The following is a 50,065-nucleotide window of genomic DNA, read 5'->3' as shown; positions in this document are numbered from 1 at the left end:
CTACCCGCCCAACTGCCCCTCATCTGCCGGCGGAAGTGAAGCGGGCTCTCGAGGGGTGAGCGACACCACAGGGGTCGCGACGCTGTAGTTGCCCCCGTCAAATCGGACAGCTCAGGGTTGGGAGTTAGCACTACGGAACTCACGGGGTGACATCATCTTCAGTCCGCGATGAGGGTGGCAGCGGCTGTAGTCGTCGCACCAGACGGGCAACTAGGAGAGGACGTGGGAAGCGGAGGGCAAGTCGTTGACGTACACGTAGTCGCGCTTGAACGTCTTCACGAAAGCCTCGGCCATGCCGTTGCTCTCCGGGGAGTAGGCGGGCGTGGTGCATACCACCAAGCCCAGATTCCGGCCGAAATCGCGCGTGTCCTTGCTCGTGTAGACGGGCCCGTTGTCGGACAGCCACTCCACCGGGTGGGGCACCCTCGAGGTGCCCGGGCCGAAGCGGGCCTCCACCGTTTCGGCCATCAAATCCTGAATGGTGAGGCCGGTGGGGTGCTCCGCGGACGCCCGGTACGCGATGAGCTCCCGGTCGCAGCAGTCGAGGCTGAAGGCCACCTGGACGCGCTCGCCGCTCCAGCAGCGGATTTCGAAGCCGTCGCTGCACCAGCGCAGGTTGGACTTCAACGTGATGATGGTGCCCTCATGGGTACGGGTAGGCTTCCCTGCGTGCCGCTGGAGGAGGAGTTGGGCGTCGCGCATGAGCCGGTACGCCCGCTTGTGGTTGACGGGCGATTTCCCCGCTGCCCGGCGCTGTCGGTTGAGGACAGCGCACGCCCTGCGGTAGCCGTACGTGGCGCGCTCCTGGGCGACGGCCTTGAGTCCCTCCAGCACCTCGGCGTCGGCATGAGCGTCTGGGCGGCGGGGCTCCCGAGCCCTCAGGCGACGATTCAGGGTGGAGCGGGACACGCCGAGGGCCCGGGCCACCGCGCTCACAGGATGCCTCTCAGCTTCGACAAGGCCGCGGGCGACAATAGTTTTTTTCGCGGGCCAACTCCACCGCGTCCCGGAGGACTTCCGCCTCCTGCGTCTTCTTGCCCAAGAGCCGCTGGAGCTCTCGCACCTGGGCCTTGAGCGCCTGCACCTCAGACTCGGGCACCACGGCCTCCCCCGCCCGCAGACCGGACTCGCCGCCCGCCTCCTTCAGGTGCCTCCAGCGGAACAGTTGGCTGGGGCTGATGCCGTACTTCCGCGCCACCAGGGACACGCTACTGCCCGGCGCCTCGCACTCAGTCACCAGGCGCAGCTTCTCCCCCGCCGAATACCGCCGACGGCGCTTGCCCTTCTCCGCCCCCTCAGGGGCTCCCTCTTGGCTCTTCTTCTCCATTGTCAGACTCGCTTATTAGCCGAACGAGCCTGTCCGACTCTTCAGGGGGCTACACCACCGGCGCTGCCGCTCTACCTGTTGCTGCTCGCCTGCGCGGTGGCATGCATCCGCCACCGGACCTGGCGGCTCGCCGCCGTGGCGCTCCCCGTCGTCTTGCATACGGCGGCGCTCGCCGCGCTCATCCCGTCACCCGACGTGCGCTATCAGTACCCCGTGTTCCTCGTGGCCCTGATGTTCGTTCCCGCATGGCTCGCGGGGATGCGACTGAATGCGGCGCCGGCGGCCGAAGCGCCGCGGCGCGCACCTTCCGCTTCGCAGGACGCGTCGACGCTCAGGTCAGCCGGCTGACCGTGCTCCGAATCGCGCGGTGAACGACAGGCATCCGCTTGAAGAGCGTGTTCGCGCGGTCCACGAGCACGTAACGAAGCGGAGGCACCTCCCCGGGACTCGCGCCCCCCGTCTCCCCGCCGGTGGGAGCGGACTTGCCCGCGACGGCCTGCTTGAGCAAGGGGTGCACGAGGGGCAGGCGCTTCAAGGCCGCGTTCATCAAATCGACCACGTCGTAGCGCAGCGGGCGCGCGGCCTCGGCCAGCGCTTGGGCGGACTCCATGGACGCGGACGCCGCGGAGGCTTGCCGACGCTCCTGCGTGTCGAGCGCGCCATATGGGTCGACCATGGCGTCGCGGGAGTGCGCGAGCAGGGCGAAGAGCCGCGTCGACGGGTGCAGCGGCGCGGGCACGCCTTCGAAGAGCCGCACCAGCCAGCGGAAGTGCTGGCGCTGCTGGGACGCGGACGGGGTGATGGCATGCCCCCGCCGCGAGAAGAAGTGGACCTGGTTCGTCACCAGGAAGCGGTGTCCCCCCTGCGCGAGCCGCAGGAAGAAATCCCAGTCCGCATAGCCAGACAGGGCTTCATTGTAGGCGTGCTGCTCCAGGACGGTTCGGCGCAGCAGCGCCGTCGGCGCGGAGACCTGGTTCGCGACCAGCGCGTACGTCGGACAATCCCCCAGGTACGTCATGAACCCCTTGAACTGGCGGTTGGCCAACTCTTCGCTGGAATGGAAGCGGCCCCCGGTGGGGACCACCCCAGAGAACTCCTGTCGCGCTTCCAGCGCGGAGACAGCGTGTTGGATGAAGTCCGGGGAAAGGCTGTCGTCCGACTCCAGGAACACGACGTAGGCCCCGCGTGCGGCTCGGACACCCAGGTTACGAGCCCCCGCGAACCCGCGGCGGATCGGAGAGCGGACGACACGAAGCCCCTCCCCTTCAGTCGCGGACCGCTCCAGACGCTGCAGGACCTGCATGTCGAAGGCGCTCGTGGACCCATCATCCACGATGACGACTTCCACTTCCGGGTACGTGCTGGCGGCGATGCCTTGCAGCGCGATGGGCAGGAAGATGCCCTGGTCCTGATTGATGATGACCACGCTGACCAGCGGCGACTGAGGGCTTCGCGTGGGCGGCGCCTCCCGCGCGTGGCGCTCCCAATAGGGACGGTCCACCGTCCAGCGGACGGGGGCCAGCTCCGGTCCTTCCAACGCCTTGCGCATGGCCACCACCAGCGCGTCCACGCTGCCGTCATACTTGTGGCAGTGGACCCCGTCGACGAAGGGGCTGTCGTCACCGAAGGCCAGGCAGGCCGAGTTGAGCACCAGCCGGGTGCCCGCGACGGAAGCCTCGTAGGCCGTGAGGTTCAGCGACTCGTAGCTGGAGGTGATGACCACCACCCCCGCGCGCATGTGGGCTTCGCGGTCAGGACCTGGCTTGATGAAGACGAAGCGGTCCGTCAGGTCCGACGGGATGAGCGCCTTGACCTCTGCGAGGAATTCCGGGTCGAAGGCATGGCACGCCAGGATGGCCTTGCCCTGATACTCCGGCCACGTGCGCATCAACAGCACGGCGCCCCGGACGAAGACATCCGGCTGCTTGAAGGGCTGGATCTTGGTGACAAACACCAGGTTGCGCTGGGCCGCGGGAACGTCGAACGGCCGGGACGGCTCCGCCGGAGACTCCATGACCACCGGGGGAAACTCCACCCGCACCTTGCGCATCCACGCGTCATCGAAGCCGTAGAAGCGCCGGTTGAACTCGGCGATGCAGGGCAGATGTCCCACCACGAGGTCCGCATCGAGCAAGGACTTCCGCTCGATTTCGTACCGCCCCAGGTTCTCGACCTCGAGCGTGTTGGGCTCGTGGTGCATGAGGGTGCCGTAGCTCGAGTGCAGCCGCACCGAGAGGGTGGTCTGCGCGAAAGCCAGCCCCAGGTGCTTCTCCTGCAGCGCGGCGAAGGCCCAGCCGCGGAAATCCGCGAACTCGATGACGTCGAAGCGCAAGCCCTCCGCTTCGCGCGCCTTCAGGTAGCGCATCACCTCCAACGACTCACCGTGCCAACGCGAATCCCGAAAGGCTTCCGTGGGCGGATAGAAGCCATGCGCATCCGCGGTGGTCTGTTGTGGCTCGCGGAAGTCGCACAGATGCGCCTTCACCCGTCCCCCGAAGAAGAGCTCCACCTGGGCCGTCTGCACGGAAACAGTGGGCGGGAACAGGACATGGAACTCCACGTTCGCGCCGTGGCGCTGCGAGTCCATGATGAGGTTGTGCGCGACGCGGCCAATGCCCCCTGGGGTGAAGGGGTAGAGCTCATCGGTAACGAGGCAGACGCGGGTCATGCTCATGGCTGTGCGAACTCAAGATAGTGGTTGATCGCTTGGGCGCAGAGCGTCTGGGTGTAGTCCTCCAGCATCTGCGCGTACTCCTCCGGCGAACGCTCCCGGAGGCCGACGACCCGCTCCAACGCCGAGCGAATCTGTCCGAGCGAGCCGGTGCCCGCGACCTGAACCAACCGCTGATAGGGGTGTTCATCCAGAGCCCCCAGGGTCAACGGTCCTGTCAGGCACGCCACACCGTGAGTCAGTCCCTCCAGGGCGGTCATCGGCTGGCACTCGGCGAGCGTCACGTTGAGGACGACGTCCGTCTCCCGGATGAGGTTGAACAGCTCCGAACGGTTCAACGGCCCGACGTTGATGACGGAAGCCTTGAGGGGCAGCTCCGGGCGGGCCGAGAAAGGACTGGTGACGAAGACGCGCTCCATCCCCGGCAGTGACGCGGCGACGAAGACGTTGGAATAGAAGTTCTTCCACCAGTTGTTGGGCGTCGGAACGAAGGCGGCCCGCGTCGGCGGAGCGCGGTGACGCTGGTCCGCCGGTGCCACCCGAGGAGGAAGGTTGAGCAGGACCTTCTGGAAGAGCAGCGGCGACATCAAGTGCATCTCTGGCTTGACGCAAGCCACGGCATCAAGAAGCCCCTGCTCCCGGAGCGCCAGCAAGCGGCTGAAGGTCTCCAATTCGAAGTCGAAGTGGAACTGGGCCGTGGAGCCGTGCCACACGCAGCACAGCTTGAGCGTGCTGCCGAACACGCGGCGAAGCATGTGCATGACTTCCAGGGCATTGGGCGAAAACCCCTGGAAGATGATGGACCGTGCGCCCAGCCGCTCACACGTTTCGGCGATGCGCTGGTGATCCGCCGCGGTCAGCGCGCGATTCGCCGTGATGCCAATCTTGTGTCCCGGCGCGTAGCCAGACGCAGCACGGATGCCGTACCACTCCTGGTGGAAGAGATGCACCACCCGGGAGAGCCGCGGGTCGACGTGAGCCCACGTCGTATCCAGCGGCGCATCGACAACGACGGCCTCCGCCACGTTGTCATGCCCATAACGCGGCGCAAGCGTGTCGACCGGCGCCCGAGCAGTCACGACCGGCTCTGCGCGAAGGCGGACCAGCTCATCCGAAATCGACAACAAGCGCTGCCGCCGCTCCGACCGCTTCAGTTCGACCGCCAGGCGCTCCGTCAGCTCGGAAACCTGCATCCCCGCCGAGCCGTTCCCCGCCCGGAGCACCTCGCCCGCGTGCTCCGTCCACGCCCGCAGTCGGGGCAGGGACTCGACGTTCAGCGACTCCAGCGTCACCTCCCGGCGCTCGTCCCGGGGCTGCTCCACGGACTGGAGCTGGAAGAAGCGACGGCCTTGGGACGCGTTGCGCTTGAAGACGTAGACGTCATGCGTGGCCAGGAGGCCACCGCCATGATGTATGTCCCAGCCAGCGGGCGTCAGCTCCGCGTACGGGTGCAGCCAGCATCCCTGGTGCCAGGCGTTCTCCCAGATGCCGAAGGGAACGAGCTGGTTTTCGACCAGGCACAGCAATCCGCCGGGACGCACGAGCTTGCCCAACGACTCCATCAGGCCAGGCAGGCGCTCCGGCGGGTTGTGGATGAGGACGGACACGGTGAACACCACGTCGAACGTCCTGTCCCCCACCGCCGCCAGGGCATCTGGCCCACAGAAGAGCCGCTCTTCCATGGGCAGCAGCCCCACCGGCGGCGCTTGCCGCAGGGGCTCCATCATCGCCTCGGAGAAGTCGTAGCCGTGGTAGCGAACGCCTTCGAGGGGCGCCAGGTAGGAGGCATGCCGCCCGAAGCCGCAGCCAAACTCCAGGACGTCCAGCGGCCGCCCCAGGGCGCGTTGCTCGGTCTGCATCAGCTTCGTGAGCAGCGCCTCCTGTTGGCCATAGCCGGGGTTGCCCGCGTCCTGACGCGTGCGGATCATCTCCCGATAGGTGTAGCCGCTCGTGGCCTTCCAATACTGGCTGCTTGCAGCTTCTTCCGGCTGCGACTGCCGCGGGGCGCTCGGCTCCGGCGACGCGATGTGAAGATGGGTGTCATCCCGCATGGTGGAGATTCCTTCTGCCGCGGCCCCCCTGGGCCAATGTTCGACCGCCAGCGCGCCTGTGCTCAGCTGGCGTGTTCCAAGGATGAAGCCCGGTCATCCAGCGTCGCCGCTGGGTGCACACCTGTGTTCAGCAAGCCCTTCATGACCCGGTCTACCTCGGCCTCCCACGACGTCCGGCGGACCCGCTCCGCGGCATTCGCACCGAGCCGGGCCCGGAGCGCGCCGTTGGAGACGGCGTCGCGAAGCCGGGCCAGTACGCCACTCGGGGTCGGCTCGGCAAGCAGGCAGTTCTCACCGTGCGCCAGCAACCACCGATTGGTGGGATTGTCGTTCGTGACGACCGTGACACCGCAAGCCATCATCTCCAGCGGCAGATACGACGGATGCCGGGTGAACATGAAACACAACCCGACATCGCACTCGCGGTAGAGCGCCCCCGTCCGTTCCGCCGGCAACATTCCGAGGTTGGTGATGAGCCCCCTGACGCCGTAGGCCTCGGGGTCCCACTCCGCGCCCGCCGCGAGCACCTCGACGGCGGGGCCCAGCTCCCGCTTGAGCTGCGCCAACGCGGCCAGCCCCAGCTCGAAGCCGTTGCGCTCATTGCCCGGGCGTCCGTAGAAGAACACACGCACAGGGCCCTGGCGCGGTGGCCGACGCGGATGAAACAAGGTCCCATCCACTGCGGGCTCGAACCAGGCGCCCTCCATCCCATGCAGGCCCGCGACGTGTTCGTAGAGCCCGGGGGTGTTGAAGATGCCGTAGAAGCCCAGGCCATACGTCTGCTCGGCCAGCGCGGAGGGGGTGCCCGCCGCATGGAACAGCGGTTCGTAGTCCTGAACGAAGTAGCCGCGAACGCCAGCCCGCGGGTGGTGCAGGACGCGGTATGCGGAGGTCCACGCGGTGGCCAGCGCCAGATCGCATGCGGGCAGGAGCGCCACGTCCTCTGGCCGGCGCAGCACACGCACCGCCCCGACCGCGCCCGGGCAGATGGCCGCCACGCGGGCCTCGATGTCACCGGGCCTCACGCTCGGCTGATCATAGATGACGAAGTCGCTGCGCACGCCGTGGCGGCGCTGCATCAGGTCCGCGAAGCGGAAGATGGTGTGGATGCCCGCGTAGACATGGCCGAAGGCGGGAACGAACCAGGTCGCCGTCTCCACCCGCCCCTTCGCGCGCAGCGCCGCCAGCGCCGCCGGCGCCGACTCGCGCGAGGTCTGGGCCTGTTCGGGCGTGAAGTCCCACGCCTCCAGGTGTTCGATGAGGTGCCGCTGCGCCCGCGCACGCTGCTCGCCCCGGACATCCCGCGCGCTCGGAACGTCGCGCCCCAGCGTCCGGACCGCCAGTTGCTCGCCATCCTCCGGATGTCGGCGGAGGCCGCAGTCCGTGGCCATCAGCGTGAGGTGCGGGTTGTAATAGGGGTCGCCCTTCGGCCCCAGCCACGGCCGGTAGGCAGCATAGGACAGCCAGTAGTCCGCTTCGGGAATGGCGTCCGCACGCCGGCTGGCTGACTCATGATGGATGAGCCGCGTCTGCGCCGTGCACACCACGCGGAGGCCCTTGGCATTCAGCCTCAGGCCCAGCTCCACGTCACTGCCACACACCTGGAAACGCTCGTCGAAGCCGCCCAGCGACTGGAAGACCTCGCGGCGGAGGATGACGCATGCGCTGGTGACGGACAGCCAGTTCCGCGTCCACTCGGTGTGCCCGAACGGAGTGGAGATGGGCCCCTCCGGCAGCCGCCAGAAAGGATGCCCCGCGAAGCCCGTCATCCCCACCACGACGCCCGCATGCTGCACGGTGCCCTCGGGGAAGAGCAGCTTGCACCCCACCGCGCCCACCTCGGGCCGCTGGGCCTGGGAGACCAGCTCATCCAGCCAGGAGGGGTCCACCACCTCCATGTCGTTGTTGAGGAAGAGCAGCAGCTCCCCGGAGGCCTGCTTCGCGGCCCAGTTGTTGATGGCCGGGTAGTTGAAGGGGTGGTCCCACGTCAGCTTCACCAGCCGCGGGTCCACCCATTGCTCCAGCAGCGCGAATGTCTCCGGCCGGGTGCTGTTGTTGGAGACGAGCAACACCTCGAAATGGGGGTAGCGGGTCTGCGCCAGGAGGCTGTCCACCAGCGTGCGCAGCAGGTCCGGGCGATCCTTGAACGGGACGATGATGGAGACCTTCGGCGTGCCCCGCACGGGATAGCGGACCCGGTACTGCATGGGCGCCGGGCTCGTCACCTCCGCGGACTCCCCTCGGCGAGCCAGGTGCTCCGACAGCGCCCGCACGCCCGCCTTCGTCGCCGTGTCCAGCCCGGCGCCCCGGCTGACCGAAGCCGCCGACCCCTCACGTGCGTGGTACAGCGGCTCCGTGACGTGGCCAATGGACGAGGTGGCCTCGCTCAGCCGCAGCATCAGGTCATGGCCCTGAGCGCCATCGAAGCCCTCTCGCAGACCGCCCACCTGCGCCAGCGTCTCCCGACGGACCACCAGGAAGTGACGGACGTAGTCCACGGAGCGCAGCAGGTCGGGCGACCAGTCCGGCTTGAAGAACGGCTCGGAGCGGTGGCCCTGCGCGTCCAAACCGTCCTCGTCGGTGTAGAGGAGCGCGAGCTCGGGCTGCGCCAGGAACGCCAGCGCCACCTCGGCCAGGGCATGCGGAGAGAGCGTGTCCTCAGCGCCCAGGAACCCCACGAAGTCCCCACGGCACGCCGCGAGCCCCTCGTTGGTGGCCCGGGCCGTGTCCCCTTCGGACAACGCGGTGAGGACCCGGATGCGAGCCTCCCGCTCCGCCGCTTCCCGGAGGATGCGCGTCAGGTGCGGCGCGGTGCTGGCATCATCCACCAGGATCCATTCCCAGTCGGCGTACACCTGAGAGGTGACCGAGGCGAGGCACTCACGAAGGAAGGCTTCCGAGGCGTCGTGGACCGGCGTGACCAGCGAGATGAGCGGTCGCCGCGACAGCCGCGCGACGGCTTCCTGTGACGCGGTGACACGCGCCGGCTCCCGCGCCGCGCACCAGGCAGGGTAGTCCGCCAGCGACGGCGGCTGTGGCGGCGCCGTCCGCGTGCCCAGGAGGTTGGCGAGCGCGAGCACCGACTCGGCATTGAAACGGGACTGGCGCCGCAGCACCTCGCCCCACAGCGGCTGGGTGACGCGGAGGGCGCCGGGCAGGGTCCGGCCCGCCAGCGGTTCGCGCAGCGCTTCGACGTCCGCGACATGGCGGCGGGCCTCGGCTTCTGCTGGAGCCTGGGCACCCGCCGCCGCGCGGATGGCCTCCACCATGGCCAGATTCCACCGGGCCTGCCCCTGAAGCACGGCCTCCAGCACGGGCCCCAACGTGTAGAGGTAGCCCCGCTTGGCGAAGCCCACCAGCGCTCCCGCCACGCGGCCGCGATGCGACCCCACCACCCATCGGGTGGGCACCGCCAGCGGCTCCAGCTGAGCGACGGCCCAGGAGGACACGTCATCTCGCAGGCCCAATGCCCGATGCACCGTCAGGTACTCCAGCACCCGCACGAGCGCGCGGTTGAAGTTCCCCTGGGGCCGCAGCATCTCGATGTGGAAGGGCTCCAACCCGTTGACGAAGGCCCGCTTGGCGGACGTCACCAGCGTGCCCCCACGCGCCCGATGCGACGCAGGGATGGAGAACGCAGCCGGGTCCGCCAGCCTCGCGGCTTCCTGGAGCGAGGACAGGCCCTGGCCGCCGTCGGGGAGCGCGCGATGGAGGTGCTCCGTCGCCAGGCGCAGCGCACCTTCCAGGGCGCTGCGCTCATCGCACTGTTCGGGCGCGCACGGTTGACGCTCCTCCAGCACCTTCCGGAGGACAGCCACCATCTGCGCGAAATCTCCCGGCCCCGGCGCCGCCACGTGCCCCTGCGTCACATCAGCCCACTTCTGCCACATGACTCACCCTTCCCCCTGGGTACCGGCACGCTCCTGAACCTTCATCCCACCTCCACACGTGGAGACGTGCCCGGCTCGAATGAGACGCCCGCCTGGGAGTTGGCCCCCGGCTCCACCAACCACCGGTGAGGAGGACGAAACACCCCCTCCTCCTCGGTCGCCGACACCACCCGGAACGCACAGCGCCCGGACGACTCACCCTTCGAGGCCCGGGCCGACACCACCAGGGAGTAGTCGCCCCCCAGCGCCCCCAGGCGCTCGACCACGAAACGAAGCACGCCCGGGTTCGGCATCCGAGAGAGCACCACCGCCTCTCGGCGGGTGCTCGTCTCATACAGGGTGCGCCCGTCCGCGGCCTGCAGTCGCACGTGGAAGTCCACGTCCTCACATGGCCCCTCCACGGAGAACTCCGCACGGACCTCCAGGCCCTCCTCCGGCGACAGGACCTCCAGGGACTCGCCCCGAGCATCCAGCAGTTGCACCCGCTGGATGCGGACGGGCCCTTCGGCGGGCAGCGCTTCGGAGGGGACTTGCGGCAGCGCACCGCCCCCTTCCGTGAGCGCCGGAGGCGTGAAGGCGGCGGACTGCGCCTCCGCCAGGGAGATGGCCTCACGGTACTCGGCGGTGACTTCCGAGGGCTTGCCTACGCGGCGGACGTAGCCACCATCAATCCACGCAGCCAGGTCGCACCAGCGCTCCACGGTGCCCAGCTCGTGCGTCACCAGGACGATGGTCTTCCCCTGACGCTTGAAGTCCATCATCTTGGCGAGGCTCTTCTTGCTGAAGTGCTCGTCCCCGACGGCGAGGATTTCGTCGATGATGAGGATGTCCGGGTCCACGTGCGTGGCCACCGCGAACGCCAGGCGCATGTACATACCGCTGGAGTAGGTGCGCACCGGCTCGTCGATGAACTCGCCCAGCTCACTGAAGGCGATGATTTCATCCATCCGGGCCCGGACCTCGGCGCGCGTCATGCCCAGGATGATGCCGTTGATGAGGATGTTCTCCCGTCCGGAGAAGTCCGGATGGAAACCAGCGCCCAGGTCCAGCAAGGCGGAGATGCGACCGTTGATCTGCAGGTCGCCGGAGGTGGGCGTGTAGATGCCGGTGATGAGCTTGAGCAGCGTGCTCTTCCCCGAGCCATTCCGCCCGATGATGCCCACCGTCTTCCCCTTGGGAATGGTGAGGTTGATGCCGCGCAGCGCGGTGATGAGGCTCGCATCGCGCGACTGGCGCTTGCCGCGCAGCCAGCGAAGCAGCTCGGATTTGAAGGTCGTGTACTCGCCCCGGATGGTCCGCTTCCGGAAGCTCTTCACGACGTCCTTCAGGATGATGGCGTCCATGGATTCAGGCATGCCGACGCTCAGATGGACTCCGCGAACTCTTCGCGGCGGGATTCGAAGATGGACGAGGCAGCCCACAGCAGCACCACGGAGACAGCCGCCAGCGCCATCAAGGGCTCTGCGTCCGGCAGTCGGTGCTCGTAGAAGATGGCCTGGTACGACGTCATCAAGCTGACCATGGGGTTGAGCGCCAGCATCAACGAGCGGGCGCCCTCATCCTGGATGGTGGAGAGCGGATACAGCACCGGCGTGGCGAAGAACCACAGCGTCAGCAGGTTGCTGACGATGTGCTGCAGGTCCCGGAACGTCACGTTGATGGCCGCCAGGATGTAGGTCAGCGCCAGCGTGAAGGTGAGTTGGATGAGCACCACCACCGGGAACAACACCACGTGCCAGGTCGGCCACTGCCCATAGGCCATGCCCAGCACCAGCATCAGCGGGAGCGACAAAACGAAGTTGCAGAGGTTCGTCACCACCACCGACGTGGGCAGCACCTGGGCCGGGAAGCGGACCTTGGTCAGCAAGTCCCGTCGGTCGCTGATCGCGCTGGCCCCGCCGCCGACCGACGTGGAGAACCAGATCCACGGCAGCAGGCCCACGAACATGAAGAACGGGAAGTTGGGGATGTTCTGCCGCATCACCACGGTGAACAGCAGCACGTACACCAGCATGTGGAGCGTCGGATTCAGGAACGTCCACAGGAAGCCGAGGAACGAGCCGCGGTAACGCGCCTTCAGTTCCCGCTGGACGAGGCTGATGAGCAAGCCTCGGTACTGATACAGTTCACGGACGAGCCGAATCATGAGGGGGCCTTCTATAGCAGGGCCTCTTGCTGTTGCGAGGACGCCTGGCGCCCCGGCCCCACTCTGCTGACGCCCTCGGACGGCTGCCCATCTGAAGAGCAAGCCATCAACCGAGCGAATGTCCGGCCCTGGCTCCAGCACCTGGGCGACCAGGACACCGGAAAAACAAAAGGCCCCCTGGCTTCCCAGAGGGCCTCAATTTGGAGCGGGAAAAGGGATTTGAACCCTCGACCCTCGCCTTGGCAAGGCGATGCTCTACCGCTGAGCTATTCCCGCGTCAGACCCTGCAAACTAAAAGGCCCTCTGGGTTTCCAGAGGGCCCGATTTTGGAGCGGGAAAAGGGATTTGAACCCTCGACCCTCGCCTTGGCAAGGCGATGCTCTACCGCTGAGCTATTCCCGCATCAGGTTCCGCGCTTCCGTCACCGCCGTGTGACCGCCGGCCGGAAGTGAGGTGGGGTATACAGAGCCCTTCCGGACCCGTCAAACACTTTTCGCGGGGTCAGGCTCCCCCCCACGCTTCGCCAACATGGCCAGGAACGCCCGGAAGTAGACCACCGCGCTCCACACCGAGAAGGCACCGGACAGGTAGACGAGCACCTGGCCCACCAGGTTGTAGTCCACCGGCACGGAGAAGGTGCCGAACTCCAGTGGATGCACGTAGTGGACGCAGAGCGAGATGATACCCACCAGTTGGAGGGACGTCTTCCACTTCCCCTCCTGGCCCGCGGCGATGACCATGCCCTCGCTGGCGGCGATGGTGCGCAGTCCGCTGACGATGAGCTCCCGCGCCAACAGGACGATGACGACCCACGCGGCGATGCGCCCCAGCCGCACCATCATCACCAGGGCCGCCATGGCGATGAGCTTGTCGGCCAGCGGGTCCATGAACTTGCCGACCACGGTGATGAGGTTCCACTTCCGCGCGAGGTAGCCATCCACCACGTCGGTGATGGCGGCCACCGCGAAGACGAGCCCCGCCAGCAGCGAGTTGAGGGGGTCCGCGTCGTAGGTCAGCCACACAAAGAGCGGAATGATGAGGATGCGCCCCAACGTGAGCATGTTGGGCAGGTTCCAGAACTCCTGCACCAACACGCTGGGCTTGCGCGCCGCGCGCTTCCGGGCGCGCTCCTCTCGCTTCCGCTGTTTCCGCGCCGCTCGGTCCGTGGCCATGGCAGGGGCCCTTCTAGCGGACACCGAGGGCAATGAGGGCAAAACCTTCACCGCCCAGCTCCACCGCCGCCCGCAGCGGCTCCCCAGAAGGGGACTTGAGCACGGGCACCACGCGCGGCGTGAGGTTCCCCTGCCAGCCCACCAGGTGCGTCAGCGGCACCGTCACCGGCTGCTCCTGGCGCACCGCCACCGCGCGCAGCGGCCCCGGGAGGCTCAAGAGCACCTGGCCCTTCCCTCGCAAATGCACCAGGTCCAGATCCGGCGCGATGTCCGACGGAACCCGCCCGTTCTCGAACATGACCGGCTCCTCGAAGGCGAACACGCACTCGTCGCGGAAGTACGCGGAGTCCTCGCCCAGGTCCACCGCCAGGAAAGTACGGGTCGCGGCCGGCTCCAGATAGAGCACGCCCTGCCCCCGGGCGCGCACCATCCGCGCCGCCCCTTCCCCGAACGACTTGTCCGTGGCCCGGCCCCGGAACCGCTTCATCTCCGGCTGGAAGGAGAGCTGCCCCGCCAGCGCCACCAGGCCATCCAGGCGCGTCAGGAGCTCCCCCTCCACCGCCACGGTGTAGCAGCCCGGCCCCGCACCGAAGGGCCGCGACGCCTCCGCGCCGGGAAGGACGACCGAGCCGGCGAGTTCGGCCAGCGACGACCGCCCTCCGTCTCGAACGGGTGAGGACTCCGGCGCCGGAGACGTGGGCGCCAGCGACGTCGCGGGCACCTTGCGCAGATGCAGCCGCGTCAGGGGCACGGGCGCCAGCGGCACGCTCCCGGCCACCGTCTCGGAGGTTCCATCGAAGGCCGGCTCGGCAGGCGCCTGCCGCGCCACGTCGCTGTCCGCCGCGGCTTCTGGCGCCTCGGACGCCGAGGCGCCGGTCAGGGCACTGGGGCCCTCGTCTTCGGCGAAGCGAATCTCCTCTTCGTCCTCCGGTTCGGCGACGACGGTCGGCGGCGGCTCGGCGACACGGGGCTCCACTGGAGCGCTTCGGGGCGACGGCGTGGCGGCGGCCGGCTTCGCGTAGCTCTCCCCCGCGATGGCGCGAGACATCTTCTCCGCCATGACGTCACTGCCGGCGAGCAGGAAGTGCTCGCGGGCGCGGCCGTACTCGCCCATCTGCGCCAGGGTGAGGCCCAGGTAGTTCTGGGCCTTCTGGTGCTCGGGGGCCAGGTCGGTGGCCGTCTCGAACTCGCGCGCCGCGCGCTGGAGCGCGGACGTCTTCAGGTACACCAGGCCCAGGTTGACCCGCAGTGTCGGGTCCACCGGGTTGTCGCGCACCAGCATCTCGTACAGCTCGGCCGCCCTGTCGTACAGGCCGAGCTTGAAGTAGCAGAGGCCCAGCAGGTTCTGCGCCTTCTCCATGCGGGGCTGGAGCTGGTGGGCACGCTCCAGGAACGGCTGAGCCTCATGGACCCTGCCTGCGGCCAACAGCTCGCCACCGCGGGAGAGCTGCTGGAGGAACTCATCATCAGCGGGGCTCGTCTCCCCCCGCCCCTTCGCGCGCGTCGTCATTCTGGGATGTGGGCTCGCTGGGGCCGCTCGAGACGGCCGCCTCGCGCTCCTTGTAGTGGTAGTAGAGCTTGAGCACCTTGCGCACGTACCCCTGCGTCTCTTCGTAGGGGGGCACCTTGCCACCGTAGCGCTTCACCGCTTCGGGGCCGGCGTTGTACGCGGCAACCATCTTCACCATGTCGCCGTCGAACATGTTGGCGAGCACGCGCAGGTACCGCACGCCCCCCTCGATGTTGTCACGCTCGTTGAAGATGTCCTTCACGTACATGTCCGTCGCCGTGGCCGGCATGAGCTGCATCAACCCGCTGGCGCCCTTGTGGCTGAGCGCGTTGGGGTTGAAGTTGCTCTCGGTGTGCATGATGGCGCGCACGAGCGCCGGCGGGATGCGGTAGCGCAGCGCCGCGGCGGTGATGTGCGGATCCAACTCCGGCGGGGTCCGCTTGCGGCCCACCACCGGCGTGTTCTTCGCGGGGGCCTTGGTGAACGTGCCCTTCAGCACCTTGGCCCGCTTGCTGCCCGTGGGCTGCACGTTCGTATAGATGATGGTGCCGTCCTTCTCGACGTACCGGTAGATGGCATCCGCCCCCGCCGACAAGGGCAGGGCCAGCACGGCGACGGAAAGGAACGCGGAATAGGCACGCATATCGGCCCACGAACCTTAGACATCCGCGGGAAAGTCCTCAAGAAAACGCCTTGTTTCCAGCACTTACAGTCGCTAAGGCTGCTCACCATGCCCCATCGGTTCGATTTCCTCGTCCTGGGAGGCGGCGTGGCGGGTCTTTCGTTCGCCCTCCAGGCGGCCCGCCATGGCACGGTGGCCATCCTCACCAAGCGCGACCGTTTCGAAAGCAACACGGCCTATGCCCAGGGAGGCATCGCCAGCGTGCTCGCGCCGCCTGACACCTTCGAGGCCCACATCGAGGACACGCTGGTGGCGGGGGCGGGGCTGTGCCACCGCGACGCGGTGGAAGTCACGGTGAAGGAAGGCCCCGACCGCGTGCAGGAGCTGGCGGACCTGGGCGCGGAGTTCAACCGCCGCATCACCGGCGAATTCGACCTCACCCGCGAGGGTGGCCACTCCGCGCGCCGCATCATCCATTCGGGCGACATCACCGGCCGCGAGGTGCAGCGCGCGCTGCTCGCCGCGTGTGACGAAGCCCCCAACATCACCTTCTTCCCACATACGGCCGCCATCGACCTCATCCAGGACCGGCGCGTCCCCTCCCCTGGGGTCAGCCGGTGTCTGGGGGTCTACGCCCTGCTGGAGGACGGCGTCATCGAGCGCTTCCTGGCCAAGGTGACGGTGCTGGCCACCGGCGGCGCTGGCAAGGTGTACCTGTACACCTCCAACCCGGACGTGGCGACGGGTGACGGCGTGGCCATGGCGTACCGGGCGGGCGCGAAGGTGGCGAACATGGAGTTCTACCAGTTCCACCCCACGTGCCTGTACCACCCGGAGGCCAAGAGCTTCCTCATCAGCGAGGCGCTGCGCGGCGAGGGCGGCAAGCTGAAGCTCAAGAGCGGCGCGTCCTTCATGGAGCGCTACCACCCCATGGGCGCGCTCGCGCCGCGCGACGTGGTGGCGCGTGCCATCGACGCGGAGATGAAGCGCACGGGCGACGACTGCGTCTACCTGGACATGACGCACCTGGGACGCGCCTTCCTCGCCGAGCGCTTCCCCAACATCTACGCCACCTGCAAGGCGTTCAACATCGACATGGCGGTGCAGCCCATCCCTGTCGTCCCGGCGGCCCACTACATGTGCGGCGGCGTGGTGACGGACCTGGAGGGACGCACCAACGTGCCCAGCCTGTACGCCATTGGAGAAGTCACCTGCACGGGCCTGCACGGCGCCAACCGGCTCGCGTCCAACTCGCTGCTGGAAGGGCTCGTCTTCGGCCACCGCGCCGTGCAGGTGGCCGCCGAAGAAGTGCGCTCCCAGCCCACTCCCTCCGAGGACCCACCGCCCTGGGATTCGGGCAGCGCGGTGGAGTCGGACGAGAGCGTCGTCGTCACCCACAACTGGGACGAGATTCGCAGGCTCATGTGGAACTACGTCGGCATTGTCCGCACGGACAAGCGGCTGATGCGCGCGCGGCGCCGGCTGGAGCTGCTGCGCGAGGAGATTCGCGACTACTACTGGCGCTTCAAGGTGACTCGCGACGTCATCGAGTTGCGGAACATCGCCGACGTCGCCTACCTCATCGTCGACTGTGCCAGCCGCCGCAAGGAGAGCCGCGGCCTCCACTACACGCTGGACTACCCGCACCCGGACGACCACCGCTGGCTGCGAGACACCGTCGTGTCCAGGGAGCCGTGAGCCCGAATGTCTTCCCGTCCAAGACGCATTCTCGATGCCCCCTCCTCCACCTCGGGCGGTGAAGGCACCGGCGCGCAGCCCCCTGGCCCACCGGCGGCAGGTCCACCGCAGCCGCGCCCCTGGGTGTGCTACGCGCTCATCGCCTGCGCGGTGTCGCTCTTCCTGGCGGAGCAGGTCCTTCCCATCTCCCAGGTGGTCCGGAGCGAGCACGGGCGGATGCAGATTCCGCCCCTGGGCCTGTACGGCCCCTTCGTGCAGGCGGGCGAGTACTGGCGGCTGCTGGGCGCGGTGCTGGAACACGGCAGTCCCCTCCACCTCCTCTTCAACATGTCGGTGGTGGTGACGCTCGGCTTCACGCTGGAGCGAGGCATCGGCAGCCTGCGCTTCTTCGGCCTGTCCCTGGTGACGGCGCTGGGTGCGTCCACCTTCTCACTCATCTTCGACTTCGACGTGCCCACGGTGGGCGCGTCCGGGATGATTCTCGGCTGGGCGGGGGCGATGCTCCCCGTCGCCACACGCGAGGGCCGCCGGGACCTGTTCATCTGGCTGGCGCAGGTGGCTGTCCTCAGCCTGCTCCCCTTCGTGAGCTGGGCGGGGCATCTGGGCGGCTTCCTCTTCGGCCTGCCTTGCGGCCTGGCCCTGCGCATGGGCCGGCAGGTCTATGCGCGCGCCCTGCCCATCCTTCTTTTTCTCTCCGTGGTGGTGGCGCTCTACGCAGCCCACCCCGAGCGGCGTGGAGGCTTTTGACATGGAAGTGCGAAGTGTCTGTGTGTTCTGCGGCTCCCGGCCCGGCGCGCGTCCGGAGTACATGGACGCCGCCACACGCATGGGCGCCGAGTTGGCGCGGCGAGGACTGACGCTCGTCTACGGCGGCGCCAGCGTGGGGCTCATGGGCGCGGTGGCGGACGGCGCGCTGGCCGCGGGTGGCAACGTCGTAGGCGTACTGCCCGGCTTCCTTGGCGCCAAGGAGCTGGCCCACCGGGGCCTCACGGAGCTGCACTCCGTCGGCTCCATGCACGAGCGCAAGGCGCTGATGGCGGAGCGCGCGGATGCCTTCGTCGCCCTGCCCGGTGGCTTTGGAACGCTCGACGAGCTCTTCGAAATCGTGACCTGGGCCCAGCTCGGCCTGCACCGCAAGCCCATGGGCCTGCTGGACACACGCGGCTTCTTCCAACCATTGCTGGCCATGGCGCGGCACCACGCGGAGGAAGGCTTCGTTCCCATGGAGCAGGCCGCGCCCTTCGCCGTGAGCGCGTCGCCCACGGCCCTGGTGGACCGGCTGCTGGCGGGCCCGACGATGCCACCCGCCGAGAAGTGGCTGAGGCGCACCAGCCAGACGTGAGCCGCGCTACTGCGCGCGCACCTGCATGTCCGCCTTGCCCAACGACGAGGCCATGCGGAACGTCACCGTCTCCGTGCCGGGCGGAATGACGGGGCTCCCGTCGGACATCTGCGTGGGGAATTGAATCTCCCACCCCACCCAGAAAATCGACGTGTACGGGTAGTACGCCCGCGTCTGCATGTTCACCCGGCCCAGCCGGCGGATGCGCGAGGGCGTCACCTCGCCGGCGGGCGTCACCAGCGCCAGGCGCCAGATGGAGTGCTTGGAGTCGAAGTCCGCGTAGACGAAGTCGTTGAAGTGCACGCCCAGGAAGAACTCGTGGGCCTGCGCGGCCTTCGCCTGCTCCTCGGCGAGCATCTGCTCCACCTTCACCGTGGGCAGTTGCTGGAAGGCGGCCTGACGATGCACGCGCGCCTCGCGGAAGGACAGCGTCTGCAGCGTCACGCCCGCGAACACGCGCGTGTCGAAGCCGTCGTAGATTTCCTTCTGTCCCGTATAGCGGGCGAGAATCTTCCGGTAGGAATGCTCCGCGTGTTCATCCGGCAGCGACGGCGGTGGATCACTGATGGCGGTGGGCGGCGTGGTGACGCAGCCCGCGAGCAGCCCCAGCAGCGCCGCGGTGATGAACGGACGCCTCACGGAATGAAGTCCTTGCGGGTGAAGAGCGTGTGGAGCCGGTGCCCCGAGGACTCCACGGCTTCACGCCCCCCCTCCAACCGGTCCACCAGCGCGAAGGCGCCGAGCACCTTCAGGCCCTCCAGTTGGGCTCGCTCGATGGCCTTCAGCGTGGAGGCTCCCGTCGTGACGACGTCCTCCACGATGGCCACCGCCGCGCCCTGCCCCAGCCCGCTCAGGCCTTCAATCCACTGCCCCGTGCCGTGCCCCTTGGGCTCCTTGCGCACGATGAAGGCCGCCAGCGGCGTGCCGGACAGGTAGCCAGTGAGGCTCACCGCGGATGCCAGCGGGTCTGCCCCCAGCGTCAGCCCGCCCACGCCCACGGCCTCGGGGGCCTCGCGCCGGATGGCCTCCAGGAACAGCCGGCCAATGAGGAAGTGGCCCTCGGCCAGCAGCGCCGTGCGCTTGCAGTCGATGTAGAAGTCCGACTCCTTGCCGGACGAGAGCACCACGCGGCGCTGCTCGAAGGAGCGCTCGGTGAGCAGCTCCAGCAGCCGGGCACGGTCACGCACGAGCGGTTCCGCCATGGCTTACAGTCCCTCCAGATAGGTGACCAGCTCGGACGAGTAGCGGAGCTGCATCAGGAGCTCCGCCTTGCGCGACTCATCCAGCGCGGCGAACACGTCCGCCAGCAGTGAGAGGTCCTGATTGATGGCCCCGAGCCGCTGCGCCACTTCCTGCGCCAGCTCATCGGCGTCAATCTCCTCTTCGACGCCCTCCGGCGCCAGCGTGTCCTCGGTGGCGAGCGCCTTCTCCAGCATGTCGCGCACGGCCGCGCTCAAGCGCCCCTGCGCCTCGAGCTCGTCGCGCTTCGCCTCCAGGACTTCCGGGCCCACTGGCGTGGCGTGAATCGCCTCCGCCAGCGACATCACCAGCGCGTCCTCGTCCGAGAGCCGCAGGTGGATCCGCGCCTGCACGGCGTCTCGCTTGAGGAAGCGCAGCGCCGCGACCCGCCGGAAGCCGCAGACCAGCTGGTAGCGGTCCTCCCCCGCCGGGCGGACGTCCACCGGGAACAACTGCCCCAGCCGCGCGATGTCCGTGGCCAGCCCCGACACGTCGTCTTCCGGGCGAAGCTTGAACGCGCTTTCGTCCTGCAGCTTCTCCAGCGGCAGGAGCACCGTCGTCACCCGGCCCGAAAGCCGCTGCTCGGGTTCGGGGAGGACGTCCTCCCGCGACTCATCATCAGAGTCGCTGGCTTTGTCCCCGTCGGTCTCCCCCGTCCAGAACGCGCCTTGGGGGCGCTCGTCCAGCGCGGACGTGACACGGGCCTCGCCGTCGGAGGGGGCCTGCTCGGCGCGCGCCTCCGCGCTGGCGACGGACCCGCCTCCTGATTCGCTTCCGTTCTGCCCGTGGGACTCACTCACGGCCTGGTGCTCGCCCTGCGCATGAGACGCATCCTTGGCAGGTGGCTCCGCCTGACCGTCGGACGTGGTGCCCTCGGCCTGCAGTCCACCTTCCTGCGAACCTGCCTGGTCCTTCGAACCTTCGCTCCCGGAGGCGTCCGCGGAGCCCGGCGCTTCCCCGGCCGCATTGTGCGGCCGTGCGCCCTCGCCCTGGGTGTCGCCACGGGCGACGGGAGGCTCACCGCCCTGCCCCTGCGCGGAGCCGGCGTCCTGGGGCCCGCCCTGTTCCGAAGGCGTGTCCTCGGCGCGCTGCGCAGCGCCCTGCTCGGAAGGCTTGCCGTCGGCTCGCGGCTCCGAACCCTCAGCGGGTGGCGTGCCCTCTTCGCGGTGCTCACCACCGGACTGCGGTGACGCGTCCTCGCGCTTGTGCTCGCCCTGCGGCTCCGAGGTGCCCCCCAAAGCGTGCGGCTCGGCGCTCACGGCACCGCCCTGGCCGCCATCCTGCCCGGACGACGCCTGCGAGCCACCTTCGGGCCCAGCACCCGCCGTCCCATCCTGTCCATCAACCCTGTGCTCGGCGTCCATGGTGGCACCCCTGAAAAGCCCACGCGCCCGCACCGCCAACGACTGGCGGCGCGGGCCGTGCGCGCTAGCGGGTCTTCTTCTTCACCACGACCTTCTTCTTCGCGCCAGCACCCACCAGGACTGGCGTTGGCGGCTCGGCAGAGCCCGCCTGCTCAGCCTGCGGCTCCGCCCGCTCCACGCGGGTCGGCGGAGGCGGCGGCAGCGGCTTGCTTCCCAGGCCACCCAACCCCGGACGGGTGATGGGCGCCGAGGGGCGCGACACCGCGGGAGGCGCCGAGGGGCGCGCGGGCGGTGGAGGAGGCGTGGGCCGCGACGGCGGCGGCGGAGGCGTGGGCCGCGACGGCGGCGGAGGAGGCATGGGCCGGGCGGACGGAAGCGCCGGACGCGCGGGCGTCGCCGTGGGACGGGTCACCGCCGTGGGGCGGACCACCGCGGGGCGCTCGGCCGGCAGACGTCCCGGCTCCACGTCACCCATGTCCACGCGGCCACGGAAGCTGGCCCCGTCGACGATGATGACGCGCGGGGCGCGGATGTCGCCCACCATGCGGCCTTCGCGGGTGAGCTCCACGCTCTCGGTGGCGTTGATGTTGCCCACCACCACGCCGCTGACGATGGCGTTCTTCACCGCCACGTTGGCCTTCACCACGCCCGAGGGCTCCACGATGAGAGTGCGGCTGAGTGTCAGCTCACCCTCGACGCGCCCTCGGACCGTGAGGTCCTCGTCGCCCGTCAACCGGCCGCTGATGAGGATGGAAGGCCCCACCACGGTGTTGTCGACGTTGCTGCTCGCTGAGAGCTCCTTCGCGGTGGCCACGAATCAGCGCTCCTTCATGTCCATGTCGACGTTGCCCTTGAAGGAGGCACCGTCGGCGATGAGGATTCGAGGCGCCTTGATGTCTCCCACCACGCGGCAGTCCGTCTTCAGCTCCACCTTGTCGCTGGCGACGATGTTGCCCGTGACGCGGCCGGCGATCTCCACGTTCTGCGTCTCGATGTCGGCCTCGACGACGCCGCTGCCCTCCACGTAGAGGCTTTCCTTGAGGGAAATCTTCCCCTTCACGGTGCCCTGGATGACCAGGTCCTCGTCGCCGGAGATCTCCCCGTCGATGACGATGCTCGAGCCAATGACCGTATTCGCCATGAGTGTTGTCCGCCTCTCGAAAGGTGTGTGCCGTGCCGTGCGCGGCGTGAAGCTCAAATGTCGTCAGGAAGCCGTACGTCCATCTCGATGGAGCCGTTGAACACAGCCCCGTCCTCGATGACGACGCGAGGTGCCTTGATGTCGCCGGCCACCTTGGCCGAGGCGTTGATGGCCACGCGCGACGAGGCGTCGATGTTGCCGCTGGCCTCGCCGTTGATGGTCAACTCCTCGGCGCGGATGTCCGCCTGCACCTTGCCGGTGCCCTCGATGGTGAGGTGGTTCTTCAGGGCAATCTGCCCCTCCACGCGTCCCTCGATCACCAGGTCCCCACCTCCCGTGAGGTTGCCCTTGATGACGATGCCCTTGCCGATGATGCCCGTTTCACCCGTTGCCATGCGGTGACCTCACCCAGCGCCAGCTCCTCCCTAGGAGCCGGGCGACCTGATTATGTCAGAGATGCGCGGAGATCCAGCCGGAGATATCCCGGAATACCTCCGCACGGCCCACCTCGTTGAGCGGCTCATGCCGCATTCCGGGGTACTCCTTGAACTTCTTGTCCGGCGACCCCGCCCGCTCGAAGTACTCCCGCGCCGCCGCCGGGGCGGCCACCCCATCCTCCGCGCCACACAGGACGAACAGCGGCACTTGAATCTTCGGCGCCAGCAGCACGGCCTCGCCCTGCGCCCGGGTGGACTCGACGAACCACCGGGGCGTGGCGATGGCCTGGTGGAGCGGGTCCTCCCGGGTGGTCCGCTGCACGTCGGTGTCATGGGTGAGGTCCTCCACCTTCAGCCCGGAGGAGATGCTCAGCCATGGCACCAGCTTGCCCACCGCGCGCGCGGCCATCAACTTCGATGCCGGAGGGGTGATGGCCAGCTTGAGGTACGGCGCCGACAACACCAGCCCCGTCAACCCCTCCACCTGCCGGCTGGAAGCCCACGTCGCCGCCATCAGGCCGCCGTGGCTGTGCGCCAGCACGAAGGCCTTCTTGCCCTCCGACACCGCGCGCACCCGCGCCCAGAAGACCTCCAGATCCTCCAGGTAGTCTGGCCACTTCTCGCAATAGGCCCGGCGCCCGTCGGCCTTGCCATGGCCCCGGTAGTCGAAGCCGTGGACCGCGAAGCCGTCCGCGAGCAGTGCGTCCGTCACGAAGCCATAGCGCCCGAAGTGGTCCCCATACCCGTGCACCACCGCGACATGCGCGCGGGGCTCGGCGTCTGGAAGGATGGACTTCCAGTACAGTCGTGTCCCGTCCCGGCCGGGAAAGAAGCCCTCGTCGCTACGCGCCATAGGCCCACCAACTTAGCGGTCCGGCGCACGCGTGGGTAGCGCATTGAGCTTGCGCTCCAACGCGGCGCGCTGGCCGGGGGGCTCGGCGGACTCCGGGTCCAGCGTCAGCACTTCCAGGGCGCGCCGCCAGACCGCCGCGGCGTCGTCCGTCCTCGCCACCCGCTGATAGGCGTCTCCCAGGTGTTCGAGGATGACGGGCTCGTCCGGAGCCAGCGTGGAGGCCCGCTCCAGCGCGTCCACGGCCCGGGCGTAGTCCCCTCTGCGGAAGTACACCCAGCCCAGTGAGTCCAGGTAGGCCCCGGTGTCCGGCCGCAGCTCCAGGGCCCGCCGCACACGTCGCTCGGCCTCGTCCAGGTTCTGCCCCGCCTGCGCCAGCAGGTAGCCCAGGAAGTTCAGCGCGGCGGCGTGGTCCGGTGACACAGCCAGCACCGCCCGCATGCGGGCCAGCGCGCCCGTCACGTCGCCCTGCCGCTCATGGGCCGCGCCCAGCACGTACAGCAGGTCTTCGTCCCGGGGGAAACGGGCCACCGCCTCGCGAAGCAGTGTCAGCGCTTCGCGCCCCCGGCCCTGCCGGTGGAGAGTGGCGGCCAGGGCGTCATACAGCGCCGCGGAGGGACCGGCGGACAGGCCCTCGCGAAGGAGCAGCTCCGCGCGGTTCGGCGTGCCGCCGCGCTCCAGGGCCCGAGCGAACTGCATCCGGACGTCCACGTCCTCTGGCGCCTCCTGCATCGCGGCCCGGAAGAGCGTGAGAGCCCGGGAGTGCTCGCCCAGGAGCGACAGGCAGCGGGCTCGGCGCAGGCGCGCGTCGGCGTAGACATCCGCCTCAGCGGGCACCCCAGCGAAGGCGTCCGCCGCGTCGGCGAAGCGGCGCATCCGCTCATGGACGAGCCCCGCGTAGTAGGCCAGCCGTGGGTCCGCATGGTCCCCCCGGCGCGCCGCCTCCAGCACCTCCGCGGCCGCCCTGGGCTCGCGCGCGGCGAGGTAGCTGAAGGCCACCCGTACCGGCATCTCCGGCTCGGAGGAGAGGGACAACAGCCGGTCGAAGTACGCCCGCGCCCGGACGGCGGAGCCCGCCTTCAGCGCCGCGCGTCCTGCGCCCAGCAGCACCTCCCGGCTGTCCGGGTCCCGCTCCAGCGCCCGAGCCAGGGACTCCTCCGCCTGCACGGGCCGGCCGGTGTCTTCGTACAGCCGCGCCAGCGCCGTCAGCACCTCCACGTCACCCGGGGCCCGGGCGGCGGCCTCGACCAACAGGCGCTCGGCGCGCGCCGTGTCGCCCCGCTCCGCCAGCGCCAACCCCAGGCGCTGGTACCCCAAGGCCTCCCCCGGCAGCGCCTGCGCCAGCGCGTCCACCACCTTCACCGCTTCGTCCGGGGCCCCCATCTCCAGGTGGAGCTGGGTCAGGACGAGATACGCCTCCGGCTCGCGAGGCTTGAGGGTCACCGCGCGCCGCAGGTGCAGGCGGGCCCGGGCGAACCGCTTCGACTCCGTGAGAACGCGGCCCAGGAGCACGTGCGCGGGGTAGTAGGCGGGGGCGCGCAGCACGGCCCGGCGCAGCTCGCGCTCCGCGCGCGTCAAGTCGCCCAGACGGGCGTACTCCTCCCCCAGCCGGGTGAGCAGCAGCGGGTTTCCATCATCCGTGGCCAGGGCCAGCCGCAGCGCGTCCACCGCGCCCCGGTGGTCCCCGGCGTGGTGCTTCAGCCGGGACTGGATGTAGTTCGTGTAGCTGGCGGAGGAGGCGTAGCGGCCTTCGTCCGTGGAGCCCGCGTCGATGGCCTCTCGCATGGCCTCCGGGTCCACGCGCGGCCGCCGTGACGGGGCGGCCGCGGACACACCCGGCGCCACGAGGACGGCCAGCAGGGCGGACACGAGGAGGCGAGAGGGGCGCACGCGAGCATGAGTCTAGCGTGAGCCCGTCCCGCGCGCAGTCGCCTCAGCTCTCTTCGGGGGCCGGCGCGCCCAGCTTCTCCAGCAGCTTTTCAACCGAGTCGCTGTCCTGGCTCACATCCGCCACCGCCGACCGGTACTCCGTGTCCGTCGCCTTCTCCACATCCGGCAACATGCGGCTGATGACGGCGCGCGCCGCCTCCGCCTGGCACTCCGGCAGGACGACGGCGAACACACCTCCGCCCAGGTGGGAGATGGCATCCGGGTGGCGCACCCGCTTGCGCATGACATCGGCGATGTTGGACGGCACCGGCTCCACCGGCCGGTCAGGCCGGAGCACGGCGAGGCTGAGCGCGCGGTGGTAACGCCGGCTGCGCGCCACCTCCTGCTCCAACCGCAGCAGCAGCCCGCGCCGGTCGTGCAGGCCCGTAGCGGGGTCGCTGCCGGTGCGCCGCTGCAAGGCGCTGGACTTCTCCTTCTCCTGCTGCTCGCGCTCCCCCTGGCGCAGCTTGAGGGCGCGCTCGGTGCGGTTGAGGAGCTCCACCGCGTTGAACGGCTTGCTCATGTAGTCCACCGCGCCCAGGTTCAGCGAGCGGACCTTCTCCGCCACGCCCTGGTGGGCGGACAGCAGGATGACGGGGATGCGCGCGGTGTCCGTCGAGGACTTGAGCGCCATGGCCGCGTCCAGGCCGTCCAGCTTGGGCAGGAACACGTCCATGACCACCAGGTCCGGCCGCTGGGCCTTCGCCCGGGCCAGGCCCTCCGCGCCGTCGCGCGCCACCTCCACGCGGTACTTGGAGCGCAGCACCTCCGACAGCACCGCGGCGATCTCCGGCTCGTCCTCCACCACCAGCACGCGCGGCTGCTCCTGCGGTGTGGGCGCGGCGGCGGGCGGCGGGCGCGGGTTGCGCGGCGCTTCCTGCGCCAGCGGCAGCGTGAAGACGAAGATGCAGCCGGTGTCCGGCGGGCTCTCCGCCCAGATTTCACCGCCGTGCAGCTCCACGAACTCCTTGCAGATGGCCAGCCCCAGGCCGGTCCCGCCCTTGCCGCCGTGGCGGTAGCGGTCGAAGACGAGGTGCAGTTCGTCCGGCGGGATGCCCACGCCGTCGTCCTGCACGCACACCTTGGCCGCGTCCCCGTCCGGACGGCCCAGGCGCTGGGTGCTCACCACCACCTCGCCGTCCTGGCGCGCGTGGTGGATGGCGTTGGTGATGAGGTTCTGCAGCACCTCGTGCAGCTTCACCTCGTCACCGATGAGCATCAGGCTGTCCGGGCAGTCGGCGCGCAGGGACACGCCCCGGTCCGCGGCGAGGATCTCCAGCTCGTTGACTGCGTCGCGGCACAGCTGCGCCACGTCCAGGACGCGAGGCTCGATGGACAGCCGCGCCGCCTCGCCCTTGCCCTTCTCCAGCAGCGACTCCACCAGGCCGAGGATCTTCTTTCCCTGGCGAATCATCGCCTCGGAGGACTGGCGCTGCTGCGGCTCCAGCGGCCCCTCCTGCAACAGCCGGCCGTGCCCCAGGAGCACCTGGAGCGGCGCGCGCAGGTCGTGGCTGCACACCGCGATGATTTCGTCCTTGAGCCGGTTGAGCTCCTTCAGCCGGCGGTTGGCCTCGTTCAGCTCCTGGTAGCGCTGGACGTAGGCTTCCTCCAGGTCCTCGCGCTTCTTCTTCACCGCGGTGTGCAGGCGCGCGTTGCGGATGGAGTTGGCCAGCACGCCGGCCACCGCCTGGGCGAACTCCTGCTCGTCCCGGCCGAACGACGCGTCAGCGCGCGATACCCGTAGGAACAGCGCCCCCAGCAGGTCGCCCTGACAGATGAGGGGCTGCACCAGGATGGACTTCACGCCCAGCGGCAGGATGTTGGTGCGGACCTCCGCCATCAACGGGTCGCGCTGCGCCTCCTCGATGACCACCGATTCCCGCGTCTCCAGCGCGCGGCGCAGCTCCGGGTAGCGCATCACCTCGATGTCCAACTGGACGAGGCTCGGGTCCTCCTGCGTGGCCACCACCTTCGCGGTGCGGGCATGGCTGCCCTCCACCAGCACCACGGAGCAACGGTCCGTCCCGGTGACACGGCCGACCTTGTCCACGGCGATGCGGAGTATCTCCTCCAACTCGAGCGAACTGGTGGCCGCCTGGGTGATTTCCAGCAGCATCCCCATGCGCAGGCGGATCCGCTCTTCCCGGTCACGCAACCGGCCCGCGCGCAGGGCGGCCTCCAGACGGGGCACCACCTCGTCGGCGCTGCGGATCCAATCGTCCACCGCCAGCCGCTTGAAAGCTTCCGCCGAGCGCGCGCGGCCCAGGTCCACCAGCACCGGCAGGCGCTGGAGCCGGTCCACCTTGCGCAGCGACTCCAGCATCTCCGCGGCCCGCTTCGCCGTCACCGCCAGCAGGACGACCTCTGGCTGCAACGTGTCCGCGACCTGGGCCAGACCGCTCTCCTTCTCCGCCGACGCACACTGGTAGCCGCTCGACGTGAGCCGCTCCATGAGCGCATCGCCCGCCTCCTTGGCGGCCACCACCAGCACGCGTCCCCGCTGATCAGCCTGCATCTCGACTCTCACGGTGAACCCCAGCCGCGGCGACATTGCGCCGGGTAGAGAGGCTGCAAAAACCCGCTGCGTGCGAAAGAGTTCATGGTTCGGATCCCGATCATGCCGCTGAACACGCCCTGGAGCCAGAACGGCGGGCATGGGTGGGAGGATGTGGCCACGTCGGTCCCCGCCGCCCCCAAGCCCTCCGGGAGTCGAGCGTACACGATGGACGTCACTTCCCTATCACCCGCGGACCGCGCACGGCCGCCCGCCCTGCCTACCGCCCATCAGGCGCCAGTGGGGCTGCACATGCAACTTCCTGGCGCATCCCTGGCGCTGTGACGCCGCCCACCGCACAGGGTCCCAACGGCGCTGGCGGAACTACCACAGCCCGCGGACGTTGGGGGACGTTCCGTACCCAGGTGGGAGCGAGAATCGGTTCGGGCGTCCCCGACAGGCGGGCCTGGATGCCTGAGACGCCGCGTACCGGCTAGAGTTGGGCGCCATGGCCCACCCCTCCCTGACGCGGCGCGCGCGGCGCTCCGCCCTCATCGTCGCCGGCAGCCTGGCCGCCGCCTGTGGCGGCAGCGAACCGCCCCCTCCCACGCCAGATCCTCCCCAGGTCGCCCTGACGGTGCCCGCGAGCATCATCTCCGACGACAAGCTCCAGGTCATCGTCACGGTGTCCGGCTGCGAGGGCGGCTCGACGCTCAACGTCAATGACCGGGAGACCCTGCTCCGGACCTTCCCGCACAGCGGCGGCACCATGACGCTGACGCTGGAGCGCAACGACATTCCCTACGCCACGGCGGGCCTGGCCGCGAACCTGTCGTTGAACGCGGTGGCCACGTGCTCTGACGGGCGTACGAATCGCTCACAGCCCGCCCCTGTCTCCTACTTCCCGGTGCAGCGCCGCATCGTGGAGCCGCAGAACGCCGGCCAGGTCGTCACCGACCACTTCGTCATCGACGGCACCAGCGCCAACCCCACCTTCTTGGGCTGCGGCGTCCCGCCGACGGAGATTTCCACGCTGTACCGCGTGAACCTCAGCGGCAAGGTGACGGGCACTGTCGGGATGCCCATCGCCTGCACCCCCGAGACGGTCATCACCGAGCGCAACCCCATCAGCGGCAAGCGCTGGGTGTGGACCCCGAACGTGGGTGCCTTCGCCGTGGACGCCGAGCTGCGCATCACCGCGCGCACGACGACGGACATCGGCCCCACGCAGCTCACCGTGCTGCCGGGCGGTGACGCCATCATCGTCAACCGCATCGACGAGGTGCGCCGGCTCTCCCACAACCCCAACGGCACGTCGGAGAGCGTGGCCGAGGTCAAGTGGCTCTACGCGCCCACGACGCTGGAGAGCGTCATCGCTCCGCCCCTGGTCCGCGAGGACGGGCTGATTCTCATCGCCTCCCTGGGCACGGGCCCGGATGCTTCGCGCACGGACGTCACCGTCACCGAGCTGTACGCAGGCGAGACGGGTGAGCAGGGCGCGGGCGGAACGGCCCGGGCCGCGTACAAGCTGCGAACCTTCGCGCGCAACGAGCGCCTCCCCCTGGGCTCCTTCAACGACACAGGCAACACCCTCTTCCTGGGCCTCCAGCTCGGCTCGGAGCAGTCGCAGGTCATCGCGTGTGCCGCGAACCAGGACGAGTGCGAGGGCGCTCGGCTCCAGTGGACCAGCCCCGCGCTCCCGGTGCCGCTGGCGCACATCGTCTATCACCCGGGCGCCTCGCGCCTCGTCGCGGTGGGCCAGCAGCGCGTGTGGTTCCTCGACGCGTCGGGGCAGATTCGCAACCGGGACAACCGCTCCATCGACGCGAATGGCGCGCTGAACGTGCTCCAGGTGCTACGTCGGCCAAACTCGCCGGAGCTCTTCCTGCTCAACGCGCCGGCCCGCGGGCTGGATGGCGCGCCGACGCTGCCCAACGAAATCGTCGCCGTGGACCAGACGTCCGGCGGCGAGGCCCGCGAGCTGTTCCGCCACCAGGTGGTCGGCAGCCTGGGCGGTGCGATCGACCCGGAAGGACGGCTGTGGATCCGCACGGGCTTCGACGTGGTGCAGACGCTCCCTCTGTCCGACTACCGCCGCTACCGGCCGTAGCGCCCGGACTCAGGGCCTGCTGGCGACGAGGAGTGCCTCCACGTTGCCAGCGGGCCCGGGCACCGTGGAGTCCATCAACCCGAGGACCTCCAGGCCCTGCTCGCGGACGAACGCCGTCACCGTGTCGATGGCGTCCTGCCGGGCAGCGACATCCCGCACCACGCCGCCCTTCCCTACCCGGTCCGGCCCCACCTCGAACTGGGGCTTGACCAGCGCGACCAACAGCCCGCCCGGCTCCAGGTACGTCAGCACCGACGGCAGCACCTGCGTGAGGGAGATGAAGCTCACGTCGATGACGACCACGCCGACCTTCTCCGGCAGGTCCTCTTCCGTGAGGTAGCGCGCGTTGACGCGCTCGCGCGAGCGCACCCGCGGGTCCGTGCGCAGCTTCTCGTGGAGCTGCCCGTAGCCCACGTCAATCGCGTGGACGCGCGTGGCGCCGTGCTGGAGCAGGCAATCCGTGAAGCCGCCGGTGCTCGCGCCGATGTCCGCGGCCACCTTGCCTCGAACGTCGAGCCCGAAGCGGTCGATGGCGCCCTTCAGCTTCAGGCCGCCGCGCGACACGTAGGGGAGCACCTCGCCCTTGAGGCGCAGCTCCGCCTCCTGCGGAATCAGCGTGCCGGGCTTGTCCACGCGCTGGTCGCCCACCACCACCTGGCCGGCCAGGATGAGCGCCTGGGCCTTGGTGCGCGATTCGGCCAGTCCGCGCTCTACCACCAGCACGTCCAGCCGCTCCTTGCGAGGCTTCACCGTCCGCCCCCCGCCAGCAGCTCCAGGCCCGCGCGCCGCAGGCCCGCGGCGTCCAGCCCCTGCTCCGCGCGCTGAACCCGCGCGTCCCCATGGGGAACGAACGCATCGGGCATGCCCATCAACCGGACGCGGGCTAGCAACCCGTGCGCCGCGAAGAGCTCCAGCACCGCGCTGCCCAGCCCGCCGCGCGTGGTGCCCTCCTCGGCCACCACGACATGACCGGACCGGCCAGCCTCCAGCAACGCGGCCTCATCCAGAGGTGAAGCGCAGCGCGCATCCAGCACGCTCCAGCCGGGCTCGCCTCGCGCGGCCTCCAGCGCGGCGATGCCCAGAGGTCCCAACGTCACCAGCGTCAGCCGGGGTTGCTCCGCGCGAAGCAGCCAGCGAGCCCCCCGCAGCGGTGCCTCGCCCGCGCCCAGTCCTTCAGGCAGGGGCGGCAGCGTGCCGCGTGGGAAGCGGATGACGGAGGCGTGCGGCGCCGCCAGGGCGGTGTCCAGCATGGGCGCCAGGTCCTCCCCCACCATGGGCGACCACAGGTGCAGGTCCGGCAGCGGACGCAGGGACGCCACGTCGTAGGTGCCCTGGTGCGTCGCCCCATCCGCGCCCACCAGCCCCGCGCGGTCCACGGCGAAGACGACGGGCAGGCCCGGGAGGCACACGTCGTGGATGATCTGGTCGTAGGCGCGCTGGAGGAAGGTCGAATAGATGCAGCACACCGGCCGCGCGCCGGCCAAGGCCAGCCCCGCGCTGAAGGTGACGGCGTGTTGTTCCGCGATGCCCACGTCGTGCACCCGGTCCGGGAAGCGCGCCTTGAGCGCGTTGAGCGCCGAGCCCTCCAACATCGCGGGGGTCACCGCAACCACCCGGGGATCCCGGGCCATCGCGTCCTCCAGCACCGCCGCGAAGGCTTCGCTGAAGGTCAACTGGCCACCGCGCGAGCGCACCAGCTTGCCATCCCGCCACTCATACGGGCCCATGGCGTGTCCACGCGTCTGCGCGTCGGCCTCCGCTGGCGGAAAGCCCTTCCCCTTCAGCGTCAGCGCGTGCACCACCACCGGCCGCGACGAGGCGCGGGCCTCGCGCAGCGCGCGCATCAGCGCAGGCAGGTCGTGCCCATCCACCGGGCCCAGGTAGGTGAAGCCCAGTCCTTGGAAGAAGTCGCGCGCCTCGCGCGTGCGCAGCAGCGCGGGGATGGCCCCCACGTTGGCGCTGATGGACATCTGGTTGTCGTTGAGGACGACGACCAACGGCAGGGAGCTCCCCCCCGCGTTGTTGAGCCCTTCAAACGTAAGGCCCCCCGTGAGGCCGCCGTCGCCCAACACCGCCACCACGTGGCCCCGGTGCCCCTGCTGCCGCCGGCCCTCCAGCACGCCGAGCGCCGCGGACACCGCCGTGCATGAATGCCCCGCCAGCAGCGCGTCGTGAGGGCTCTCCCGCGGGTCCAGGAACGGAGCGATGCCGCCCGCGTGCCGCAGCGTGTGCATGCGGTCACGCCGCCCGGTGAGAAGCTTGTGCGCGTACGTCTGGTGCCCCACGTCGAACAGCAGCGCGTCTTGCGGCGAATGGAACACGCGGTGCAGCGCGACGATGAGCTCCACCGCGCCCAGGGAGGCCCCCAGGTGGCCCCCCACGCGACCGCAGATGGAGATGATGTCCTCGCGCAGTTCCTGGCACAGGAGCGGCAGTGCCTCCTCGGGAAGTGCGCGGACGTCCGAAGGTGAGCCGATGCGTGACAGCAACTCCGACATTAGGACTTCCGCTCCACCGTGTAGCGCGCCAACGCCGCCAGGGGCCCGTCCTCGCCCTCCAGGGGACGTACGGCCGCGATGGCCTCGGCCACCTTCTGGTCCGCCAGCTTCCGCGACGCCTCCAGGCCCACCACCGCCGGGAAGGTGAAGCGCCCGGCCGCGGCGTCCGCGCCCGCGGGCTTGCCCAACTCCGCCGCCGTGGCCGTCACGTCCAGCACGTCATCGGCGATCTGGAAGGCCAGCCCCACCGCGTCACCGTAGGTGTCCGCGCGCGCCAATGCGTCCGCGTCTCCACCGCTGGCCAGCACGCCCATGCGGCACGCGGCCCGGATGAGGGCGCCCGTCTTCATGCGGTGCATCCGGATGAGGTAGTCCAGCGCGGACGGCCGGTCCTCGGCGGTGTCCAGCACCTGCCCACCCACCATGCCCGCCGCGCCCGAGGCCACCGCCAGCTCCCGGCACAGCGCGGCGCGCATGCTCTCCGGCCCACTGGCCACCAGCGTGAAGGCCTCCGTCAACAGCGCGTCACCCGCGAGGATGGCCATGGCCTCGCCGTACACCTTGTGGTTGGTGAGCCGGCCCCGGCGGTAGTCGTCGTTGTCCATCGCCGGCAGGTCGTCATGCACCAGCGAGTACGTGTGCACATATTCCAGCGCGCACGCCGCGTCGCCCGCCACCGCCGACACGGCGCTTCCGCGCGCCACGAGGTCCGCGAAGGCCAGGCAGAGCACCGGGCGCAAGCGCTTGCCTCCGGCCAGCAGGGAGTAGCGCATGGCCTCCGCGAGCTGCGGCGGCGTCCCGGAAGGCCCGAGCCGCGCCACGCGCTCGTTCAGCAGGGCCTCGACGCGCGCCTGCTGCGCGGCCAGGAAGGAGTTCAGTTGAAACGTTGCCACGAGCGTCCGTGCTCCTCTTATGGAATCTGCGCGGGCACAAGCTCGCGGATGCGGCTGACGAGCTTGTCCATGTCCAGCGGCTTGACGAAGTAGTCCGCGGCGCCCACCGCCATGCCGTGCCGCTTGTCCTCGGGCTCCCCGCGGCCACTGATGAAGATGACGGGGATGTCCCGGAACTGCTCGTTCTTCTTCACCGCCCGGCACAGCTCGAAGCCGTCAATCCAGGACATGTTCACGTCCAGGAGGATGGCATGCGGCCGGTGAAGTTGGAGCGACGCGATGAGCCGCAGGCCGTTGGCCGCCATGGTGACAGCGAAGCCCTCGTACTCCAGGGCCGCCGCCAGCAGCTCCCGCGTGTCGCGGTCATCATCGACAATGGTGATTTTCAGCTTCGACATGCCGGAATGAACGCGCCCGAGCACCTAGAACGGGACGTCATCCTCCGGGGGCGGGCGAGGAGCCGGGGCCCGAGGGGCCGCGGGCGCGGGCGCCGCCGGACGCGCGGCGACCGACAGGGGCGCTACCACGTCGTTCCCTTCCTCGTCCAGCAGGAGCTGTTCGATGCGCTGCTCCGCCTCGGTGAGCAGCTTCTCACCCCGGCGCACCAGCCGGATGCCCTCCTCGAAGGCCTTGAGCGAGTCCTCCAGGGAGAGATTGCCGCTCTCCAGCCGGCCCACCGTCTCCTCGAGCCGGGAGACCACATCCCCGTACTGCTCGGGGACCTCGGCCTCCGCTACCTTGTCCGCCTTGGGCGCCTTGTCCGACTTCGCCACTTCCATCCACCTCCCCGCATGGGGCGCCGGACTCTAGAGGGTGGCCCGTCAGCAGTCCACCGGCCCTTTCACCGCCGTGACGGTGGCTTCGATTTCTTCACATCCACCGAGCGACTTCGCCCCGTTCGACGCGAGCTTCAGCCCCAGGCGCTCTCCCACCTGGACATCCGCGCCCGTGCGAACCACCGCGCCATCGCGCTGGCGGAACACCACCGAATAGCCGCGGGACATCACCTTCAACGGACTCATGGCGTCCAGTCGTCCCTCCAGACGCTGGAAACGCTTCTGCGCATCCGCCAGGGCCCCCTGCTGGAGCGCCAGCAGCCGCGCCCGGTGCGCGGCCAGCCGGGCGCGCTCGCGGGACACCTGGGCCGCCGGTGACGCCCTTTCGAGCACCAGCCGTGCCGTCGCCAGCCCACCGTGCCGCGTCGCCACACCTGCGCGCACCGCCTCCGACAACCGCATGGCCAACTTCAACAGGTGCGCCCGCTGCTCACCCAGCCGTGCCTGGGGACGCGCCCGCTGCAGCCTTTCGGTCAGCGACCGAAGCTCCTCGCGGTGCCCCCGCACGGCTGGCCGCAGCACACGCATCATCGACTCCACCTGCTCGGACAGGTGCAGCCGCTGGTGATTGATGGCCCGCCGAGGATCCTCCAGCCGCGACGCGAGCTGCCCTTGCTCCTCGCGCAGCTCCAACACCCGGCGCTCCATGGCACGCCGCAGACGGCCCGCCTGCGTGGCCAGCGTCAGCTCCAGGTCGGCCAGCACCGGCGCCAGGCGCTCCGCCGCGGCGCTGGGCGTGGGCGCGCGCAGGTCCGCCACGAAGTCGGAGATGGTGAAGTCGATTTCGTGGCCAATGGCGGACACCACCGGCACCGGCGAGGCGAAGATGGCGCGCGCCACCCGCTCCTCGTTGAAGGTCCAGAGGTCCTCCACCGAGCCACCACCGCGCGTCACCACGATGACGTCCACGTCCGTGCGAGCCAGCCGCTCGATGGCGCGAGCCACCTCCACGGCGGAGCCTTCGCCCTGCACGCGCGCATCCGCCACCAGGACGCTCTGCCGCGGGTTGCGCGAATGCAGCACGCGGAGGAAGTCCTGGAGCGCCGCGCCGGTCCGGCTCGTCACCACGCCAATCCGCCGAGGCAGGTAGGGCAACGGCCTGGGAGGCCGCACACGCCCGGGACCAATGAGTCCCTCCTGGGCCAGCCGCTCCTTGAGTTGCTCGAAGGCCAGCGCCAGCGCGCCCTCGCCCACCGGCTCCAGCCGTTGGACGATGAGGCTGTAGCGGCCCTGCGGCTCGTACAGGTCCACGCTGCCTTCGGCAATCACCTCCATGCCGTCGCGCAGCGCGAAGCGCAGGCGGGCCGCCATGGAGGCCCACACCTTCGCGTCGATGGCCGCGCCCGCGTCCTTCAGCGAGAAGTACCAGTGGCCGCGCGCGTTGGGCCCGCGGAAGCCCGTCACCTCGCCGCGCACGATGACGCGGGCGAAGCGCGACTCCAGCGTCTGCTTGAGCTGGCGGGTCAGCTCGCCCACCGACAGCACCACGCGCTCGGGCTTGGGTGGAGGAGGCGGCGCGCCCTCCATCGGCCCCAGCAGCGAGGTGCCGTCCTCGTCCACCGGAGGCGGCGGAGGCTTCGGCGGCGCCGCGGCCTTGCGCGCCGCACCAGCCGCACGAGGCGTGGAGGCGCCACTGCCGAACAGGTCACCCTGCTGGCCCACTGGCGGCAGCGTGCCGCCTCCCACCTTGCGCCGGGTCATCGGGACAGCTTCTCGACCCAGGTCTTCGCCTTCTCGTGGTACTCGTCATCCGGCGGCGTCATCGCCACCACGTCCTTGAACTTGGGCAGGGCCTCCTCGGGGCTCCCGTCCTTCAGGGAGTAGGCCTGGAGGTAGACGTCCTTCGCCTTCGCCTTCAGCTCACTGATGATGTTGGTGGCGCCCGCGTGCCCGGGGTCCGCCTGCAGCGCCTTGCGCGAGTAGTCCATGGCGCGGCTCCACTGCCCCGCAGCCTTCGCCGCGGTGGCGCCCTTGTAGAAGATGGTGGCCGCCCGCGTCCCCGCGTTGCGCGCCATCTTGCTGGGACGGCCGCCGGTGATGTCCTTGTCCAGCGACATCAGCTTCGACAGGCCCCGGGCGTCCAGGTCCTCCAGCCGCTTGTAGAGGTTGCCGAACTCCGTCACCTGCCCGAGCACCTTCTTGCACTGCGGCGTGCGCGCCATGCACGCGTTGAGGATGGCCACCGCGCCGGACATGTCGCCGTCGCGGAAGCGGTCAACCGCGGGCTCCCACGGCTTGGGGGCCGGCCCCTGGACCACGGGCCTGGGCGTGTCACGGACGATGATGGCCTGCGCCGCCTGCTCGTTGATGAGCTTGGCGTCGCGGTGCTCCGGGAAGGCCACCAGGATGTCCTCGGTGATGGCCTTGGCCATGTCGAGCTGATTCTCATCCAGCAGCTTGCGCGCCTCGCGCGTGCGCGTGTCCGCGGCCTCCGACAGCGCGCGCTTCGTCGAGTTCACCTGCTCGTAGAGGAACTGGCTCTCACCCGCGCTGGCCAGCAGCGTACCGGCCTTGCCCAGCTCCTTCTTCGCCAGGGCCTCCTTGGCCGCCGTCAGCTTCTCCTGGACGGGAATCTCGCGCGCGGCGTGCCCGAGGTAGTCCGCCACGCCCGGGTACTCCGGAGCCTCGGACTGGAGCTCCTCCAGCTTCGCCTTCGCTTCGACCCACTTGCCCTCGCGCACCAGGTTCTTGGCGTCCTGGAACAGGCTGCCCAGCCGCTCCCGGTGGTTCTTGCCCTGACGGGCTTCTTCCGCGGCGACCGCCTGCTGCTTCTGGACGTTCATCCGCACCACGCCCAGGCCCGCGAACAACACCACCACCGCGCCCGCCACCCCTAGCTTGATGAGCTTCTTCTTCTTCAGCTCCTCGGGGGTCGGCGCCGTGGCCGCCGTCGCGCGCGCGCTGCGCACGCGACCACCTTCGACGCGAGGCCCCGGACGGGGCGGCACCGCGCCGCGGCTACCCGAGGCCGCTGGACGCGGACGCGGACCGGGGGCCGGCGCGCCGACCATCATCGTGGAGTTGGCCACGTCCTCGAAGCGCAGCTCGGTGTCGCCCAACGTGATGACGTCACCATTGGCCAGCGGCGTCTCCTCGTTGATGACGTCGCCGTTGATGAGCGTTCCGTTGCCGGAGCCCAGGTCGCTCACCGCCCAGCCCGCTCCCGACTTCCGCACCATGACGTGCTTGCGGGACACGGAGGTGTCCGGGATGCAGATGGCGTTATCGGTCGCTCGACCGATGACGTACTCCTCCTCGGACAGGGCAAACTCCTCACCGTCCTTGGGGCCAGCGATGCAAATGAGCCGGGCGGCGGCGGAGATGGGGGCAGGCGCGGGCCGGGCGGACGTCCTGCGCACTGCGGGACGGGACCCGGTCCCACCCGAGGGCGCCCCGGAAGGGGGCCGGCGGCGTGCCGGAGGGGAACCGTTGGACATGCGAATCACCGACTTCCTGTCGAAGTGAGCACGCGCCTACAGCTCGTGCTCATAAGCCAACTGCAAACCTAGATTGTGGCAGCGATGCTCGGCCGTAGGGAAGCGTCGACCCATTTCCTGCAACGCGGCCCGAGCCGTCCGCGCATTCCGGTACTGTACGCTGCGCTGGAAATCGAGCAGCAGCTGGCTGCACTTGTGGTCCAGCTCGGTTGCCACCTCGCCGAGCTGGAAACGCACGTCCTGATAGATGTCAGGCTTGGTGTCCAGCGCCTCCAGCGTCACCCAGGCGAAGCGGTACTGCTGCCACGCTTTGAAGAGGTTCTCCGCGCCGACGTCGCGCGACTCATAGAACCGGGCGCCCGCGGTGACGTACTGACGCGCCTTGGCCAGGAGCTCGTCTTGCGGCAACTCCGGCACCGGGATGATTTCCAGGCGCAGGTTCCACACACGCCAGGTGTCCCGTCCCGGTGGGTTGCGGACGTTGTCGAAGACGATGGAGTTGAGCTCGCCCCGCTTCAGCGCGGAGGGCGGGAGAATCTGCTCCAGCCCCCGCTCCGTCACCGCGTTCACGTCCGGCGGCACCCAGCCCACGTCCACGCCGTTGACGACCAGCGCCACCTCCTCCTTGGAGATGCCACTGGCCATGTAGTGGACCACGGCCACCGCCCGCGTCGGGGTGGCGAACTGGAAGGCGAACGACTTGTGCTCCGGGTTCTCCCACGTCACGCCCTCGCCCACCCCGAACGAGTCTGCAATCACCTCGAAGCCCAGGTCCTCCGGTTCCACGCCGGACGCCCGGCCTTCGCCCTTGGGCATGAAGAAGACGGCCAGCACGCCCACCAGCGCCAGCGCCAGGCCGCCTCCGACCGCGCCCACGCCCAGACGCGCCGGCTTCGACAGCTGCCCCCACCACAGGAGCAACCTGCCCGCCTGACTGCCCGCGAGCTCCCGGCGACGGCGTGCGCGCTCCGCCGCCGTCTGCCCCGCGGCGGGCTCGGCCTTCGCCACGGCGGCGGTGCCCGGACGCACCGGAACCACCGCGGGCTGCTGCGCGGTGGGATGGCCCTCCGGCAGCACGATGCCGCTCTCGGCGGGAATGGGGTCGTTGAGACGGATGGGACGGGTGGCGTCCGGGTCCAGCGCAGGGACCGGGTCGCCCCGTCGGATGGGCCGCGTGGCGTCCTCGTCCCCCTCCGGCGGCACCCAGACGAAGGTGAACTCGACGGGGCCCACGCCAATCTTGTCCCCATCCCGAAGCTGCTGCTCGCCCGACAGCAACCCGCCGTTGAGCACGGTGCCATTCGAGCTGCCCATGTCCGCGACGAAGTACTTGTCGCCGCGGAGCACGATGCGCGCGTGCCTGCGCGACACGCCGTGGTCGTGCAGCACCAGGTCGTTCTCCGAGGTGCGGCCGATGTTGACCTCGGCCGCCTCGAAGGTGAGCTCCCGTCCCTGCTGGAGCCCCTGCGTGATCGTCAGGAGGATTGGCACGGGGCGCTACCCCGCGACGTTTCCGAACATGAACTGGAACACGATGGGCCCGAACAGCACCATGAACACCGTGGGGAAGATGCACGCGATGAGCGGGAAGAGCATCTTCACCGGCGCCTCGCCAGCCAGCTTCTCCGCGCGCTGGGTGCGGTCGATGCGCATCTGCGTGGACTGGATGCGCAGCACCTTGCCCAAGCTGGTCCCCATCTTGTCCGCCTGGATGAGCGCGGTGACGAAGGTGGTCAGCGGCGGCAGGTCCACCCGGACAATCATGCTCTTGAGGCCCTCTTCACGCGTCTTGCCCATCTTCAGCTGCTTGAGCACCAGCTGCAGCTCCTCGCGCAGCGGCCCCGGCTTGCCCTTCTCCACCACCTTGGCCAGGGCCGCGGTGAAGTCCAGGCCGGCCTCCACCGACAGCGTCAGCAGGTCCAGGCTGTAGGGCAGCGCGCGGCTGATGAGCAGGTGGCGCTTCTTCACCTGGTCGTTCAGCCACATCAGCGGGTAGTACATGCCGAAGAGCAGGAACAGCGGCGCCCACACCAGGCTCACGCCGAAGCCGTTGAGCAGGATGAGGCCCATGATGAGGCCCACCACCGCGCTGACTTCCTGCAGCGCCATGATGTCCTCGGGCTTGTACGCCTGCGGCTCGCCCGCCTTGATGAGGTTGCGGCGCGCCTTGGCCTCGTAGCCGGGCCACATGAAGCGGCGATTCATCGCGCCCAGGCGGCGGATGGCCACCGAGCCGAAACCCTTCATGCCGCCCGTGGACTCGTCACGGACCTCCGACAGGAAGCGCTCCAGCATCGTCTGGTACAGCCCCAGGCCCAGGAAGCCCACGGCGCCCGCGAAGAGGAGCGCCGAGCTGCCGATCAAGATTGGCGTCAGGACATCGTCCACGGTGCACCTCTCAGATATCGATGTTGACGATGCGCCGGATGATGAGGATGCCCATCACTTCCATGATGGCGATGATGATCACGAGGATCCAACCGAAGATGTGGTCCATCATCGGCTCCATCAGGTCGGGCCGCATGTAGTTGAGCACCATGCCGAGCACACCGGGCATCGCCGCGACGATCCACCCCTGCAGCTTGCCCTGCGAGGTGAGCGCGTCGATCTTGCCTTCCAGACGGAAGCGCTCGCGGATCACCGTGGAGATCGTCTCGAACATCTCGGCCATGTTGCCGCCGAGCTGACGGGCGATGTTCGTGGACACGACGACCAGCTCCAGGTCGTCACTGCCCACGCGGCGCCCCATGTTGATGAGCGCCTCCTCCAGCGGCACACCCAGCTTCACTTCCTTCACGAAGAGCCCGAACTCCTGCGACAGCGGCGGCATCGCCTCGCGCGCCACGTGCTCGATGGCCTGGGGGAACGTGAGACCGGCCTTGAAGGCGTTGGCCATGGCCTGCAGCGCGTCCACCAACTGCACGTTGAACTTCTTGATGCGCCGCTTCCGGTAGTGCTTGACCATCAGCATCGGCAGGAAGAAGCCGAACACCGTGGCCACCACCGCCATGATGGGGTTGAAGATGATGTACGACAGGATCCCCAACAAGCACATGCACGCGATGTTGAGGATCAACATCTGGCGTGGATCGATGAAGAGGAACATGTCGCTCAAGTCGTTCATCGACTTGGCGACGTAGCGCTCCTGGTACTGCTCATACGCCTTCGACAGGACGCTGAAGATCACCAGGCTGAAGAAGAAGACCGAGCCGGTGACGAGGAGGAGGACGATTCCAGCAAGCATGTGCGCGCTTCCCTAAGAGCGAGGGTGGACGACGCACGCCATCACGGCGCGCCAGCGCCCGCGGCCCGCTCGGCACCGCCCTTGATGATCTGGATGATTTCGCGGCGCTTCTGCTCCAGCACGCGGGTGCGCTCACCCGACAGCAGCGTGCTGATGGTCGCGCGGCCGCGCTCCTCGATGAGGTCCACGTCGTCCTCGTTGCGGAGGCTGAGCGTCAGCTGGCCGAGCTCCACCGCGAGCACCAGGATTTCGGCCTCTTCCGGCAGCACCATCAGCGAGATGTTGTTGTACTCGCGCTGGTTCTCCGGGATGAGGTTCACGTTGGTGGTACCGGTGATCTTGCCCGTGGCCACCACGATGACGTTCTGGAGCAGCGTCACGGCGACGTTCTCGTCCGTCTGCGGGTCGCGGAAGGTGCCAATCACGTCCACGTGGTCATTGGGGCGAATCCAGCCGCCCACCGACGTGGTGTGCTTCGCCTCGATGGTGAGGGCGCGCGCCTTCTTCTGCACCTTCGACGACAGCCGCTCGGCGGCCTTGGTCGTCTCGAACTGGCTCCACAGCAGCGGATCACCCGCCTGCAGCGCGACCAGCACCTTCTGGTTCACGATGTAGGTCGCGGAGTCCGGACGCACCACGGAGGACGTCACGAACTGCTCCGGCACGGAGCGCTGGGAGATCATCTCGAAGGTGATGACCGTGCCTTCAGGGACGTCCTGCGCCGCCACGACGACGGGCACCAGGTTCCATCCGCGGCGGACATCCGCCTCCTTCTTCTTGATGGCGGAATACGCGATGACGCCGGCCAGCAGGCCCAGCACAAGCGCGACGACGAGCGGAGTCTTGCCCTTCAGCATGGTTCAGAAACCTCCAGAACGGGGGGGAGCCGTTCGGCGGCGATGATGGAGTCCGAAGTGGAGTCCAGAGCAGGTGTTGGAATACAGTGCAGTGCAATCAGCGGATGGCGCGCGATGTTATCCGTGCGATACACCGGGTGTCAAAACCACCTCTCGCGACAGCTCTGTATCGCGCGCAATCCGGGACCTGACATCGTACCGCGTCAAAGGTTGCCGATGGCGTTGCGGTCCGGCGTCGTCAGGCCGCGGCCCTCGGTGATGCTGTAGAGGGCGTTCTGCACCACGCCCACGTCCTCGGAGCTGTCGATGACCTTCCCCTCGAGGAGCCGCAGCAGTTCCTGCAGCGCGTCATCCGAGGTGACGGGGCCGACCGCGTAGGTCATGAACTCGTTGGAGGGGTCCCGCTCCTCGTTCAGGCAGTACATGTAGAGGGGGACGATATAGGCGTTCTCCTCCGCCCCGCCGTCCGGGGTGCCGGCATCGTCCCGCCCGCCGGGCCCCCGGGGGGTGGGCGGAACGACGAGGATGGTGCGCTCGATGAGCAGCCCGTTCTGGCCGCGTCCCTCGGAGGTGGACACGACGACGAGCCCCGGGGGGAACTCCACCTCGACAGGCGCTCCGGTGTCATTGCGGAGGGGCACGCAGACGCGGACCAAAGCGCCCGAGCCCTGGGCTTCCACGCCGGCGTTCTCACACTCACCGGAGACCTCGGCGGCGCCGCGAAGGGTGCCGGCGAAGCTGACGCCCTCGGGGAGGGAAAAGGGTGTGCCCTGCGGCGCGCCGTCATCCTCGCCCAGGCCGGGGCGGAAGACATTCACGCCCGCGTCGACCCCATTGGAGGGCGGCGGATTGCTTCCACCGCCGCCTTCGCATGCCAGTACCCCTGCCCCGACCGCCGCCGCGACGACCATCCACTTCCATGCCGCCTGCGCCATTGCGCGCTCCTTCCGTCAATCCAGGACGACCCACCGGCCGGGACCGCCGTGTCATGAGGTCCGGCGAGACTGGCCGAGTCTCAAGGCACCCGCAACCTTGCTGAGCGCCCCAGGTGTCAGGGAGTAGGCGGAATCGCGGGTTGCGCGGGCGGCGGAAGGTCCGGGTTGTAGAGGCCTCGCAACACCAGCGTTGCCCCCAGGTCATCCTTGAGGAGCGCCGGCTGGCCCTGGTGGAGCCCCACCAGCCGCACCGAGAAGCCCACGCCATCCGGCGTCACGTGCACCGCGAGCTGCCCCGGCACGAGCGGGTCCGGCACGGCGCTCTCGGAGGGCAGCCAGGCGACCTGGGGATGAACGGGGAGGAAGGCGCGCGTGTACACCCGCACCTCGCTGGCGCCGGACCTCTGGAGCGCGGCGCGCCACGCGTCCTGCGTCCGAGGCGTCTCTCCATGCGACTGGAGCTCGTGCACCATCAGCAGGTGGACGCGCCGGGCCACGCGGAGCAGCTCCAGGTTGGCCGCCACGTCGGAGCGGGACTGCTCCAGCCCTTGCGGACGACCGCCGGCGAGCGTGGCCATGACGCCGAGGAGGATGACGCCGGAGGCCCACAACGGCGCGGACCGGCCGCGCACCAGTTCCCAGCCCAGGCGTGCCGTGCCCACCGCAGCCAGCAACGAACCGGCCAGCACCAGCCAGCGCGGTGCCGCGCCCGCGTGGAAGGGCTGACTCAAGGCCTGCGTCAGGTGCGTCCACTCGGGCGCGGACGCCACGCCCACGCCCACGGCGAAGGCGACGAACAAGACGGCGTGCACCAGCCGCAGCCCCAGCGGGGACGGCTGCCCCACCTCGCTGCTTGCCGTCACGGGAACGGCAGGTTCAGCACGAAGTAGAAGGAGTCGTAATAAATCTGGTACGCCTCCATGAACAGGTCGATGACGTTGGACTGCCGGTCCTCCGACCAACGGACCTTCACCGACGCGCCGATGATGAGCGCGACGACGAGAATCCAGTTCAACAGCGAGTACTCCAGCATGGCCTGCCCGCGACGGTTACGGGCGCGGGAACGCAGCGTCTTCGGGTGGTTCACGGCGTGTCCTCAGGGGTGTCGTGTCCGTGCCCGTCGTCCGCGTCGCCGGGCAGGTCATCGAGTATAGCATCCGCGTACTCCAGCTTGATCTTCGGTGCGTCTGGAGCGGGGATGCGCATGCGGGGTTTGGCGTCGATTCCGTACTCCGCCACTTCCATGGCGTGACCGATGCCGGGAATCTCAATCTTGGCCAGGTTCAGCAGCGGAATCTCACGGCTGAGCCACATCCGCTTGATGACGGTGTTCTTCAGGACGACTTCGACGGGGACGGCCGCCACGGTGCCAGCCAGCGTCATCAACCGGGACTCCTTGCCCGAGCGCGTCGTGGGCTTTACGCCCTTGGGCAGCGGCGCTTGCTTCTCCGGCGGTGCGGACTGAGCCTTCTTCGCGTCCGCCTCCTGCTGCTTGAGCACGTGCTGGAGCGCCTCGTCCGAATACTCCTGGGGTTGGCCGAAGCCCGTGCCGATGTAGAGGCGGGAGATGGCGTCATAGCGAATCTCGTCGCCCTCCCGGGCCACCAGCATGCGCATCTGAGCGAGCGGCGACTTCATGGCCGGATGGGTCCCCGCCTCCATCTCCACCCACACCGCGTCCCGGCCCTCCTTGTCCTTCTCCTCACCCACCACCGCCAGGCGCCAGTAGTAGACGCGCAGTCCTCCGCCATTGAAGCGGTAGGTCACCCAGTCGCCCAGCCGGGCTGGACGCGCGCCGCGGGACATGTGCTGCACCAGCTCTCGCGCGGGGTTCGCCTCCACGCGGACCGGGAACGCCAGCACCACCGCGGCCACCACGAGCAGGGCCCTCACTTCGCGCCCTCCTTCTTCTGGGCCTGGTCCCGCTCGTAGGCCTCGCGGCTCTGGCGCACGGCATCGTCGTTGGGCACCGCGTCCGGCCGGTCCGAGCCAATCCACATCTGGACCACGGCGGTGACACCCTCCTCCGCCGGCGACAGCGTCGTCACCACCTGCTCACCTTTTCGGGCGTGCTCCATGGTCAACTGCGTGCCGCCGCCCATCTTGAGCGCGGACTGCCGCACGGGCGCGTAGCCGCGGCGCTCCAACTCCGCGTTCACCTGCTGCTGCACCTTCGTCAGCTCCCCCGTCACCAGCGTGGTGCGGCTCTGCGAGCCACCCGGGTCATCTCGCGTGGCCAGGTCCTGGCTGTAGAGCGCGCCTTCCAGCGCCACCAGCCCGGGCGCAGGCTTCTTGGGCGGACGCACCCACAAGTCCCGCAGCGCGGTGAAGCCCACCGTCTTGCCCAGGTGCTTGCGCAGCACGACGCCGCGCTGGAGCCCCTCGCGGGTATAGAGCGCCGACACCACGCCCTCGTCCTGCATGTCCCCTTCCACCACGGTGGGGTAGCCCTCCTCCTGCCACTTCCGGGCGAAGTAGGCGGCCACCTTCTCCATGGGGTCCGGCGTCGTGAAGTACGCGAGGCGGTAGTACTCCCCGCCAATGACCAGGTCGTTGCCGATGCGCGTGTGGATGGTGCCCGGATAGATGGGGAGTTCCTGTTCCGCGGCTGCTGGCGCGGAGGCCAGCAACGCGAACAGGAGCGCCGTCCGGACGGCCCCTCCCCTACTCGCAAGGAATCTTGAGGTCTTGCTCGTCATTCTGCGTGGACTCCGGCCGGGCATCCGGGTCAGTCGGGTCGTCCGCCATGGCCCGCTTGCACCCCATGTAGAACTCGCCGCGCGCGTTGAAGACCTTGATGTAGTTGCTGTTCGCGTACGTCATCTCATCGCGGAACGGCGCGGTGTCAAAGCAGTTGGGCCGTTCGTGGTCGGTCAGCTCGAAGCGGCGCTTGTGCATGACGTGGAGGCCGCTGCTGGCCTTCGCATCATACTGGGCAAGGCCGGTGCAGTCGCCCTTCTGCGAGGCGCCCACGCCGTAGTTCCGGGACACCACGAAGGTCCCCAGGAAGTTGGGGAGCACCGAGGCGACGACATCGAGGATGGCACCGATGCCCAGGCTGTCCAACGTGGAGGAGAAGCCCAGGAACACCATCCGGTCCACCTGGCGGTAGAGGCCGTGGGGCTGGCTGAGGGAACCCCCCGTGTGCTGACCGGCGCGGCGGCCACGGATGATGGCGTCACCGCCGTCCGGCATGTGCCAGCCGTTGGCGTACATGGAGTACTTCGACTTGAGCCGCAGGCTGCCCAGGTCGCGCCCGCCCATCATGTTCTCTTTGAAGAAGCCGCCGTTGCCACCGCTCTTGTCGAGGTACCGCGTCGGCAGGATGACGTTCTCGTAGTTCATCTCGACTTCGGATTCGACCCAGCCTTTGTTGTTGAAGCCCCACTGGTTCAAGACCCATCCCATGCCGTTGTTCAGCGGGCTGAGGATGGCGCCCGCCAGGCCGCCTCCTTCGCCGGTACTCGGGGGGCTGAGCATCCCGCTCTCGAGGAGCGCGATCTCCTTGTTGGAGATGGTCGCCGTCACGTCCGTGTAGCGGGCAATGAAATTGCCGCCGGGTCCGTTGGGCTCCACCGAGTCCATGTCCTTGAAGCGCTCGACGAACTCCTTGTGCGCCTCCTGGCGGGCGTCCTCGAAGGCGTCATCGTGCTTCCCGTTCGCGAAGTCGGAGAGCGCGTAGCTCGTCATCTCCCAGACGGCGTAGCGCGCCGCCTCCTGGAGCTTGAGCTTCGCCCTCACCAACTCCGTGAGGTACATGCTGAACATCAGGATCATCACGAGGAGCGGCACGGAGAGCGCGAACTCGACCGTGGCGGCACCTCTTGAGCGCGAGCGCATTTGGAGACGGGCACGCATGGCAGTCCTCAGTGCGTAATGATCTTCGGGGCAATGCCCTGAAGCGGTCCGGGCAGCGCGTCCATCATCTCACCAATCTTCGGCAGCGAGTGGCGGCCCTGGAACACGGACGCCAGACGCGGGCGCCAGTAGGGGTTGAAGAAGTTGGGCTGCTCCGCCCAGTTGCCGGGACGGTGGTAGTAGGCCTGGCCGCGGGAGATGACGTTGAGGCCTTCGACCAGGCCCAGGAACTTCTTCCGGTTGTTCAGCAGCTCCAGGCCGTCCGTGTCCGGAGTGAAGGCGAACTTCACCTTGCCATCCTGGTTCAACAGGGCGGGCGCGTTGGTGCCGGTGCCGTCCTTGTTGTCCCGGTTCACGACCTGCTCTGGATCCTTGTTCAGCGCCACCCAGGCGGTGGGCTGGTTGAAGTCCGCCTGGCGCTTGGACGCGTCGCTCATGGACGCGTTGGCGGTGGGGTTGCACACCGAGCCGAGCTGGCCGGGCTCGAAGTGCATGAACGGCGTCAAGCCGCCCCAGCGGTGGTGGCCGTCCTGCACCGGCCGCACGTTGGCCGCGAAGACGTCCGTACGGGCCCAGCACTTCCACGCCAGCTCCAGCACGCAGATCTTCGAGCGGTGCAGCCCCACGTCGCGCTCGGGCCCTCCGGGCCGCATGTGGCCGGACCAGTTCTCCGGGTTGCTCGGGTAGTTGACCCGCCAGTGCAGCCCGCCCCGGCGACGGCCGCTGTCGGTGTCGTTGAGCGCCCAGATGCTCGTCTTCGTCATGTGCTTGTAGGGCAGCTTGGTGGTGTTGTTGTTCCCCTTGCCCTTGCGGTTGTCGCCGAAGCACTTCCAGTAGTCGTCGTTCTTGGTGCACGACACCGGGTTGTCCGCCTTGCCCACGCCCACGTCGATCTCCGGCGGGCCGAACTTGAGCCAGTACGGGTCATCCGAACCGATGTTGTCCCCCTGGGCCGTCATGCCCCAGGGGTTGAGGTTGTCGTTCCAGTCGCGGATGTAGTTACGGCCCTCCTGGCCGGGACCGCGGCCGGCGCGGAGCGCGTTGGCGTTGGGGAAGCCCGTGGAGAGCATGCGCGTCTGGCCGATCTTGCCGAACTCGAAGATGCCCGGGATGTCCACGCCGCCGTTGAAGAAGTCCCGCATGAAGCTGAGCATGTCCGGCAGCGGCAGCAGGTCACCCATGCGGCGGCTGGTGATGAAGCCCTGGGGGCACGCGCCGCCGTTGGCGTCACAGGCGTAGCGCGTGGCGTTCGTGATGCCACCCATGGCGCGCTTGGCGCGGGCGATGGGGTCATTGGCGGCCTTCTTCGTCACGTCCAGCGCGCCGAAGGGGTTCTTCCACGTGTTCGGCGCCAGCGGCTTGCCGCCCGCGTGCGGGCTGTGCGCCTGACTGAAGAGACACTGGCTGTAGAGCCCCGTCGCCAACTGGCTGGCCAGCGAGGAGATGTTGCTGTCGTTGTCGTCGATGACCGTCTGCGTGGTCTGCGTCACGTGCGTGGACGCGGACATCATCACCGCCTGCGACGCGAAGTACATCACGCCGTTCATCACCCGGTGCGCGGGGATGATCCACTCACCTACGATCCGGTCCGGATTCAGCCGAGTGATGACCTGTTGGATGGGTCTGAGGAAGTAGTTCCGGTACGCGGTCATGATCCGGCCAATGGCCTTGATGACCGCGCTCACATACGGAATGACGTTTTCAAGGATGGGACAAGCGATCTTCCAGAAGAGGTTGCTCGTCTTGCCCGCGCATGGATTCAACGTGCGCATGAAGCCGTAGATGTCCGTGAGGAACGCCTCGGCGGAATAGATGAGTGACAGCAGCGACTGCCACATCATCGCCGACACGTAGTGCGACACCTGCGTGCGGTTGGCGTACGCGTAGAAGTTGAACGCGCGCGCCTCCATGGCGGCCATGGAGTACGACGCGGAGTCCGCCGTGTTCTGCAGGCGGATCCGTTCATGCACCGTGTGGCCGATGTTGACCGTGGTCAACACGGCGATGGACATGATCAACACCATCAGGGCGGCCAGCACCAAGGCCTGGCCTTCCTGGCGGCGGAAACTCTGTCGGAGGGTCCGGGTGAACATGGGTCGGGAGTCCTCTTCCTCTTACAGACCCCAGTCGGGGTTCAGGTGCATGATCCACTTGCGGTGGAAGTTGGACTGCATGCGCATGCTGTACGTGGCCGTCAGCGGCATGAAGTACCGCTTGCCAGCCAGGTCGGAAACGAGCGGGATGCTGCCGTTGGCCAGCATCCAGAGCACGGTCATCTCGAGCGGGTAGACGGAGTCGTACCCCATCTCGTGCTCGATACCGCGGGCGCCGGCGAGCAACGGGTTGAGGTTGCCACGCCGGTTCATCATGTTCGCGCGCGGGTCCACGGTGCCGCGGTCAATGGCGCCTCGCAGCGCCATGCCCGCGTTCGAGGCGAACCACGAGTAGAAGATGATGGAGTTCGCGAACGGTACGCGCAATTGGTACCAGTAGCGCAGGCGAATGGTCAGTCGCGTGGACTTGCGGAACACCAACTCCGCGTCGTCGGGCTCCGGCAGGTTGAAGAACTTTCGGATGTGGTTCTCCAGCGAGGGCACCTCCGGGAAGGAGTCCGCACCGTCGAAGTCCAGCTCCTGCCAGTTGTAGCCGGTGCGGAGCTTCCACATCGAATCGATGGGCGTGAAGTACGCCGGACTGATGGTGTCCACGCGGATGATGCCGAACAGGTTGGAGCCGTTCACCGTCCGGGGCACGCGGCCGCCGCCGAAGTTCAGCATGCGCATGCCGGAGTCGTAGAGCTGGTGGAGGACGAACGTCTTCCCCAGCTCGACGATGTCGTCGGTACGCCCCATGGTGGGAAGCAACGCCACGATGGCCGCGTCATGCATGCGCTCGTTGTTGCCGTTCCACACGATGCCGGCACGCGCGGCCTGGTAGGCGGCGTACTCCGTCATCAGCTTCGCGTGCTGCATCATCGTGAGCTGGATGATCCCCAGCGTCATGAAGACGGCGAGCGGCATGATCATCGCCGCTTCCACCGCGGCTTGACCCGACTGTCGGCGAGACGCCCCCCGCGCCCGCGGCTCCTGTGCTTCCTGTCCCATGAAGCCATTATCCGGGGACTGGTGTCAGAAGCGCATCGGTCAAATGGACAGACCTGCGCCTACGTCTCCCTCCCATTTGATGAGAAAATTCGTCTCGCTATTTCGCGGTTTTAGCGGGCATCTCGTTCGCCGGTGACTCGCGAGCCACCCGCCGGCGCGCCGATCTGGCGGCCTCCGAGGCAGGCGCCTCTTGTATCACGAGGTTGCAAGCCTCGAGTCCTTCGGCACGCCTACCCAGCGCGAACTCAAACTCACACAGCTGGTTCAAAAGCGTCCAGCGCTCCTGCCCAGTCGCCCCCGAGGCCAAGGCCGCGCGGATCAGCCCAGCCGCCCGGGCCGCCTCCCCCGCGTCGAATGCCGCCCGTGCCTGGCGCGACAGCTCCGCGACGGTGGGGCGCTCCACGGGGGGC

At 68.8% G+C, this 50,065-nt stretch carries 41 protein-coding genes, 2 tRNA genes and 1 pseudogene; 5 read left to right on the top strand and 39 right to left on the bottom strand.

Annotated features, from left to right (window positions below; genetic code table 11):
• Window positions 1–100: 100 nt before the first annotated feature.
• A pseudogene (locus tag HNV26_RS19035) lies at window positions 101–1,327 on the bottom strand (IS3 family transposase); the annotation flags it as partial.
• Between the two features lie 78 nt (window positions 1,328–1,405).
• Between HNV26_RS19035 and HNV26_RS19030 the strand changes: the two are divergent.
• A complete protein-coding gene (locus HNV26_RS19030; protein WP_253816772.1) occupies window positions 1,406–1,675 on the top strand; it encodes a hypothetical protein in 270 nt (89 codons plus the stop codon).
• Here HNV26_RS19030 and HNV26_RS19025 read toward each other — a convergent pair.
• The 10 genes from HNV26_RS19025 to HNV26_RS18980 form a co-directional block, all read right to left on the bottom strand.
• Window positions 1,659–4,001, bottom strand: a complete 2,343-nt coding sequence (locus HNV26_RS19025; protein ID WP_171439585.1) for a glycosyltransferase — start codon at window positions 3,999–4,001, stop codon at window positions 1,659–1,661. The two genes, HNV26_RS19030 and HNV26_RS19025, sit on opposite strands and share 17 nt — an antisense overlap.
• Window positions 3,998–6,049, bottom strand: coding sequence for a class I SAM-dependent methyltransferase (locus HNV26_RS19020; RefSeq protein ID WP_171439586.1), 2,052 nt, complete (start codon window positions 6,047–6,049; stop codon window positions 3,998–4,000). The genes HNV26_RS19025 and HNV26_RS19020 overlap by 4 nt, the downstream gene beginning before the upstream one ends.
• Window positions 6,050–6,111: 62 nt before the next feature.
• Window positions 6,112–9,939, bottom strand: coding sequence for an O-antigen biosynthesis protein RfbC (rfbC, locus tag HNV26_RS19015; protein ID WP_171439587.1), 3,828 nt, complete (start codon window positions 9,937–9,939; stop codon window positions 6,112–6,114).
• A 41-nt stretch (window positions 9,940–9,980) separates the two neighbouring features.
• A complete protein-coding gene (locus HNV26_RS19010) occupies window positions 9,981–11,294 on the bottom strand; it encodes an ABC transporter ATP-binding protein (protein ID WP_171439588.1) in 1,314 nt (437 codons plus the stop codon).
• A gap of 8 nt (window positions 11,295–11,302) precedes the next feature.
• Complete coding sequence (locus HNV26_RS19005; protein ID WP_171439589.1) at window positions 11,303–12,085, bottom strand: ABC transporter permease; 783 nt, start codon at window positions 12,083–12,085, stop codon at window positions 11,303–11,305.
• A gap of 201 nt (window positions 12,086–12,286) precedes the next feature.
• Window positions 12,287–12,361 (bottom strand) — tRNA-Gly (locus tag HNV26_RS19000).
• Window positions 12,362–12,412: 51 nt separating this feature from the next.
• Window positions 12,413–12,487 (bottom strand) — tRNA-Gly (locus tag HNV26_RS18995).
• 80 nt (window positions 12,488–12,567) lie between these two features.
• Window positions 12,568–13,257, bottom strand: coding sequence for a CDP-diacylglycerol--glycerol-3-phosphate 3-phosphatidyltransferase (pgsA, locus tag HNV26_RS18990; RefSeq protein ID WP_020477889.1), 690 nt, complete (start codon window positions 13,255–13,257; stop codon window positions 12,568–12,570).
• A gap of 13 nt (window positions 13,258–13,270) precedes the next feature.
• Window positions 13,271–14,767 (bottom strand): tetratricopeptide repeat protein, encoded by a 1,497-nt coding sequence (locus HNV26_RS18985; protein WP_171439590.1) that lies wholly within the window; start codon window positions 14,765–14,767, stop codon window positions 13,271–13,273.
• Window positions 14,724–15,410, bottom strand: coding sequence for a lytic transglycosylase domain-containing protein (locus HNV26_RS18980; protein ID WP_090494241.1), 687 nt, complete (start codon window positions 15,408–15,410; stop codon window positions 14,724–14,726). The genes HNV26_RS18985 and HNV26_RS18980 overlap by 44 nt, the downstream gene beginning before the upstream one ends.
• 87 nt (window positions 15,411–15,497) lie before the next feature.
• Here HNV26_RS18980 and nadB point away from each other — a divergent pair, with 87 nt between their 5' ends.
• From nadB to HNV26_RS18965, 3 genes are read left to right on the top strand one after another with little or no spacing between them, the layout of a single operon-like run.
• Window positions 15,498–17,087, top strand: coding sequence for an L-aspartate oxidase (nadB, locus tag HNV26_RS18975; protein WP_171439591.1), 1,590 nt, complete (start codon window positions 15,498–15,500; stop codon window positions 17,085–17,087).
• Between the two features lie 6 nt (window positions 17,088–17,093).
• On the top strand, window positions 17,094–17,834 hold the full coding sequence (locus tag HNV26_RS18970; RefSeq protein WP_216612493.1) for a rhomboid family intramembrane serine protease: 741 nt from the start codon (window positions 17,094–17,096) through the stop codon (window positions 17,832–17,834).
• 1 nt (window position 17,835) lies between these two features.
• On the top strand, window positions 17,836–18,429 hold the full coding sequence (locus HNV26_RS18965; RefSeq protein ID WP_171439592.1) for an LOG family protein: 594 nt from the start codon (window positions 17,836–17,838) through the stop codon (window positions 18,427–18,429).
• A gap of 6 nt (window positions 18,430–18,435) precedes the next feature.
• Here the strand turns inward: HNV26_RS18965 and HNV26_RS18960 are convergent, their stop codons facing one another.
• The 9 genes from HNV26_RS18960 to HNV26_RS18920 all read right to left on the bottom strand — a co-directional run bounded on the left by HNV26_RS18960 (window position 18,436) and on the right by HNV26_RS18920 (window position 27,904).
• Window positions 18,436–19,068: a hypothetical protein gene (locus HNV26_RS18960; RefSeq protein WP_141618112.1), complete on the bottom strand. Its 633-nt coding sequence runs from the start codon at window positions 19,066–19,068 to the stop codon at window positions 18,436–18,438.
• A complete protein-coding gene (gene pyrE, locus HNV26_RS18955; protein WP_171439593.1) occupies window positions 19,065–19,631 on the bottom strand; it encodes an orotate phosphoribosyltransferase in 567 nt (188 codons plus the stop codon). Before pyrE ends, HNV26_RS18960 begins: the two co-directional genes overlap by 4 nt.
• A gap of 3 nt (window positions 19,632–19,634) precedes the next feature.
• Complete coding sequence (locus tag HNV26_RS18950) at window positions 19,635–21,032, bottom strand: ParB/RepB/Spo0J family partition protein (protein ID WP_253816771.1); 1,398 nt, start codon at window positions 21,030–21,032, stop codon at window positions 19,635–19,637.
• Between the two features lie 64 nt (window positions 21,033–21,096).
• Window positions 21,097–21,846, bottom strand: a complete 750-nt coding sequence (gene bacP, locus HNV26_RS18945; RefSeq protein WP_171439595.1) for a bactofilin BacP — start codon at window positions 21,844–21,846, stop codon at window positions 21,097–21,099.
• A gap of 3 nt (window positions 21,847–21,849) precedes the next feature.
• Entirely contained in the window at window positions 21,850–22,230 is a 381-nt protein-coding gene (bacO, locus tag HNV26_RS18940; RefSeq protein ID WP_011554629.1) for a bactofilin BacO, read from the bottom strand.
• Window positions 22,227–22,568 (bottom strand): bactofilin BacN, encoded by a 342-nt coding sequence (gene bacN / locus HNV26_RS18935; protein ID WP_171439596.1) that lies wholly within the window; start codon window positions 22,566–22,568, stop codon window positions 22,227–22,229. The genes bacO and bacN overlap by 4 nt, the downstream gene beginning before the upstream one ends.
• Before the next feature lie 55 nt (window positions 22,569–22,623).
• A complete protein-coding gene (locus tag HNV26_RS18930) occupies window positions 22,624–23,463 on the bottom strand; it encodes an alpha/beta hydrolase (RefSeq protein ID WP_171439597.1) in 840 nt (279 codons plus the stop codon).
• A 12-nt stretch (window positions 23,464–23,475) separates the two neighbouring features.
• Window positions 23,476–25,350, bottom strand: a complete 1,875-nt coding sequence (locus HNV26_RS18925; RefSeq protein WP_171439598.1) for a tetratricopeptide repeat protein — start codon at window positions 25,348–25,350, stop codon at window positions 23,476–23,478.
• A 43-nt stretch (window positions 25,351–25,393) separates the two neighbouring features.
• Window positions 25,394–27,904 carry an ATP-binding protein gene (locus HNV26_RS18920; RefSeq protein WP_140864222.1) on the bottom strand — a complete coding sequence of 837 codons (2,511 nt, stop codon included), beginning with the start codon at window positions 27,902–27,904 and terminating at the stop codon, window positions 25,394–25,396.
• A gap of 487 nt (window positions 27,905–28,391) precedes the next feature.
• On the opposite strand from HNV26_RS18920, the gene HNV26_RS18915 reads away from it, so the two are divergent.
• Window positions 28,392–29,993: a hypothetical protein gene (locus HNV26_RS18915; RefSeq protein ID WP_171439599.1), complete on the top strand. Its 1,602-nt coding sequence runs from the start codon at window positions 28,392–28,394 to the stop codon at window positions 29,991–29,993.
• A gap of 9 nt (window positions 29,994–30,002) precedes the next feature.
• Here the strand turns inward: HNV26_RS18915 and HNV26_RS18910 are convergent, their stop codons facing one another.
• The 19 genes from HNV26_RS18910 to HNV26_RS18820 all read right to left on the bottom strand — a co-directional run bounded on the left by HNV26_RS18910 (window position 30,003) and on the right by HNV26_RS18820 (window position 49,655).
• Entirely contained in the window at window positions 30,003–30,743 is a 741-nt protein-coding gene (locus HNV26_RS18910; protein ID WP_090494263.1) for a TlyA family RNA methyltransferase, read from the bottom strand.
• On the bottom strand, window positions 30,740–32,491 hold the full coding sequence (locus tag HNV26_RS18905) for a 1-deoxy-D-xylulose-5-phosphate synthase (RefSeq protein WP_171439600.1): 1,752 nt from the start codon (window positions 32,489–32,491) through the stop codon (window positions 30,740–30,742). The genes HNV26_RS18910 and HNV26_RS18905 overlap by 4 nt, the downstream gene beginning before the upstream one ends.
• Window positions 32,491–33,384, bottom strand: a complete 894-nt coding sequence (locus tag HNV26_RS18900; protein ID WP_171439601.1) for a polyprenyl synthetase family protein — start codon at window positions 33,382–33,384, stop codon at window positions 32,491–32,493. The genes HNV26_RS18905 and HNV26_RS18900 overlap by 1 nt, the downstream gene beginning before the upstream one ends.
• Before the next feature lie 17 nt (window positions 33,385–33,401).
• Complete coding sequence (locus HNV26_RS18895; protein WP_026113988.1) at window positions 33,402–33,782, bottom strand: response regulator; 381 nt, start codon at window positions 33,780–33,782, stop codon at window positions 33,402–33,404.
• 24 nt (window positions 33,783–33,806) lie between these two features.
• Window positions 33,807–34,163 (bottom strand): exodeoxyribonuclease VII small subunit, encoded by a 357-nt coding sequence (gene xseB, locus HNV26_RS18890; protein WP_171439602.1) that lies wholly within the window; start codon window positions 34,161–34,163, stop codon window positions 33,807–33,809.
• Between the two features lie 42 nt (window positions 34,164–34,205).
• Window positions 34,206–35,921, bottom strand: a complete 1,716-nt coding sequence (xseA, locus tag HNV26_RS18885; protein ID WP_171439603.1) for an exodeoxyribonuclease VII large subunit — start codon at window positions 35,919–35,921, stop codon at window positions 34,206–34,208.
• The gene (locus HNV26_RS18880; RefSeq protein ID WP_171439604.1) at window positions 35,918–37,666 is read right to left on the bottom strand and encodes an FHA domain-containing protein; all 1,749 of its coding nucleotides are present in this window, start codon (window positions 37,664–37,666) and stop codon (window positions 35,918–35,920) included. The genes xseA and HNV26_RS18880 overlap by 4 nt, the downstream gene beginning before the upstream one ends.
• Window positions 37,667–37,693: 27 nt before the next feature.
• Window positions 37,694–39,148, bottom strand: coding sequence for an FHA domain-containing protein (locus tag HNV26_RS18875; protein WP_171439605.1), 1,455 nt, complete (start codon window positions 39,146–39,148; stop codon window positions 37,694–37,696).
• A 6-nt stretch (window positions 39,149–39,154) separates the two neighbouring features.
• Window positions 39,155–40,045 (bottom strand): type II secretion system F family protein, encoded by an 891-nt coding sequence (locus tag HNV26_RS18870; RefSeq protein WP_011554642.1) that lies wholly within the window; start codon window positions 40,043–40,045, stop codon window positions 39,155–39,157.
• A gap of 10 nt (window positions 40,046–40,055) precedes the next feature.
• Window positions 40,056–40,901, bottom strand: coding sequence for a type II secretion system F family protein (locus tag HNV26_RS18865; RefSeq protein WP_090494277.1), 846 nt, complete (start codon window positions 40,899–40,901; stop codon window positions 40,056–40,058).
• Window positions 40,902–40,942: 41 nt separating this feature from the next.
• Window positions 40,943–41,758 (bottom strand): Flp pilus assembly protein CpaB, encoded by an 816-nt coding sequence (gene cpaB, locus HNV26_RS18860; protein ID WP_140793403.1) that lies wholly within the window; start codon window positions 41,756–41,758, stop codon window positions 40,943–40,945.
• A 203-nt stretch (window positions 41,759–41,961) separates the two neighbouring features.
• Complete coding sequence (locus HNV26_RS18855) at window positions 41,962–42,693, bottom strand: hypothetical protein (protein WP_171439606.1); 732 nt, start codon at window positions 42,691–42,693, stop codon at window positions 41,962–41,964.
• A 116-nt stretch (window positions 42,694–42,809) separates the two neighbouring features.
• Window positions 42,810–43,556 (bottom strand): hypothetical protein, encoded by a 747-nt coding sequence (locus HNV26_RS18850; RefSeq protein WP_171439607.1) that lies wholly within the window; start codon window positions 43,554–43,556, stop codon window positions 42,810–42,812.
• Entirely contained in the window at window positions 43,553–43,780 is a 228-nt protein-coding gene (locus HNV26_RS18845) for a hypothetical protein (protein ID WP_011554647.1), read from the bottom strand. The genes HNV26_RS18850 and HNV26_RS18845 overlap by 4 nt, the downstream gene beginning before the upstream one ends.
• A complete protein-coding gene (locus tag HNV26_RS18840) occupies window positions 43,777–44,586 on the bottom strand; it encodes a hypothetical protein (RefSeq protein WP_171439608.1) in 810 nt (269 codons plus the stop codon). Before HNV26_RS18840 ends, HNV26_RS18845 begins: the two co-directional genes overlap by 4 nt.
• A complete protein-coding gene (locus HNV26_RS18835; RefSeq protein WP_171439609.1) occupies window positions 44,583–45,392 on the bottom strand; it encodes a hypothetical protein in 810 nt (269 codons plus the stop codon). The genes HNV26_RS18840 and HNV26_RS18835 overlap by 4 nt, the downstream gene beginning before the upstream one ends.
• Window positions 45,358–46,551 carry a TadE/TadG family type IV pilus assembly protein gene (locus HNV26_RS18830; protein WP_171439610.1) on the bottom strand — a complete coding sequence of 398 codons (1,194 nt, stop codon included), beginning with the start codon at window positions 46,549–46,551 and terminating at the stop codon, window positions 45,358–45,360. Before HNV26_RS18830 ends, HNV26_RS18835 begins: the two co-directional genes overlap by 35 nt.
• 8 nt (window positions 46,552–46,559) lie before the next feature.
• On the bottom strand, window positions 46,560–48,644 hold the full coding sequence (locus tag HNV26_RS18825; RefSeq protein WP_171439611.1) for a Tad domain-containing protein: 2,085 nt from the start codon (window positions 48,642–48,644) through the stop codon (window positions 46,560–46,562).
• 21 nt (window positions 48,645–48,665) lie between these two features.
• Window positions 48,666–49,655, bottom strand: a complete 990-nt coding sequence (locus tag HNV26_RS18820; RefSeq protein WP_171439612.1) for a TadE/TadG family type IV pilus assembly protein — start codon at window positions 49,653–49,655, stop codon at window positions 48,666–48,668.
• Between the last annotated feature and the right edge of the window lie 410 nt (window positions 49,656–50,065).

The sequence above is a fragment of the Myxococcus xanthus genome (assembly GCF_013116825.1).
GTDB classification, from domain to species: domain Bacteria; phylum Myxococcota; class Myxococcia; order Myxococcales; family Myxococcaceae; genus Myxococcus; species Myxococcus xanthus_B.
This window is presented reverse-complemented; position numbering and strand designations above follow the sequence as displayed.

Coding starts and splice junctions, on each gene's coding strand:
- HNV26_RS19005 (WP_171439589.1), bottom strand. CDS start 12,085: ATGATTCGGCTCGTCCGTGAACTGTATCAGTACCGAGGCTTGCTCATC.
- HNV26_RS18835 (WP_171439609.1), bottom strand. CDS start 45,392: ATGACGAGCAAGACCTCAAGATTCCTTGCGAGTAGGGGAGGGGCCGTC.
- HNV26_RS18950 (WP_253816771.1), bottom strand. CDS start 21,032: ATGGACGCCGAGCACAGGGTTGATGGACAGGATGGGACGGCGGGTGCT.
- xseA (WP_171439603.1), bottom strand. CDS start 35,921: ATGACCCGGCGCAAGGTGGGAGGCGGCACGCTGCCGCCAGTGGGCCAG.
- HNV26_RS18985 (WP_171439590.1), bottom strand. CDS start 14,767: ATGACGACGCGCGCGAAGGGGCGGGGGGAGACGAGCCCCGCTGATGAT.
- HNV26_RS18865 (WP_090494277.1), bottom strand. CDS start 40,901: ATGCTTGCTGGAATCGTCCTCCTCCTCGTCACCGGCTCGGTCTTCTTC.
- HNV26_RS18825 (WP_171439611.1), bottom strand. CDS start 48,644: ATGTTCACCCGGACCCTCCGACAGAGTTTCCGCCGCCAGGAAGGCCAG.
- HNV26_RS19025 (WP_171439585.1), bottom strand. CDS start 4,001: ATGAGCATGACCCGCGTCTGCCTCGTTACCGATGAGCTCTACCCCTTC.
- HNV26_RS18855 (WP_171439606.1), bottom strand. CDS start 42,693: ATGGCGCAGGCGGCATGGAAGTGGATGGTCGTCGCGGCGGCGGTCGGG.
- HNV26_RS19020 (WP_171439586.1), bottom strand. CDS start 6,049: ATGCGGGATGACACCCATCTTCACATCGCGTCGCCGGAGCCGAGCGCC.
- HNV26_RS18920 (WP_140864222.1), bottom strand. CDS start 27,904: ATGCAGGCTGATCAGCGGGGACGCGTGCTGGTGGTGGCCGCCAAGGAG.
- HNV26_RS18905 (WP_171439600.1), bottom strand. CDS start 32,491: ATGTCGGAGTTGCTGTCACGCATCGGCTCACCTTCGGACGTCCGCGCA.
- HNV26_RS18895 (WP_026113988.1), bottom strand. CDS start 33,782: ATGTCGAAGCTGAAAATCACCATTGTCGATGATGACCGCGACACGCGG.
- HNV26_RS18820 (WP_171439612.1), bottom strand. CDS start 49,655: ATGGGACAGGAAGCACAGGAGCCGCGGGCGCGGGGGGCGTCTCGCCGA.
- pyrE (WP_171439593.1), bottom strand. CDS start 19,631: ATGGCGGAACCGCTCGTGCGTGACCGTGCCCGGCTGCTGGAGCTGCTC.
- rfbC (WP_171439587.1), bottom strand. CDS start 9,939: ATGTGGCAGAAGTGGGCTGATGTGACGCAGGGGCACGTGGCGGCGCCG.
- cpaB (WP_140793403.1), bottom strand. CDS start 41,758: ATGCTGAAGGGCAAGACTCCGCTCGTCGTCGCGCTTGTGCTGGGCCTG.
- xseB (WP_171439602.1), bottom strand. CDS start 34,163: ATGGAAGTGGCGAAGTCGGACAAGGCGCCCAAGGCGGACAAGGTAGCG.
- HNV26_RS18915 (WP_171439599.1), top strand. CDS start 28,392: ATGGCCCACCCCTCCCTGACGCGGCGCGCGCGGCGCTCCGCCCTCATC.
- HNV26_RS18970 (WP_216612493.1), top strand. CDS start 17,094: ATGTCTTCCCGTCCAAGACGCATTCTCGATGCCCCCTCCTCCACCTCG.
- HNV26_RS18965 (WP_171439592.1), top strand. CDS start 17,836: ATGGAAGTGCGAAGTGTCTGTGTGTTCTGCGGCTCCCGGCCCGGCGCG.
- nadB (WP_171439591.1), top strand. CDS start 15,498: ATGCCCCATCGGTTCGATTTCCTCGTCCTGGGAGGCGGCGTGGCGGGT.
- bacN (WP_171439596.1), bottom strand. CDS start 22,568: ATGGCAACGGGTGAAACGGGCATCATCGGCAAGGGCATCGTCATCAAG.
- HNV26_RS18930 (WP_171439597.1), bottom strand. CDS start 23,463: ATGGCGCGTAGCGACGAGGGCTTCTTTCCCGGCCGGGACGGGACACGA.
- HNV26_RS18830 (WP_171439610.1), bottom strand. CDS start 46,551: ATGCGTGCCCGTCTCCAAATGCGCTCGCGCTCAAGAGGTGCCGCCACG.
- HNV26_RS19010 (WP_171439588.1), bottom strand. CDS start 11,294: ATGCCTGAATCCATGGACGCCATCATCCTGAAGGACGTCGTGAAGAGC.
- HNV26_RS18980 (WP_090494241.1), bottom strand. CDS start 15,410: ATGCGTGCCTATTCCGCGTTCCTTTCCGTCGCCGTGCTGGCCCTGCCC.
- pgsA (WP_020477889.1), bottom strand. CDS start 13,257: ATGGCCACGGACCGAGCGGCGCGGAAACAGCGGAAGCGAGAGGAGCGC.